The sequence below is a fragment of the Nonomuraea corallina genome, assembly GCF_027620315.1.
Lineage (GTDB): Bacteria > Actinomycetota > Actinomycetes > Streptosporangiales > Streptosporangiaceae > Nonomuraea > Nonomuraea corallina.
Map to the genome: position 1 here is coordinate 1 of NZ_JAPNNL010000020.1, position 54,459 is coordinate 54,459.

The window sequence follows — 54,459 nt, forward strand, 5'->3', positions numbered from 1 at the left end:
CGGCCCCGACAAGTCCGGTGACGACCGTCCGAAGTGGCGCCGGTTCGTACCGAGCTGGAAGATCGTCGCGGCCAGCTTCCTGGTGCTGGCCGCGGGGCTCTTCGGCATGATCGCGGTCGCGTACGCCAACACCCCCGTCCCCACGGCCGACCAGGTGCAGGAGGGCGTGGAGGACCAGGAAAGCGTCATCGTCGACCGGAACGGCACGGAGCTGGCCAGGCTCGGCACCAAGCGCATCCCGATTTCCTACGACCAGGTGCCGCGCGCGGTGCAGGACGCCGTCATCGCCGCCGAGAACGACACCTTCCGCGAGGACTCCGGCATCTCCTTCAGCGGCATGGTCCGCTCCCTCTTCAGCACGGTCAGCGGCCAGCAGGTGCAGGGCGCGTCCACCATCACCCAGCAGATGGCCCGCGGCTACTACGACGGCCTCTCCCAGGAGCGCACGATCCAGCGCAAGGTCAAGGAGATCTTCGTCGCGGTCAAGCTGAGTGACGTGCTGCCCAAGGAGCAGATCCTGGAGCAGTACCTCAACACCATCTACTTCGGCCGCGGCGCCTACGGCATCGGCGCGGCCGCCGAGGCGTTCTTCGGCAAGAAGGTGGAGAAGCTCACCCCCGAGCAGGGCGCCTACCTCGCCGGCCGGATCCAGAACCCGGACCGCTTCGACCGCGAGGAGAAGGCCGGCAACCTCGGCGAGACGCAGTTCCGCTACGACTACGTGATCAAGCAGATGGCCAAGCTCGACCCCCAGGCGTACGGCGGCCTGCCGAGCAAGTCGCCCACGGCGCCCAAGCGCGTCAAGTTCAAGCCGAAGAACCCGTTCAACGGCATCAAGGGCTATATGGTCCAGGTGGTCCTGGACGAGCTGGAGGCGCTCGACATCCCCAGGGAGGACGTCGAGAAGGGCGGCTACAAGATCAAGTCGTCGCTCGACCTCAAGCTCATGCGCGCGGCCAAGGCCGCGGTCGACAAGCACACCCAGGGTCTAGACCCCGAGATCAACGCCACGATGGCCGCCGTCGACCCGCGCAACGGGCAGATCCTCGCCTTCTACGCCGGCGACGACTACGCCAAGGACCAGTGGATCGACGCCTTCCAGTCGCAGAAGCAGGCCGCGTCGGCGTTCAAGCCGTACGTCCTGGCCGCCTGGCTGGACGCCGGCTACAGCCTGCGCAGCTATGTCCCGACCAAGGGCCCGGTCAAGCTGCCCGGCACCACCGAGATCGACAACGACCACGCCTTCAAGGCCTCGGCCGTCGACGTGGTGAAGGCCACGGCCGACTCGGTCAACACGGCCTACGCCAAGATGGGGGAGAAGGTCGGCCTGGACAAGGTGATCGAGGTCGCCGCCAAGGCCGGGCTCAACGAGAAGCGGCTGAAGGACGCCAGGGACCGCCACCACTACCTGATCACCATCGGCAGTAGCCAGGTGACGGCCGTCGAGCAGGCGGGCGGCTACTCGATCTTCGCCAACCAGGGCAGGCACTACGACAACCACGTCGTGATCGAGGTGAAGGACAAGAACGGCGACACCGTGCTCACCGAGAAGAAGTCCTACGCTCAGGTCATCTCGCCGGAGGCCGCCGCCGACGCCGTCACCGCGCTGGAAGCCGTGGTCAAGCAGGGCACCGGCCGCAACGCCGCGCTCTACAACCGCCCGGTGGCCGGCAAGACCGGCACCAACAACGACAACAAGGAAGCGTGGTTCGTCGGGTTCACCCCGCAGGTGTCGACCGCTGTCGGCATGTTCAGGCAGCAGTGCCGTACCGACAGCGGCAAGGTCGTCAAGCCGGTGAACGACAACTGCCCCTGGGCCAGGGGCAAGAGCAAGAAGTACACCATGCAGAACCCGTACTCCAAGCCGTACGAGATCCCGCTCGGCAGCGCGTTCCAGGGCGCCACGTACCCTGCGGCGATCTGGAAGACGTTCATGACCGAGGCCACCAAGAACCAGAAGGTCGTGCCGTTCCCCGAGCGGGCCGACACGGGCGTCGCCGAGAACCTCGCGCCCAAGCCGACCCCGACGCCGACGCCGACGGAAGACGCGCTGGAGCTGGACACCGGCGACCCGTTCGAGGAGGACACCAGCGCCGACCAGGACTGCATCGTCGGCCCGTGCTCGGACGAGGACGACAACGTCTCGGTCGACCCGAACCAGGACGACATCGCGGTGGACGACGGCTTCACGAACGGGGGCCCGAACGGCCGCCAGGACTCCCCGAACGGCAGGCAGGACTCGCCGCCCGGCAGGCGCGACCAGTGACGACGACGCTGATGCGCGGCCCGTTCCTGGCACGGGCCGTGCCGTACCTCCCCCTGGGCCTCTTCGCGCTCCTCGGGGCGACGCTCGCGTACGTGGTGCGCCTGCCGTGCCGCACCGGGGGCTGGAACGACCAGGTCACGGTCTACACGAACTTCTGCTACACCGACATCTTCCCGCTCTACTTCGACCGGCAGCTCGGCACGCAGAACCCCTACTTCGCCGACGTCGTCTTCGACAAGCACGTCGAGTACCCCGTGGTGCTCGGCGAGGTGATGCAGGTGGTCGCCTGGATCGCGCGCTGGCTGGAGCCGGGCGTGACCCCGGAGGCGACCGCGGCGCAGGCCGTGCGCTTCTACGACGTCACGGTCGTGCTGATGGGCCTCTGCCTGGTGGCCGGCGTCCTGCTCATGGCCGCCGTGGCCGGGCCGAGCCGCCGCTGGGACGCCCTCTGGTACGCGCTCGCGCCCGCGGTGGTGCTGGCCGCCTACATCAACTGGGACCTGGTCGCCGGCGCGCTGTCCATGGGCATGCTCCTGGCCTGGGCGCGCAGGCGTCAGGTGCTGGCCGGGGTGCTGCTCGGGCTGGCCATCGCCACGAAGTTCTACCCGCTGATGTTCGTCGGGGCGCTGTTCCTGCTCACGCTGCGCACCGCGCGCTGGCGGCCGTTCCTGATCAGCATGGGCTCGGCGGCGGCGGCGTGGCTGGTCGTCAACCTGCCGTTCATGGTGTTCGCCTGGGACGGCTGGCGCAGGTTCTACGTGTTCTCCCAGGAGCGCGGCGTCGACTGGGGCTCACCCTGGCTGTTCTTCCAGTCCAAGGGGTGGCCGGTGCTCGGCGAGACCGACGTCAGCACCCTCGGCATGGTCTCGCTGGCGCTGCTCTGCCTCGGCATCGCGGTGCTCACGCTGGCCGCGCCGCAGCGGCCCCGGCTGGCGCAGATCTGCTTCCTGGCGCTGGCCGCGTTCATGATGACGAACAAGGTGTGGTCGCCGCAGTTCGTGCTCTGGCTGGTGCCTTTCGCGGTGCTGGCCAGGCCCAACTGGAAGCCGCTGGCGCTGTGGCAGGTGGCAGAGGTCTGGTACTTCTTCGCGATCTGGCTCTACCTGCTCAACCAGCCTCCGCTGGCGCGCACCGACCTGGGCATCGGGGACGACACGTACTTCACCGCCGTGTGGGGGCGGGTCATCACCATCGGCATCATGATGGCGTTCGTGGTACGGGACATCCTGCGTCCGGACAAGGACGTCATACGCCAGGGAGGCGTGGACGACCAGATCGGCGGGGTGTTCGACGAGGCGCCTGACCGGTTCACGCTGCGGAGCCCCGCCTACCGATGATCACGCGCTCGGCCGGCCGGGACGGGCTGCTGATCTGGTTCGGCTGGCGGGTCGGCCTGCTCGTGACCACGCTGCTCGGCGTGACACTCGGCGAGTATCTCGACCGGTGGAACCGGTGGGACGCGCACCTGTTCGTCACCATCGCGCGCTTCGGCTACGACGGCGACCCGGCCGGGCCGCTCGACGAGGGGCTGCCCGCCTTCTTCCCCGGCCTGCCCGCGGCGCTGCGCCTGGCGCACCTGGTGGTGCCGGACTGGTCGGCCGCCGGGCTGATCGTCTCGCTCGTCTCCGGGGCGGTGGCGATGGTGGCGCTGGCCAGGCTGGCCGAGCACGAGGGCGCGCACGGCTGGATGGCGGTGCTGGGGCTGGTGCTCTTCCCGTTGGCGGTGTTCCTGGCCGCGGGCTACAGCGAGTCGCTGTTCCTGGCCTTCGCGATCCCCGCCTGGCTGGCCGCCCGCCAGGGCCGCTGGCCGGCGGCGGCGATGCTGGCCGCCGGCGCGTCGTGCGTGCGCATCACCGGACTGTTCCTGGCGCTGGCGCTGATCGTGGAGTTCGCCGCCGGAGGCCGGGCCCGGCCGAGCCGCGCGCCCTGGCTGGCCGTGCCGTTCCTGCCCCTGGCCGGCTACTCCTTCTACCACTACACGCGCACCGGCGACTGGCTGGCGTGGAAGCACGCGCAGGAGGCCGGGTGGGGCCGCGAGACGGTGTGGCCCTGGGAGGCATGGGCGGTCACCTGGGAGAACGCGATGGGCGCCGGCGACATGGCGCCGGCCTTCCGGATGGAGATCGCCGGAGCGGTGGTGGCCGTGGCGGGCCTGATCTGGCTGCTGGCGCTGCGCAGGTGGAGCGAGGCCGTCTACACGGGGTTGCAGGCGGGCGCGCTCATGACGTCGGCGTTCTACCTGTCGCTGCCGCGCTCGCTGCTGCTGTGGTTCCCGCTCTGGGTGGCGCTGGCGCGGCTGGCCACCGGCAGGCCGTGGGTGATCGTGGCGTACGCGCTGGTGTCGGGGCCGCTCATGGTGCTGAACACGGCCCGTTTCCTGGAAGGCGCCTGGGCAGGCTGATCTTCATACCCCCTTGATGGCATCGGTAATCCAGGGAGTTATCCACAGCCTGTGTGTTTTCCTTAGAGGTTCTTCCTCAGGAACGCGATGTCCTCGGCCTGGCCCTCCGCCGGCGTCTCCACCACGATCGGGGCCCCGGCCGACCGGCACACCTCCAGGATCAGCTCCGGGTCGATCCGCCCGCCGCCGAGATTGGCGTGACGGTCAGCGCCCGAGCCGAAGTCGTCGCGCGAGTCGTTGCAGTGGACGAGGTCGATCCTGCCGGTGATGGCCTTGACCCGGTCGACCAGGCCGAGCAGCTCTTCGCCGCCCGCGTGCGCGTGGCAGGTGTCGAGGCAGAACCCGACGTCGAAGCCCTCGAGGGCGTCCCACAGCCGGGCGATGCTCTCCAGCCGGCGGGCCATCGCGTTGTCGCCGCCGGCGGTGTTCTCGATCAGCACCGGGATCGGGCACTCCATGCGCTCGAACACCTTGCGCCAGTTGTCGAAGCCGGTCTGCGGGTCGTCGGCCTTGCCGAGGTGGCCGCCGTGCACGATCAGGCCCTTGGCGCCGATGCTCGCCGCCGCCTCCAGGTGCTGGGCCAGGAGCTTGCGGCTGGGGATCCTGATCCGGTTGTTGGTCGTGGCGACGTTGACCAGGTAGGGGGCGTGGATGTAGATGTCGACGCCCTCGACCGGCCGGTCGGGCAGCACGGGCTTCTTGTAGCCCTGCGGGTCGCCGAGGAAGAACTGCACGACCTCGGCGCCGACGGCCTCGGCGTGGGCCGTGATGTCGTCCTGATGGACATGAGCTCCGATGCGCACCATGTCAGGAGCCTATCCGTTTGACTGACCTGGGGCGGGGCAGACGGTGGACGCCCCCTACCCGAGGAGACGATATGAGCCGCTGGCGTGTGCGGTCATTGATCCTGCTTGTTTACGTGATCATCGGCATCTACGTCGCGTGGGTGTACGACTACATCACCCCGGCCGTACTGCGCGACGTCGCCGAGGCGTTGCTCGCGATATTCCTCTGGTTCCTGGTCCTGCTGGGCGTGGACCTGCGCCTCGGAGGATGACCGATATCAAGGGCGGCCCCGGCCAGGCCGGGGCCGTCCGTCACGGCAGGTAGCCGCCGCCCGCGATGCCGAGCGCCACGCCGAGGAACGAGGCCACCAGGCCGATGATGTTGAGCGAGCGCTGCGGTGTGGTCGCCGAGACGTACTGGGAGTAGAAGCCGACGCCGAAGCCGAGCGTGCCGACCCATGACGCGACCACGTGCCCGCCGGGGAAGAACAGGGCCACGAACGCGACGATCCCGCACACCAGGGCGCCGACGGCCAGGGCGTTCTCGATGGGATGCGAACGGCCGTCGGTGTTGAGCGTGAGCCGGAACCGTTCGCTCTGCGTGGGCTGGAGGAAGTGTGGCACTGCGGTGCACCCCCTTGCTTTCTGTCAGGCTTTCCCATCCACGAGCGGCTGGTAACCTGGTCGGGCTGCGTTGTGATGGGAGACCCGTCACCCCGGAGCGCCGAAAGGGGCGCCCGGGCCAAGCGTCAGCGTCCTCCTGTCACGGCAGAGTGTCGTGACCGCAACAGTCCAGAGGAGGTAGGAGTCCCGCATGCGTCGTTACGAAGTAATGGTCATCCTGGACCCTTCGCTCGATGAGCGCACCGTCGCGCCGTCCCTCGACCAGTTCCTCACCGTGGTCCGCAACGACGGCGGCACCGTGGAGAAGGTCGACGTCTGGGGCCGTCGCCGTCTTGCCTACGACATCAACAAGAAGTCCGAGGGCATCTACGCCGTCATCGACCTGTCCGCCGAGCCGGCGACGGTGAAGGAGCTCGACCGGCAGATGAACCTCAACGAGGGCATTCTGCGCACCAAGGTCCTGCGTCCGGACGTCCACTGAAGCAGCCGCTCGTAGCCCGGATTTCTGTCGGGCCGCGACCGTAGTCTGAGCCGTAACCGAAGCGAAGACGTGCAGGAAGGCGAGCGCTAGCCATGGCAGCAGGCGACACCGTAATCACCATCGTCGGCAACCTCGTCGACGACCCCGAGCTGCGCTTCACCCCTACGGGGCAAGCGGTGGCCCGGTTCCGCATCGCGTCCACCCCGCGCTACATGGACCGCCAGACCAACGAGTGGAAGGACGGCGAGAGCCTCTTCCTCACCTGCAACGTCTGGCGCCAGGCGGCCGAGAACGCCGCCGAGAGCCTGCAGCGCGGGATGCGGGTCATCGTCCAGGGGCGGCTCAAGCAGCGGTCCTACGAGACCAAGGAAGGCGAGAAGCGCACCGTCTACGAGGTCGAGGTCGACGAGGTCGGCCCGTCCCTGCGCAACGCCACCGCCAAGGTCAACCGCACCTCCCGGCAGGGGGGCGGCGGCGGCTTCGGCGGCGGCCCGGCCGACGACCCGTGGGCGTCCGCCACCCCCTCCCCGCCCCAGGGCGGCGGCTACCAGGGTGGTGGCGGCGGCTACCAGGGCGGCGGCCAGCAGGGCGGCGGTTCCTCCGGCGGCTCCGGCGGCTTCGGCGGCGGCGGCGACTTCAGCGACGAACCGCCTTTCTAACCCATCCGATCCCAGTCCGAGTCCATTCCCGCTTCTGACGGCGGGGCTCTGAAAGGAGCACCACGATGGCCAAGCCGGCACTGCGCAAGCCCAAGAAGAAGGTTTGCCTGTTCTGCCATGACAAGATCTCCTACGTCGACTACAAGGACACGGCGCTGCTGCGGAAGTTCATCTCCGACCGCGGCAAGATCCGTGCCCGCCGGGTGACGGGCAACTGCACCCAGCACCAGCGCGACGTGGCGACCGCGATCAAGAACGCCCGTGAGGTGGCCCTGCTGCCCTACACGAGCACCGCGCGCTAAGGAGGTCTGTCGACATGAAGCTCATCCTCACCAACGAGGTCTCCGGCCTCGGCGCCCCTGGCGACATCGTCGAGGTCAAGGACGGCTATGGCCGTAACTACCTCATCCCGCGCGGCTACGCCATGCGCTGGACCCGCGGCGCCGAGCGCCAGATCGAGTCCATCAAGAAGGCGCGTGACGCCCGCGAGATCCGCGACCTCGGCACCGCCAAGGAGGTCGCGGGCCGGCTCGGCGCCCTGCGGGTGCGCCTGGCCACCCGCGCCGGGGAGTCCGGCCGCCTGTTCGGCTCGGTCACCACGGGCGACATCGCCCAGGCCGTGAAGGCCGCCGGCGGCCCGACGCTCGACCGCCGCCGCATCGAGATCGTCAACCCGATCAAGAGCACCGGCTCCCACAAGGTCACGGTCAAGCTTCACCCCGAGGTCTCGGCGTCCGTGGACGTCGAGGTCGTCGCGGGCTGACACCAGGCCCCGGCCGCACCCGGCCCCCCTCCCGCTCCGGCGGGCGGGGGGCCTGCCTTTTGTCACACCTCCGGCCGTGCTGGGCTCGAAGCTGTCCGGAGGGCGTGCCCTTTGGAGGCGCGGTGCGTACCATGCCGCTTGGCGGCCTGTATGCGCAGGTGGGGCGCGTAATCCCTACCAGGGCCGCGTAGAATTCTCACGTTCTTCCTCTCGCGTCCCCCTGGAGGCTCCCCATGGCCCGTCCCTCGATGCTGATCGCGCTGGGTGCGCTGGCGGCGGCGGCGATCGCCTGCGCGCCCGTCGACGACCCGGCGCCGACGGCGGCGGCCGCCCCCACCTCGTCCACGGCCTGCGCCAAGGACCAGCTCACGCTCATCAACCCGGGCAAGCTCACGATCGGCACCGACACGCCGGCCTTCGAGCCCTGGTTCAAGGACGACGACCCGAGCAACGGCCAGGGGTTCGAGAGCGCCGTCGCGTACGCGGTCGCGGGCGAGCTGGGCTTCGACCGCGACGAGGTGCAGTGGGAGTCGGTCAAGTTCGACACCGCGTTCGCCCCGGGCGACAAGCGGTTCGACTTCGACATCAACCAGGTCTCGATCACGCCCGACCGGGCCAAGGCCGTCGACTTCAGCAACGGCTACTACACGGTCAAGCAGTCCGTGGTGACGCTGGGCGAGAGCAAGTTCGCCGGCGCCGCCTCGCTGGCCGAGCTCAAGGACGCCAAGATCGGCGTGCAGGTCGGCACCACCGCGCTGGACGCCGTCAAGAACGTGATCCAGCCCAGCGCCGAGCCGAACGTCTACAACGAGCAGATCGACTCCATCAACGCGCTGAAGAACGAGCAGATCGACGCCCTGGTGCTCGACCTGCCGACGGCCTTCTACGTGACGGCGGCGCAGGTCGAGGGCTCCAAGATCGTCGGGCAGTTCAGCTCGACCGGCGGGACCCCGGAGGAGTTCGGGCTGGTCATGGAGAAGGGCAGCGGGCTCAAGTCCTGCGTCGACAAGGCGATCGACGCGCTCAAGGCCAACGGTGACCTGGCCAAGATCGAGCAGCAGTGGCTGAGCGAGGCGGCGGGCGCGCCGGAGCTGAAGTGACCGCCGGCCCGGTCTGGGTCAAGAGCGATCGGCAGCGCGAACGCGAGCGGATCCTCGCCTCGCAGGGCCGCCGCACCACCTCGATCGCGACGGCTTCGACGATCCTGTTCGTCGCGCTGGCCGGCGTGGTGGTCATCAACTCGCCGGGCTGGCCCCGGGTGCGGGACACGTTCTTCGACCCGGAGATGTTCCTCAGGGCGGCGCCGGCGGTCGCCGAGGGCTTCCTGGTCAACATCAAGATCTTCCTGATCGCCGAGCCGCTGATCCTGGCCGTGGGGCTGGTGGTGGCGCTGATCCGCGGCACCAGGAGCCCCGCTCTCTTCCCGGTCAGGGCACTGGCCACGCTCTACGTGGACACCTTCCGCGGTGTGCCCACGCTGCTGGTCATCCTCATGGTCGGCTTCGGGCTCCCCGCCCTGAAGCTGCAGGGTGTCCCGGCCGACCTGACCACGCTGGGCGTCATCGCCCTGACGCTCTCGTACGGGGCGTACGTCGCGGAGGTGTTCAGGTCGGGCATCGAGTCGATCCATCCCAGCCAGGTGGCGGCGGCGCGCTCGCTGGGGCTCAGCCACGGCAAGACGCTGCGGTTCGTGGTGCTGCCGCAGGCCGCGCGTCGGGTGGTGGTGCCGTTGCTGAACGACTTCGTCTCGCTGCAGAAGGACACCGCGCTGGTGTCCACGATCGGCCTGGTGGAGGCGCTCCGGCAGGCGCAGATCATCACGTCGCAGACGTTCAACTACACCCCCTACCTGGTGGCGTCGTTGCTGTTCATCCTGCTGACGATCCCGCTGGCGCGGTACACCGACCACCTGGCGGCGCGGGCGCGAAGGAGGCAGGGCTCGTGAGCGTGCTGACCATCCACAGCTTGTGGAAAAGTTTCGGCGACAACGTCGTGCTGCGCGGCGTCGACCTGGAGGTCTCCCAGCACGAGGTGGTGAGCCTGATCGGCGCGTCCGGCTCGGGCAAGTCGACCCTGCTGCGCTGCGTCAACCTGCTGGAGACGCCCGACGACGGCACCATCCATCTCGACGGCGAGGAGATCACCGACCCCCGGGCCGACGTGGACGCGGTGCGCAAGCGGTTCGGCACCGTGTTCCAGGCGTTCAACCTGTTCCCGCACATGACCGTGATGGACAACATCACCCTGGCGCCGCGCCAGGTCCACCGGGTCGGCCGCGCGCAGGCCGAGCAGGAGGCGCACGACCTGTTGCGGCGGTTCGGGCTGGCGGACAAGGCCGGGGCCTACCCGGACCGGCTCTCCGGAGGTCAGCAGCAACGGGTGGCGATCATCAGGGCGCTGGCCACCAAGCCGAGGGTGATGCTGCTCGACGAGGTCACCTCCGCGCTCGACCCCATGCTGGTCGTCGAGGTGCTCGCCATCATCAGGGAGCTCAAGGAGTCAGGCATGACGATGATCCTGACGACGCACGAGATGTCCTTCTGCCGCGACATCTCCGACACCGTGTGCTTCCTGGACGGCGGGGTGCTGCTGGAGAAGGGGCCGCCGGAGAAGATCTTCACCGAGCCGGAGCACGAGCGCACCCGCGCCTTCCTGAGCAGCGTGCTGGAGTCGGGCCGCTTCTAACGCCGGTGCCTGCCCCGTCCGGGCGTCGCCACGGCGGCCCGGCCGGGGTCGGCCAGCAGGCTGCGGCGTCTGCCGTACGCGAGATAGACCAGCACCCCGAAGACCATCCACAGCGTGAACCACGCCCAGGTGATCAGCCGCAGGTTGACCATGAGCCAGAACGTGGCCGCCAGCGACAGGATCGGCAGCAGCGGCGAGAACGGCACCCGGAAGCCGCGCTCCAGGCCGGGCATCCGGCGCCGCATCACGATCACGCCCGCCGCCACGAACATGAACGCGAACAGCGTCCCCATGACGACCAGCTCCTGCATGGTGAGCACCGGCACGAACTCGGCCAGCAGGATGGCCACCAGGCCGATCACCCACGTCACCCGCGACGGCGTGTGGTACCGGCGGCTGATCGTCGCGAGCCCGCGAGGGATGAGCCCGTCGCGCGCCATCGAGAACAGCACCCGGGTCTGCCCCACCAGCAGCACCAGGATGACGGTGGTGAGCCCCAGCACCGCGCCGGCGTTGATGACGTGCACCATCCAGCCGGCGCCGACCGCCTGGAACGCGCTCGACAGCGGCGCCTGCACCGAGATGCTCGTGTACGGGACCATCCCCACCATGACGACGGCCACCGCGATGTAGATCACCGTGGCCACGACCAGGCTGCGGATCATGCCCTTGGGCACCACCGTGCGCGGGTTGACCGTCTCCTCGGCGGCGGTCGCCACGATGTCGAACCCGACGTAGGCGAAGGCGATCACCGGCGCGGCGGCGAACACGCCGGCCCAGCCGAATGTCTGGCCCTGCCCCACGAACAGGTCCAGCACGGTCGCCGTCGGCGTGGCGACCGGCTGCGGCTCGGCGTGGAAGTCGCCGAAGTTCGCCACGTCCACGTACGCCGCGCCGACCACGATGACCGCGCCGATGGCCAGCAGCTTCGCCGTCACCATCACCCACAGGGCGCGCAGGCCGATCCGCGCGCCGGCCGCCACGACCCCGGTGAGCAGCACCAGGATGACCAGGACGAGGATGTTCTCCACGATCTCGGGCCGGGGCACCCGCACGCCGAAGTCGCCGATGGCGCCCACGGTGATCTGCGCCCACGCCCGCGTCACCACGGCGGCGGCGAGTTGCAGCTCCAGGATCAGCGCCCAGCCGATGACCCACGCCCAGATCTCGCCGAAGATGACGTAGGCGAAGGTGTAGGCGCTGCCGGAGGTCGGCATGGTCGAGGACAGCTCGGCGTAGCAGAGGCAGGCCAGCAGGCAGGCGATGCCCGCGATCATGAAGGACAGGATGACGCCGGGGCCGGCCGTCGTCGCCGCCATCCGCCCGGCGATGCTGAAGATCCCGGCGCCGATCATCACGCCGAGCCCGAGGACCACGAGGTCGGCCGTGCGGTACACCGGGGTGAGCGCATGCCGCGCGCCGGTCCGGAGCTCGGTTGCCTCGGCAGGCGGCAACCGTCTGGTCATACTGGACAAAGTGCCACACCCCACTCACGGGACCCGCTCACCTTGCCTCATCACTCCTGGCACCAGCAAGCACGGAAGTGTCACGGTGACGGCACATCCGTGACGCCCCGGCCGTGAGGCCGGGAGCGGGTCAGGCGCCCACGACGAGCCAGGCGGAGCCGGCGGCCCGGCGGGCCAGGGTGACGAGCCGGGCCACCATCCACACCCCCAGCGCGCACCACAGGGCCACGATGTCCAGCCCGGAGGCGAACGCGGCGGCGGGCAGGTACGCCAGCGTCGTCCACACCCCCGCCCACGCCAGGTAGCGCTGGTCGCCCGCGCCGATCAGCACGCCGTCGAGCACGAACACCACCCCGCAGATCGGCTGGAACAGCGCCACCGGCCAGAGCACGGCCAGCAGCTGCTCGGTCACCAGCGGGTCGGCGTCGAACACGCCCGGCAGCAGCGGCCGCGCCGCCAGCACCAGCACCGCCAGCACCGCCCCCGACCAGACGCCCCACGCGACCATCCGCCGCGTGGCCGCCCGGGTGGCCGTGACGTCGCCGGCGCCGAGCGCCCGGCCGGTGATGGCCTGCCCCGCGATGGCGATCGCGTCCAGCGCGAACGCGAGCATCGTCCACACCTGGGTGGCGATCGCGTACGCGGCCAGCTCGGCCTGCCCCATCCTGGTGGCGATCATCATGGCGACCAGCAGCACCACGCGCAGGCACACGGTCCTGATCAGCAGCGCGAATCCGGCCGTGCCCGCCTGCCGGATGCCCGCGGGATGCGGCCGCAGCGGCACGCCCAGCCGCCGCGCCCCCCGGACCACGACCGCGACGTACACCGCCGCGCCCAGGGTCTGCGCCAGCACCGTGCCCCACGCCGATCCGGCGATGCCCCAGTCCAGGACCAGCACGAACCAGGCGTTCAGCACCGCGTTGAGCGCGAACGAGCCGGCCGCCACCGCCAGCGGCGTCACGGTGTCCTGCAGGCCGCGCAGCACGCCCGTGCCCGCCAGCACGACCAGCATGGCGGGGGTGCCGATCAGGCTGATCCGCAGGTACGTCACGGCCTGCTCCGCCTGCTCGGGAGCGGCCCCGAACAGGTCCACCACCTGCGGCGCGAGCGGCCAGACGACCGCGATCAGCGCCGCGCCGATGGCCAGCGCCAGCCAGATGCCGTCCACCCCGTGCCGCATCGCCCGCTCGTGGTGTCCCGCGCCGGTCTGCCGCGCCACCGACGCGGTCGTCCCGTACGCGAGGAACACGCACAGGTTCACCAGCGTCGTGAGGACCGTGCCCGCGACGCCCAGCGCGCCCACGGCGGTGGTGCCCAGCCCGTGGCCGACGATCGCGTAGTCGGCCAGCAGGAAGAGCGGCTCGGCCACCAGCGCCCCGAAAGCGGGCACGGCCAGCCGCAGAATCTCCCTATCTCGCGACGTAATGGGCATTAGCCAATTATGCCCCTTACTGGATGTGCGGTGCCAACTTTCTTCCTTCCACAGCCGGTGGACATCGTATCCGCAGGTCAGAGTGCCTATTGATGAGGAGGTCCATAGTTATCCCCAGGCTCGTCCACAGGCCTTTCACACCCTGAGGGGCCTGCGTACACAGCTTGACCACAACGTTGTCCACAGGCCGCGTTGCTGAGTGGGCGTGGAGCCGCGAAACTGTCACACCGGTCGACTACAAGTGGGGGTGGTGCGACCGCTGCGAGCAGTCGAGGGGGCGCGGTGAGCATTGACGAAGAGATCGGCGGTGCGGGCCCGGGCTTCGAGCGCACCCCGCCCAACAACATCGAGGCCGAGCAGTCGGTGCTGGGCGGCATGCTGCTGTCGAAGGACGCGATCGCCGACGTCATCGAGATCGTGCGCTCCGACGACTTCTACCGGCCCGCCCACCAGATGGTCTTCGACGTCATCACCGACCTCTACGGCCGGGGTGAGCCCGCCGACGCCGTCACGGTCTTCGACGAGCTGCAGAAGCGCGGGGAGATGGCCCGGGTCGGCGGCGCCGCCTACCTCCACACCCTCACGGCTGTCGTCCCCACCGCCGCCAACGCCGGCTTCTACGCCAAGATCGTCCGGGAGCAGGCCGTCCTGCGCCGCCTCATCGAGGCCGGCACCCGTATCGTCTCCTACGGCTACGGCGGCCAGAACGAAGAGGTCGACGACCTCGTCGACCGCGCCCAGGCCGAGATCTACAAGGTCACCGAGCGCCGCACGTCCGAGGACTACGCGGCCCTGGCCGACATCATGCCCGGCGCCCTGGACGAGCTGGAGGCCATCGGCAGCCGCGGCGGGCAGATGGTCGGCGTCCCGACCGGCTTCGCCGACCTCGACCAGCTGACCAACGGCCTCCACCCGGGCCAGATGATCGTGGTGGCCGCGCGACCGGCCATCGGCAAGGCCCTCGCCCTCGACACCCCTCTGCCCACCCCGGCGGGCTGGACCACGATGGGCGAGGTGCGGGCCGGCGACGAGCTGGTCGGCGCCGACGGCAGGCCGACGCGCGTCGTCGCGGCCACCGAGGTCATGCACGGCCGGCCCTGCTTCGAGGTGGAGTTCAGCGACGGCACGGTGATCGTGGCCGACGCCGACCACCAGTGGCGCACGTCCCACGAGGAGCAGGCGCCGACGGGCGGGGCCCCCACGGCCGCGCGCTCAGCCGTCGTGACCACGAAGGAGCTGGCCGACGCCCTGGGCCGCGCCGCCGACCGTCGGCCCGTTCACTCCGTCGCCGTCGCCGCGCCCCTGCGGCAAGAGGAGCGGCGCCTCCCGCTGCCGCCGTACGCCCTGGGCGTCTGGCTCGGCGACGGTCACCGCGCGAGCGCGCGCCTGACCACCGCCGACGCCGGCCTCCTCGCGGCCCTGCGAGCCGACGGCGTCCGCGCCGGACGCCTCAGCCGTCCGACGCTCCACGCGATGCGCTTCGCCGACCGCCGGGGCAGCGTCCTGGACGTCCTGCGTTCCCTCGGCGTCCTGGGCGACAAGCACATCCCCGCGAGCTACCTGCGCGCCTCCGAGCGGCAGCGCCGCGACCTGCTGGCCGGCCTGCTCGACGCACGCGGGCGGATCGGCGCCTCGGGCCGGATCGAGCTCGCCGTGACCGGCCGGCGCCTGGCCCGCGACGCCCACGAGCTGATCCTGAGCCTCGGATACCAGGCGACCTCGCGGCCCCGGCAGGGCGAGGGCCGCGAGGCTCACGTGATCGCCTTCACCACGCCCGACCCGGTGTTCCGGCTCACCGGGAAGACCTCCGGGCAGGCCGTCGAGCCCGACCCCGCGACGCTGGTCCGCCACGTCGTGGCCGTGCGCCCCGTCCCGTCGCGGCCGGTGCGCTGCGTGCAGGTCGACAACGCCGACCACCTCTACCTCGCGAGCCGGTCCTGGATCCCCACCCACAACAGCACGCTCGGCCTGGACTTCGCCCGGTCCGCGGCGATCAAGCACGGCATGACCACCGTGATCTTCTCGCTGGAGATGTCGCGCAACGAGATCACCATGCGTCTGCTGTCGGCCGAGGCGCGGGTCGCGCTGCACGCCATGCGCTCGGGCATGATGACCGACGACGACTGGACCCGGCTGGCCCGCCGGATGAGCGAGGTGGCGGAGGCGCCGCTGTTCATCGACGACTCGCCCAACATGTCGATGATGGAGATCCGGGCCAAGTGCCGCCGCCTCAAGCAGCGCAACGACCTGCGCTTCGTGGTCATCGACTACCTGCAGCTGATGAGCTCGCCGAAGAAGACGGAGAGCCGCCAGAACGAGGTGTCGGAGATCTCCCGGGCCATCAAGCTGCTGGCCAAGGAGCTGGAGGTCCCGGTGATCGCCATCTCCCAGCTCAACCGCGGCCCCGAGCAGCGGACCGACAAACGCCCCCAAGTGAGCGACCTGCGTGAGTCGGGCTGCCTGACCGCGGATACCCGCGTCCTGCGAGCGGACACGGGGGCAGAGGTGTCGCTGGGCGAACTGCTGGAGTCGGGCGCGCGCCACATCCCGGTCTGGTCCCTGGACGAAAGACTGCGGCTCGTCCCGCGAACCATGACACACGTATTCCCCAGCGGAACGAAGGAGGTTTTCCGGCTCCGGCTGAAGTCCGGCCGGGAGGTCAAGGCGACCGCGAACCACCCTTTCTTGACCTACGAGGGCTGGCGTCCCCTGGGGGAGCTCTCCCCCGGCGTACGCCTCGCCGTCCCCCGAGGTGTTCCCTCTCCGCAGAACACCAAGGAGTGGTCACCGGAGGAGATCGTTCTTCTGGCGCACATGATCGGAGATGGATCGAACGTGGGCGTCCATGGGGAGCGGTCCAAGCAGGCCGCGCGGTGCGTCCCTATGCTGGAGTGCACGGTGGCCAACACGAACAACGACACCGTTCCCCGCGAGGTGTGGGACCACGTTCGAGTCCTGCTGGCAGAACGGGGCGTGACCCACCGGAGGTTCGCCGCAGCCCTGGGCACCCAGTTCTGCGGCAGCGCCCTGGGGAAGCACGCGCCGAGCCGGGCGCGTTTGGGCAGGGTGGCCGAGATCCTCGACGATGCCGATCTGGAGCTGATGGCGGTGAACGACGTGTTCTGGGACGAGATCGCCTCCATCGAAAGCCTGGGCGAGGAGCCGGTCTACGACGCCACCGTCCTCGGCACCCACAACTTCGTGGCGAATGGGATCTCCGTCCACAACAGCATCGAACAAGACGCGGACATGGTGATCCTGTTGCACCGGGAGGACGCCTACGAGCGGGAGTCGCCGCGGGCGGGCGAGGCCGACCTGATCGTGGCCAAGCACCGTAACGGCCCCACGGCGACCGTGACCGTGGCGTTCCAGGGTCACTACAGCCGCTTCGTCGACATGGCGCAACACTAGGCGCTGGGGCGCCTACAGCAGGACGATCATGAAGGCCCGCCGAGCCGGGGCGGGTGGGACTCCGGGCAGTCGCGGGGGCCGACGCGCTGCCCGCCACCGACGACGGTGACCCGCACGGAGCGTTCCCGCGCGGTGGCGGAGACCGTGCACACGATCTGCTCGACGGCCAGAGTGGACAGGTCGCCGGCCGGAGCGGACAGGGTCACCACCACGTGCCCGGCCGGCTCGGCGGACACCGAGAACGGACCGGCCTCGCGGGGGATGTCGGTGGTGAACCCGCGCGCCTGCTCACCGGCGGTGGGTCCGGCCGCCAGCAGCGTGAGCGTCTCCGCCAGGGGCAGCCGGCGGCCGGGCCGCGTCACGGCGCCGAGCCGGCCGTCCCGCACCAGGAAGAGGGTGATCGCCGTGGTGGTGGCGACGGGTCCGCTCGGTGGGTCGCCGGCGAGGATGACGTCGCTGGGCCGTACGCCGCAGCCGGTCACGGCGACGAGCGACACGAGCCCTGCGGCGAGCACCCGGCGGGCGCGGCCGGTCCTCACCCGGGACCTCCGTCCGGATCGTGGGCCAGGCGTGGCAGCCGCAGCGTGAACACGGCGCCGCCGTCCGGGGCGTTGGTGACGGTGAGGTCGCCTCGGTGCAGGCGCGCGTTCTCCCGTGCGATGGCCAGGCCGAGGCCGCTGCCCTCGGACCTGGCCCTGGCCGTGTCGGCCTTGTAGAAGCGGTCGAACACCTGCGGCAGCACCGCTTCGGCCAGCCCCGGTCCGTGGTCGCGGACCTCCAGAGCGATCCAGTGCTGGTCGGCGCGGAGCCGTACCGATACCGGTGGCTCGCCGTGCCGCAGCGCGTTGCCGACGAGGTTCGCCAGGATGACGTCCACCCGGCGCGGGTCGAGCCGTGCCGTCACCGTGGCGGGTAGCTCGGTGCGCACCGCTTCCGACCAGCCTCGGGCACGCAGGGTCGCCCGCACCAGCTCGGCCACGTCGACCTCGTTCAGCGCGAGGGCCGCGACGCCGGAGTCGAACCTGCTGATCTCGATGAGATCGTTGACCAGGCCGGTGAGGTTGAGCGTCTCCTGGCTGACCAGCCTGGCGGCCCTGCCCGCGGGCTCGGGCAGCCGCGCCGCCTCCTCCTCCAGGACGTCGGCGACCGCCGCGAGCGCGGCCAGCGGGGTGCGCAGCTCGTGGGACACGTCGGCCACGAACCGCCGGGCGTCGGCCTCCATCTCGCGGAGCTGCTTGACGTGCCGTTCCAGCTCGGCGGCGGTGGTGTTGAACGTACGCGCCACCTCTGCCAGCTCGTCGGAACCGCGAACCGTGATCCTGGTCCGCATCTCGCCCGCACCCAGCAGGCGTGCCGCCCGCCCGAGCTCGCGCACCGGGCGCAGCACGCCACGGGTGGCCAGCAACGCCAGGACGACCGCGAAGGCCAGGGACGCCCCACCGGTGAGCCAGGCCGACGAGGCGAGCTCGTCGATGCTGCGCTGTTCGGGAAGCAGGCTGCGCGCGGCGTAGACCTCGATGCCGGACACCTTCGTCCGGTCCGGCTCGACGATCAGCAAAGCCGTGCCGATGATCAGGAACGGCTCGCCCCGCCACACCACGCGTTGCCACGCGATGCCGCCGCCCGCCACGACCCGCCGCATCTCCGCCGAGATCACCCCGGTATCCAGGATCGGCGGATTCCCGTCCGGTCTCCGGCACCCCAGCGGCACATGCGGCGAGCGCGCCTCACGGTAGGCCGCGACCGCGAAGCCGCACCGGTCGGTCACGGCGGCGGCGATCACGGCGAGCTCGTCCGGGCCCGGCGCCGGATTCCGCAACGGGAAGAGCGTCTCCAGACGGTCCTTCATCGCCTGCACCGCGGCATCCTGGGCCCGCTGCAAGATGGCGTTGCGGGCCAGGACGTAGCTCCCGCCGGACACCGCCGCCGCGGTGACCACACACAGCAGGGCGAAGGCGGACAACAACCGGACACGCAGCCCCAGGCTCGGCGCCACCGGCGGCTCACACCGGCCCGAACCGGTACCCGAACCCGCGCACCGTCTGCACGTAGACGGGCGCCGCCGAGTCGTCCTCGATCTTCGCACGCAGTCGCTGCACGCACGCGTCCACCAGCCGCGAGTCGCCGAAATACCCGTGCTCCCACACCGACTCCAGCAACTGCTGGCGGCTGTGCACGCGGCCCGGCGTGCCGGACAGTTCGAGCAGCAGGCGCAACTCGGTCGGGGCCAGGCTGACCGGCACGTCGTGTCTGGTGACCACCAGCCCGGCCCGGTCGATGGTCAGGTCCCCATGCCGCTCAAGCTCCGCCTGGTCCCGGCCGATCCGCCGGAGCACCGCCCGGATGCGCGCTTCGAGCACCCTGGGCTGCACCGGCTTGACCACGTAGTCGTCGGCGCCCGCCTCCAACCCGGCGACCACGTCCAGGTCGTCGCCGCGCGCGGTCAGCATGATGATCGGTAACTCACCGGAGGCCCGGATCCGGCGGCAGACCTCGAACCCGTCCATGCCGGGCAACATCAGGTCGAGGATGACGACGTCGGGGAGGTCCGTACGCAGCCGATCGAGCCCCTGCTCGCCGGACTCCACCGCGCGCACCCGGTGCCCATGGCGGGTCAGGGCCAGTTCGAGACCCTCCCGTACGGCCGGGTCGTCCTCGATCAACAACACTCGTGACATGCCGCCGAGTTTCACAGGAGGCTCCGTAGCTCGCCCGCCGGTCGACCTCGTCCACTGTCGTCCGGTCGTGTCCCCGCATCGTCAGCGCCAGGTCATGGTTGTGTCACGGTCGCGGACGGCGGCGGTCGCCGTCGACGGACCATGACATGCGGCTGACAACGCGCGTACACGCGACGCCAATCGTAGGCGTCATGGACGAACCACGCACTCTCCCCCTTCGGCGCCGAGACCGGCTGTACACCGCGGTCACGTGGGTGCTCGCCGTGCTCCTGCTGCCCGCTGCGCTGGTCCGCCATCCGGGCCGCGCCCGCGAACTGGCCTGCGGCTGGGCGTTGGGGCTGCGCTTCCCCGCCGAGGACCTCACCGGTCTCACCGACGGCGCCAGGGCGGCGTTCACCGCGGCGCGCACCGAGGCGCTCTGGCGTCACGGCCAGCTCATCGGTCTCACCTCGGGCTACCGCGATCCCCTTGTCCAGCAACTGATGTTCGACGATGCGGTGCGTCGCTCCGGCTCCCCGGCGTTGGCCCGGATGCTCGTGTTACCAGCGGTGGAATCCAGCCACGTCAAAGGCATCGCGCTGGACGTCCGCCCGCACGAAGGCGCGCGCTGGCTTGAGGAGCACGGTGCCCGCTACGACCTCTACCGCATGTACGACAACGAGTGGTGGCACTTCGAGTACCACCCGGACAGCGACGGCGCGCCGCCGCGACGACCCCACCCCGGCGTGGGCCGCGTCATGGAGCACGGGGACCACCTGTAGCCCGGCTACCGCGTTCCAGCTCGGCCTCGCCGCGGGCCTGCTGGGCGCGCTGGTCTGGCGCGACGCGCTCTTCGTCGCCCTGCTGGGCGGCTCGGTGGGTACGGTCGTGCACGCGATCTCGCACATCCTGGACCGCGACCTCGGCGGCAACCCGAGCGACCCGTACACGCTGAGCGCGCTGGCCCTGGCGGTGGTGGCCGGGACGGTGCTGCGGTGGCGGTCGACGCGGGAGGCGCGGCCGGACTAACGGCAGGTGGTGGGGGTGCAGATCCGGGTGTCGATGCGCCTGGCCCCGGGCCCTTCGGCGCCGAGCCGGTCCTGGGGGTTGGCCAGCGCGCAGCGGTCGAGCGAGAGGCAGCCGCAGCCGATGCAGTCGGTGAGGTCGTCGCGGAGCCGTTGCAGCTGCTCGATGCGGTCGTCGAGCTCGCCGCGCCAGGCGGCCGAGAGCCGGGCCCAGTCGTCGCGGGTCGGGGTGCGGTTCTCGGGCAGCTCGGCCAGGGCGTCCTTGATGGTCTTGAGCGGGATGCCGAGGCGCTGGGACAGCCGGATGAACGCCACCCTGCGCAGCGTGTCGCGGCTGTAGCGGCGCTGGTTGCCGGCCGTGCGCCGGCTGGCGATCAGGCCCTTGGACTCGTAGAAGTGCAGGGCCGACACGGCGACGCCGCTGCGCTCGGCGAGCTGCCCGACGCTCAGTTCGCGGGAGTTCCAGGCCACGTTGGTCACAACCTGGAGTTTACTTGAGGATGATCGGCCGGAAATGGGTCACCAGGTTCCCGCCGTCGAACAGGTGCAGGGCGAACGCGGGCGGCAGGTCGTACGCGATAGGGATCCATTCGGCGGTCTCCCGGCTGGTCAGGCCGGTCGAGACGACGCCCGGGGCGACGACGAGCGGCAGCCCGGCGAAGCTGGTCTGGGCGGAGGTGTGCGCGTGACCGGTCAGCACCGCCACCACGTGCGGGTGGCGGGCCAGCAGCCCGGCGAGCCGCTCCGGCTCACGCAGGCCGATCTCGTCGACGTACGGGATGCCGAGCGGGACGGGCGGGTGGTGCAGGCCCACGAAGGCCGGCACCTCCGGCCGCTCGGCGAGCACCCCGTCGAGCCAGGCCAGCGTCTGGTCGGCGAGGAACCCGTACGCCTGGCCGGGCACGCTGGAGTCGGCCAGCGCGAGCGTCACCTCGTCCAGCCTGAGCACCTGGTTGGCGGGGCCGATCCGCTTGTCGAACTCGGGCACCGAGTCGTGGTTGCCCGGGCAGACGATCAGCGGGGTGGCGACGCGCATCAGCGCGGCCGCGGTGTCGTACTCCTCCGGCAGGGCGTGGTCGGCGATGTCGCCGGTGACCAGGATCGCGTCGAGGCCGAGAGAGTCGACGTGGCGCAGGACCGCGGCGGCCCGGTCGGCGCTGACCGGGGTGCCGCCGATGTGGATGTCACTGATCTGAGCGAAGGCCACCATGGTCACAAACTACTCCCACTTGAACATGCGTACAGCGAGTCCGGTGAACAGGACCAGTCCGACGAGCATGACGGCCAGGTGGGGCAGTTGCGGCCAGTCGCCGGCCCAGGTGTCGCGCATCGCGTTGACGAACGGCCCGACCACGGAGTAGTCGCTGATCGTGCGCAGGGTGTCCGGCATGATCTCGCGCGGGATCCACATGCCGGCCACGAACAGCAGCGGGAACATCGCCACCGAGCCGATGCCGGGCGCGGACTTGCTGTTGGGCGCGACGGCGGCGATCACCAGGCCGAGCGCCAGCATCGCGGCGGCGCCGAGCAGGAACACGAGCAGGAATCCGAAGAGCTGCTGGGGAATGTGCGAGCCGAGCACCAGCCGGCCCGCGACGATCACTACGACGGCGCTGATCAGAGCCATGACCAAGTTGAGCAGGAGCTGCGCGCCGAGCAGCCGGCCCGGGTGCATCGGCGTGGTCGACATCCGGCGCAGCACGCCCTGCTCCCGATAGGTGGCCATCGAGCCGGGGAGCACGGTGAACGCGGTCGTCAGCAGCGCGAGCAGGATCATCTGGGCGGGCAGCTGGGCGTCGACGAACCGCTGCCCGCCGAGGTTCGGGTCGGGCTTCTGCAGGTCGGGGATCTGGCCGAGGACCAGCAGCAGGCCGACGGGGAGCGCGAGCGTCAGCGCGGCGGCGAGCCAGTCGCGCCCGAGCAGCTTGGTCTCCACGAGCAGGATCTTGTTCATGCCAGCTTCCTTCCGGTGAGTGCGAGGAACGCGTCGTCCAGCGTGGCCTGCTCGATCCGCAGGTCGTTGGGGACGATGCCCTGTTCGGCGAGGGCGAGCGTGACGGCCGGGGCCAGGTTGCCGGTGCCGGTGACGACCACCTGGCCGCCCGTCCGGACGACCTCCTTGACCTCCGGAAGGGACGTCAGCACGGAGTCGGCCACGGGCGCGGACGGCCGGAACCGCACCTTCTGCTCGCCGCCGACCCGGGCCACGAGCCCGGAGGGCGAGTCGACGGCGGCGACCCGGCCGGAGTCGATGAGCGCGACGCGGTCGCAGAGCCGCTCGGCCTCCTCCATGAAGTGGGTGACGAGCACGATCGTCACGCCGGAGTCGCGCACCCGCTCGACCAACTCCCACGTGTCGCGGCGGGCCTGCGGGTCGAGCCCGGTGGTCAGCTCGTCCAGCACGGCGATGCGCGGCTTGCCGACGAGCGCGAGCGCGACGGAGAGCCGCTGGCGCTGGCCGCCGGAGAGCTTGCCGAACATGGTGTCGCGCTTGGCGGTCAGGCCGACCCGCTCCAGCAGCTCCCGCCAGTCGGCGGGCTCGGCGTAGAAGGAGGCGTACAGGTCGAGCGCCTCCCACACCTTGATCTTCTCGGGCAGCGCGGCGCTCTGCAGCTGGACGCCCAGCACCCGGCGGAGCGCGTCCCGGTCCGCCACGGGGTCGATGCCGGCCACCCGGAGGGTGCCGCGGTCGGGGACGCGCAGGCCCGACACGCACTCGACGGTGGTGGTCTTGCCCGCGCCGTTCGGTCCGAGGATGCCGAAGATCTCACCGGCCCGTACCTCGAACGACACGTCGTCCACCGCCACGTGGTCCTTGTAGCGCTTGTGGAGGTTCTTCACCTCGATGACGTTCATGCTGACGACGCTAGGGACGCCCTTTCTGGCGGGGAATCGCGCTGGTTGCCGGGTGAGGGTGTACTTAGATGCAATGTGCGGGCCCGCGCGCATCCCGCACACTGGAGGCATGGTGCGCAAGTTCGGTCACGTCCTGTGGTTGCTCGTGCTCGTGATCGTCGAGCTCCTGACGCTCGCGTCCACGTTGCTGGCCGTGATCCTCACCTTCGGCCTGGGCATGGTGTTCGTGCTCCCGCCGCAGGTGCGGATGATCAGGTGGGTGGCGGAGGTGACGCGGGACCTGGTGAGAGCCTCGGCCGGGATCGTCATCGAGCCCCCGTACCTGCCGAAGCCGCCGCCCCCGCAACCGCAGGCCGACGGCCTCTACCGGTCGCACCGCACGCTTTACAAGTCGCCCCGGATGCCCGCCTGGAACAACCTCTGGAACTGGCTGATCACCGACCCGGCGACCTGGCGCGACGGGCTCTGGCTGCTGCTCGACCCGTTCATCAAGCTGATGCTGCTGCCGCTGCTGATCCTGCTCCCCGGTCGCGGCCTGCGCCTGTACGGGCTCTGGTGCGAGCTGCTGCTCGCCGCCACCGCGTCGAGCCGCCTGGCCGGTCAGGTCAACCGCCTCAACCGGGTACGCAACCTCGCCGTGGACACGCAGGCGGCCGAGATGCGCAGGATCGAGCGCGACCTGCACGACGGCACGCAGGCCAGGCTGGTGGCGCTCGGCATGACGATCGGCGCCGCCGAGCAGCTCATGGAGTCCGACCCGAACGCGGCCAGGGCGCTGATGGCCAAGGCCAGGGAGGCGTCTGCGGAGACGCTGACCGAGCTGCGCCGGGTGATCCGCGGCATCCACCCGCCGGTGCTGGCCGAGCGCGGGCTAGGCGACGCCGTGCGGGCCCTGGCCATCGACAGCCCGCTGCGGGTGTCGGTCGAGGTGGACCTGCCGCACCGGCCGGAGTCGCCGGTGGAGGCGGCCGCGTACTTCGCGGTCAGCGAGCTGCTGGCCAACGCCGCCCGGCACGGCGGGGCGGAGTCGGTCGAGATCGACATCAGTGGCAACGGCCAGAACCTGCGCATCACCGTCACCGACGACGGGTGGGGCGGCGCCGACCCGGCCAAGGGCAGCGGCCTGTCCGGGATCGAGCGCCGGCTGGCGGCCTTCGACGGCGTGATGGCGGTCCACAGCCCGCCGGGCGGGCCGACGACGGTCACCATGGAACTGCCGAAGGTGCTGCCCCAGCACTGGGCCGGCGACCTGCCGAAGCTGCCGCGCTGGAAGATGATCACGGTGTTGTTCCTGTGGTCGACGGCCTGGTGCCCGTTGTTCCCGCAGGGGATCGTGGCCGGCGTCTTCAAGCTGATCGACTTCGAGGAGAAGAGCTGGTTCCTCGCGCTGTACCTGCCGGAGCCGTGGCAGTGGCCGACGATCGCGTTCATGATCCTGCTCGGCACCGCCATGTTCGTGGCCGCGGTGGCGATCCCTGCCCACCACAAGGAGGCGCCGCGGGCGCCCCGGCCCCTGGCGGGGAACATGGGGTTCTGCTGATGAACAGGGTGCTCGTCGCGGAGGACCTCTACCTGCTCAGGGACGGGCTGGTCCGCCTGCTGCAGGCGTACGGATTCGACGTGGTCGCCGCCGTCGAGAGCGGCCCCGAGCTGCTCAAGGGCCTGGTGGAGCTGCGTCCCGACGTGTCGGTGGTGGACGTGCGGCTGCCGCCGACGTTCACCGACGAAGGGCTGCAGGCGGCGCTGCAGGCCCGCACGAAGGTGCCGGGCCTGCCGATCCTGGTACTGTCGCAGCACGTCGAGCAGCTCTACGCGCGCGAGCTGCTGGCCGACGGCTCCGGCGGCATCGGCTACCTGCTGAAGGACCGGGTGTTCAACGCCGAGCAGTTCATCGACGCGGTGCGCCGGGTCGCGGCGGGCGGCACCGCGATGGACCCCGAGGTCATCTCCAAGCTGCTGGCCAGCAACGCCAAGAACGAGCCGCTGGCCGCGCTCACCCCGCGCGAGCGCGAGGTGCTGGAGCAGATGGCGGAGGGCCGCTCCAACGCCGCCATCTCCCAGCGTCTCTACCTGAGCGAGAGCGCCGTGGCCAAGCACACGGCCGGCATCTTCGGCAAGCTGGGCCTGGCCCCGTCCGACGATGACAACCGCAGGGTGCTGGCCGTCCTGGCCTACCTGAACAGCCGCTGACGGAAGGCTCTGTCAGTGGTCTCGGATACCTTCTAAAGGCATGCCGAGAAGAAAGGGTCGATCAGGTGAAGATCCGGGTCAACCGCGATGTTCTGGCCGACGCTGTCGCCTGGGCCGCCAGGGTCCTGCCCAGCCGTCCTGTGACCCCCGTGCTCTCCGGCCTGCTGCTGGAGGCCGGTGACGGGCTGAGCCTGTCCGCGTTCGACTACGACGTCTCGGCCAGGGCCGACGTCGACGCCGACGTGGCCGAGGCCGGCCGCGTGCTGATCCCCGGACGGTTGCTCGCCGAGATCAGCCGGAGCCTGCCCGAGGAGGACGTGGAGATCGTCACCGAGGGTCAGGAAGCGGTCCTGACCTGCGGCACCGCCGAGTTCGGCCTGATCACCATGCCGGTGGAGGACTTTCCCACCATGCCCACGATGCCGCCCGCCATCGGCGCCATCGGCGGCGGCGTCTTCGCCTCGGCCGTGGGCCAGGTCGCGCCCGCGGCCAGCCGCGACGACACGCTGCCCATGCTCACCGGCATCCGCGTCGACGTGGACGGCGAGTCGGTGACGATGGCCGCCACCGACCGCTACCGCATCGCCGCCCGCGAGTTCGGCTGGCGGCCGGTCGCCCCCGGCACCGCGGTCTCCGCCATGGTGCCCGCCCGGGTGCTGGTGGAGGTGGCCCGGTCGCTGCGCGGCGGCGAGGTGCGGGTCGCGCTCGGCGACGGCGTCGCCGGGTTCGAGAGCGTGGGCCGCAGCACCACCGTGCGCCTGCTCGACGAGCAGTTCATCGACTACCGCGGCCGGCTGACCTCCCAGTGGTCGATCAGGGCCGACGTCCGCGTGGCGCCGTTCGTGGCGGCGGTCAAGCGGGTGGCGCTGGTGGCCGAGCGCAACACCGCGATCCGGCTGTCGTTCAGTCGGGGCCAGGTGCTCATCCAGGCGGGCGGCGGCGACATCGGCCGCGGCGCCGAGGTGATGGACTGCGAGCTGCGCGGCGACGACATCCAGATCGCCTTCCAGTCGCAGTTCCTCCTCGACGGGCTCACCGGCGTCGAGACGGAGCTGGTCGGCATCCACATGGAGTCGCCGACCCGGCCGGCCCTCATCCAGGACGTCCCCGGCGACGCCGACCCGGCCTTCCGTTATCTGGTGATGTCACTGCGCCTGACCTGACTGGCGCGCGGCGACGAGGCGGAAGACCCGCTTGAAGACCGCGTAGTCGGCCTCGCCCGCGGTTTCGGCGTGCCGCCGCTCGATGGCGGCCATGACCGTGTCCGAGCGTGCCAGCAGGTCCAGCCCTTCGTCGGTCGGCACGATCAGCTTGGCCCGCCGGTCGCCGGGGTCGGGCCGGCGCGCCACGTAACCGAGCTCGGCCAGCTCGTCCACCAGGGCGCCGATCACCTGCTTGTGCCGGCCCGACCGGGAGGCGAGCTCGGTGGCCCGGGTGCCCTCCTCGTCGAGGTACGCGAGCACCGCGCCATGCCGGGGCCGCAACCTCGGATGCCCCTGCTCGGCCAGGGCCGCGAAGAGCTCCTTCTGCAGGCTGAGGAGGGTTCGAGCGCTCAGCGTGCCCAGGTCGGGCTCGCGCCGCTTCCTGTCACCCCGCCGCACGAGACCCCCAGCTCCCCGCGTCAGTCCTCGGTGAGCGCGATGAGGATGTGCTCCATGCAGGCATGTCCCGCCCGCTCGGCGGCGGAGGCGTCGCCGGCGGCGATGGCGCGGGCGATCGCGTCGTGCGGGATGTAGGTCTTGTTGAGCGACGTGCCGGCCGCGGTGATGCTGACCCGCAGCGCCGCGGAGAAGTCCTCGTACAGGTCGATGAGCACCCGGTTGTGGGTGGCGTAGGCGACGGCCATGTGGAAGGCCAGGTCGGTCTCCACGAACCGGGTCGGGTCGTCCTGCTCCCAGGCGCGGTCGCGCTCGGCGAGCGCCGCCTCGATGCGGGCGATGTCCTCGTCGGTGCGCCGGGTGGCCGCCAGCCTGGCGGCCTCGACCTCCAGCGCCCGCCGGACCTCGAAGATCTCCAGTTGCTCGGCCTGGCGCAGCCGCCGGAGCATGGCCCCGGACAGCTCGCTGGTCGCGCGGACGTAGGTGCCGTCGCCCTGGCGGCACTCCAGCAGGCCGGCGTGAGTCAGCGCGCGTACGGCCTCGCGAACGGTGTTGCGTCCCACGCCGAGCTGCTCCGCGAGCACCGTCTCGGTCGGGATCTTGCCGTTCATCTGCCAGGACCCGGTGATGATCTGCTCCTTGAGCTGGTCGATCACCTGGTCGACGAGCGAAGCCCGCTGCGCCGTACGCAGACTCACAGTCCGCCTCCTCTGGGGAAACCAATCATCCTATGAGTCAATGACTGGTGAACCCCAGTGTATTCCAGACTCGGGGAGCCCGAGTCTGGAACCCCCGGCGTCAGCGGGCGACGTTCGCCTCGACCGGCAGACCTGCCAGCATCGAGCGCACCCCGGCCGCTTCCAGGGCCTTACGATACGCGGCGGTCTGCTGGGCGCGATCGCCGGCCTGACCGTAAAGGTCGCCCAGCTCGCGCCAGCACCGCGCGACGGCCCGGTCGGTGCCGTACGGCTGGCGGCCGACGCCGTCGAGGGCGATGCGGGCCGCGCTGAGGTGCTCGGCCGGATCGGCCTGGCGCGACATGGCCAGCGTGGCGCGCACGAGGTGCGCCTCCGCGGCCGCGGCGCCTCCGCCGACCAGCCCGAGCGCTTCACCGGCGAGCCGGTCGGCCCGCTCCGGCTCGGCGCCCAGCACGACCCGGGCCAGCACGATCAGGGCCTCGCCGTGCTCGCCGTCGCGGTCCGCCGACGCGAACGCGCGCACGGCCGCCTCCGCGAACCGCCGCGCCTCCTCCGCCGGCGTCGCCTCCAACCGGGCCCAGCGCATGGCGGCGCGGGCCAGCTGGAGACCGATCCGCTGGTCGCGGCCCGCGTTGATGGCGTCGTCGGCCAGGCGCACCGCCAGCGCGGAGTCTTCACCGGCGGCGGCCGTGCCGCTCGCCTTCCACAGGGCGTCGACCTCCTCGGAACGGTCCATAATCTCGCCTGAGCCGGCGATGTCGAGCACCTTTTTGACGTAGGCGAGCTCGGGGGAGCCGCCTTCGCGGTCGGCGTGGGCCTCCACCAGCGCGCAGGCCAAGTCGGCGGCGAGCTCGCCCTGCTCGATCGCCATCCGCTCGGCCTGCTCCAGGGCCTTCGACGCCAGGTCGCGGGCCCGCAGCCGGTCGCCGGCCCGGTGGTAGCAGCGGCTCAGCGCGATGGTGATCGGCAGGTCGGCCAGTCGTTCGGGATGGGCGGCGGCCTCCCTGCGGAGCCGCTCGAAGGCCTCGACCGCCTGCCCGAGCCTGCCCTGGGCCTCCAGCGCGCGGGCCCTGCCGAAGCGGGCCTGCGCCGTGAGCATGGCGTTCTCCTCGTCGGCGACCTTGACGATCTCTGTGTATCGGTCGGCCGCTATGGCGGGGTCGCCGTGCTGCAACTCCAGCTCGGCATGGCGCAGGCCGAGCTCGGTGTCGATGCGCTGGCGTGGCTCTATGCCGTGCAGAAGGAACTCGGTGGTGCAGCCGAGCCTTTCGGCGAGGAGTCGGGCGACGACGGGAGTCGGCGTGCGCTTACCCGACTCAATGAGTGAGACGTAACTGTCCGACAGGTCGGGTCCGGCCAGCTGGGCCTGAGACATCCGCCTGTTCAGCCGCAGTCCTCGGACGCGGTCACCGATGGTTCCCTGACTCGGCATCTCATCTCTCAAGGCGGGGAAGGGTCAACACTCCGCAATGATTGCATGAAGTAGCCGAATGGGGTATACCCGGCCCAAGAATTCTCTACGTGGGGATTAATCGTCCCCGTCGTCCTTGCCGGGAAAAAGCATCGAGCAGACCTCCAGGTACAGGGTCTCCGGGTACGGAATGTACTTCACCGTGGAGAGGGCCTGGTCCTGGCCCGCGGACTCCAGGATGAACTCCCCATAGCCCAGCATGCGCCCCAGCAGTGATCGCTGGAAGCTCATGTCGGTGACCTTTCCCAGCGGCATCATCGCGACTTTGCGCGTGATCAGTCCGGTTGTCAGGAGCATCCGTTTGGACGTGACGACGAAGTAGTCAACAGACCACTCGGCCACCTTCCAGACAAATCGGATCAACAGCAGCAGCCACAGCCACCAGACGACGACCAGGGCGGTGCCGCCCCCGCCTTCGCCGCTGAAGAACCGGCTCAGGAGCCCGGCGACGACCAGGCCGCCGAAGACCTCGGCCACGGGACGGAGGAGCACGGCGGGGTGGCGCCGCACCATGATGACCTGTTGCTCTTGGGGGAGGAGGTAGCGGTTGACCGACGACGGGGCGGAGTCCCCGTGGGTCACAAGTCTCATGCGAGATGGTTCACGAATTGGGCCAGCGAATCGGCCGCGGTGAACATCGTGTCGAACGCGCCCCTGACCGCGTCGGCCGCGTCAGCGGGCCTCGCGAACAGGTAGTACGCGACAAAACCGATGCCGCCGTATGTCAGGACCTTTTTGACCTGCACTGTCGCCTCCGTACCGACTTACCCACTCCACCCGCCCTATACAGTACCCATCCCCAAGCCGGGGTAAAGGTGTCCTCGGCGAGCGAGTTCCGATCTTGATCAACCACGGTCGCTGGCCACGAGGGCCAGGACGTGAAGATGCTTGCGGGCGATCCGCTCGACCAGGTTGGGGTGGGCGTAGCCCGTGACCTCCAGCGCGCCGTAGTGCGCCGCCTCGACGCAGCGCGTCACGGTGGCCGCCGTATGGACGCCGGCGAACTCCTCGCGCAGCGCCGCCTCGACCTCCGTGTACGGGCTCGGCTCCGGCTCGGTGTGATCGTTCACGAGCACACCCCGGAGGTCGGACAAACGCTCATGGTGATCCCCCACACCCCGTGTCTTCCTCACGCCTCATACCCATGCAATCACAGTATGTAACGAAGTGGCCACCTGGGGTGGGGAAATGCGCAGGTCGGAAGGGGGATGTCAGACGACGCCGTAGAGCCGGTCGCCCGCGTCGCCGAGCCCCGGCACGATGTAGCCGTTCTCGTTGAGCCGCTCGTCGAGCGCCGCGGTGACCACGCGGATGGGGTGGCCGGTGTCGGCGAACGTCTTGTCCATGTACGCCAGGCCCTCGGGCGCGGCCAGCAGGCAGATCGCCGTGACGTCCTCCGCGCCCCGGTCGAACAGGAACTTGATCGCCGCCGCGAGCGTGCCGCCCGTGGCCAGCATCGGGTCCACCACGTAGCACTGCCGGCCCGACAGGTCGTCGGGGAGCCGGGTGGCGTACGTCTCTGCCTGGAGGGTCTCCTCGTCGCGGATCATGCCGAGGAACCCGACCTCGGCGGTGGGCAGCAGCCGGGTCATGCCGTCGAGCATGCCCAGGCCGGCCCGCAGGATCGGGACCACCAGCGGGTACGGCTTGGCCATCCGCAGACCCCGCGCGGGCGAGACCGGGGTCTCCACCGTCACCTCGACGACGCGGACGTCCCTGGTGGCCTCGTACGCCAGCAACGTCACCAACTCGTCCGCCAGCATGCGGAAGGTGGGGGAGTCGGTGCGGACATCCCGCAGGGCGGTGAGCTTGTGCGCCACGAGCGGATGGTCGACGACGAGGGTTTCCATAACGGACAACGCTATCTTGTGTGCTACGTACCAGCACATCATGGCCCCGGTTTTGATCACAATTTGGTCGGAGCGGCACACGGTGGGCAGCCTGTTCTGGAACGATTGGAAAACTGGCGAGACTCTGGGATCAGGGTCGGGTGGGGGATCGCGATGACAGACGAAGAGGCACTCGATTTCGCCATCGTGGTCTACCGGGAGGACGAGCGCTGGGACGCCGAGCTGCTCCCCGTGGCGCTCACGTCCGACCTGCAAGGACTGGTCAAGGCGCTTCGCCAGCAGCCGAGCGAGAGCGGCACGATTGGTCTCGTGGCCGTGGGGGATGAGTTCTTCGTGGCGCTGCGGGTCCTGGGTGAGCGGGTCGATGTCTTCCTGTCCGACATCGCCGCCTCGTGGGACTTCCCGCTGGCCGAGCAGGTGCTCGACTATCTCGACGTGCCGGTCCCCGACGAGCAGGAGCTCGACGAGATCCTCCAGGACGAGGACACCGCGCTGCCCGCGGGCGATCTGTCGATCTTCGCGGACCTGGGCCTCGACGAGATGGAGCTCGGCATCCTCTCCGGCGACGTCGACCTGCTGCCGGACGAGGTCCTGTCCAGCATCGCGGCGCGGCTCGGGTTCTCGGAGCCGTTCGAGCGCGCCATCGAATCGGTCTTCGACTGACCCCTGGAGCGACATGGCGGCCAACACCTTCTCCGCGGCCTTCGTCAGGACCTCCGACGGCTGGAGCGGCGCGGAGGTCGACCTGACCGGCGTCGAGATCGTCGACGACTTCGGCGACGCGGTGACCGAGGCGCTCGGACTGGCCGGTGACGAGCTGGCCCTGCTCTGCGTCGAGGTCGAGGACGAATGGTTCGCGATCGTCCGCTACCGCGACGACGAGGAGCCCCGGGTGTTCCTGTCCGACGCGCACGCGATCACGTCCGACCATCTGGGCGAGCTGTTCGCCGAGTTCGCCGGCGTGGCGCCCGAGAAGGAGGGCACCGAGCTGGGCGTGCGCCCGGCCGGCGACTTCGAGCTGCTGAGCGACCTCGGCGTCAGCTCCGAGGAGCTGCTGGAGCTCAGCATGGAGGAGGGCATGCTGCCGGCCGACGTCGTCTCGGTGCTCGCCGAGCGGCTGTCGTTCGCCGACGAGCTCGACCGCCTGCGATGACCTGGACCGCCGCCATGCGGCGGGCGCTGGCCGAGGCCGCCGCCGCGGGCGGGCGCGGCGAGGTGCCCGTCGGCGCGGTGGTGGTCGGCCCTTCGGACGAGATCCTCGCCGCCGCCGGCAACGACCGCGAGTCCACCGCCGACCCCACCGCGCACGCCGAGGTCCTCGCGCTCCGCGAGGCCGCCCGCCGCCGCCGGACCTGGCGGCTCGACGGCTGCACGCTCGTCGTCACGCTCGAACCCTGCACGATGTGCGCGGGAGCCGCCGTCCTGTCCCGGATCGACCGCATCGTGTACGGGGCCGTCGACGAGAAGGGCGGGGCCGTGGGCTCCCTCTGGGACGTGGTCCGCGACCGCCGGCTCAACCACCGGCCCGAGGTCGTCATGGGCGTGCTGGCCGAGGAGTGCGGGGCCGAGCTCAAGGCGTTCTTCCGCACTCGCCGGATCCGGTAAACTCGTCCGCGGTGGTGTCGCCTAGTGGCCGAGGGCGCACGCCTCGAAAGCGTGTGATGGGGCAACTCATCCGTGGGTTCAAATCCCACCACCACCGCCACCCGAAAGGCCCCCGCACCGAGCGGGGGCCTTTCGCTTTCCCGGGCTCCGCCCGGGGATGTCGCCGCGGAGCCGGAAAAGGAAAAGGGCCGCGATGCGCGGCCCTTTTACTAACTAGGTAGTTCAAGAACTCGGGCGTGCAGGATGGATCGCTGATGCAGAGCCGCCCGCAGCGCCCGATGCAGGCCGTCTTCGAGATAAAGCTCCCCCTGCCACTGCACGACATGCGGAAAGAGATCACCGTAGAACGTGGAATCGGCGGCGAGCAGCGAATGCAGATCCAGCATGGCCTTGGTGGTGATCAATGAGTCGAGCCGGACCTGCCGCGGTGGTATCTGAGCCCAGTCGCGGTTGGACAGGCCATGTTCGGGATAAGGCCGTCCGTCGCCGACCATCTTGAAGATCACCCCACCGATTTTAGGAGAGAATCCGCACGCTCGCTGCTCACCTCAGCTCCGCGCCCTCGCACCGGGCCGGATCCCCGGTGTCGTATCCGAGCTGGAACGCAGCCATCCGCTGCTTCGAGCTGCCGTGCGTGAACGACTCCGGATCGACCCGGCCGCCGCTGCGTTGCTGGATCCGGTCGTCGCCGACCGCAGCCGCCGCGTCGAGCGCCTCGGCGATGTCGGTCGTGGTGAACTCCTTGGCGTAGAAGCCGCCCTCGTAGGCGTTCTTGGCCCACGCGCCGGAGTAGCAGTCGGCCTGCAGCTCGACGGCCACCGAACTGCCGGACTCGAGGGCGCCGAGCAGGTTCTGCACGTGGTGACCGTACTCGTGGGCGATCACGTACGCCTGCGCGAACGGGCCGCCCTTGGCCCCGAAGCGCGACTTCAGGTCGTCGAAGAAGGTCAGGTCCAGGTAGACCCGCTGGTCGCCGGGGCAGTAGAACGGGCCGACGGAGGAGTCGGCCGCGCCGCAGGCGGTGCGCACCCCGCCGGAGTAGAGCACGGTCTTGGCCGCCCGGTACTCCGCGAGCTCGGTCTTCCAGTAGTCCTGGATGCTGTTGACCACGCCGACGACCTGGCACTTCTCGGTCTGGTCGGCGTCCTTGCCGGTGCGGCACTCCTCGGCGAGGTTCGCGGGAGGCTGCTGCTGGGCCGGCTCGGCGCCCCCGCCGACGTTGTTGAGCACGAAGACCAGGACGAGCGCGATCAGGCTGACGATCCCGCCGCCGCCCACGACCATGCCTCCGGGGAACCTGCCACCGCCCCCGCCGCCTCCACCGCCGCGGTCCTCCACCTGTGAAGCGTCGAGGTTGACGTCGTCCTTGAAGTCCATCGCCGGGTGTCCTTTCGTGGGGGATGCGCCGTGACTGCTTCCCTCAGGACAGGTCATGATTCCTGGGCGCCGGCCAGCTGCTCCCGTACTCGCGCGTACGTGATCGAAACTGGTCAGTTATCTCCAGGTAACACAGAACGTGAAGGCTGGCCGCCGAAGGAGGCGACAGCCTTGGAGATCGATCACACGAGCATGGAGAACGCCGGGAAGGCGATTCACGGCGAGGGCGCGGACCTGTCCAGGAAGATGGCCGGTCTGCGCGGCGAGCTGGTGTCGCTCATCCCGTACTTCGGGAACCCGGGAAGCGACGAGGCCGCGAGGACCTTCCGCCGGGGCGCCGACGGCCACCCCGGATTCGACAGCGCCTATGAGGACCTGACCACGGCGATGGACAACATGGTCAAGGCCTACCAGGACATCGGCACGGCTGTCGTGTCCATGAGCAAGAACGTCAAGGCGGCCGACTGGGCCAGCATGATCAAACGGAACGCGTCCGTGCGGGATCTGGTCACCTACGGCGACCGTGAGAACGACGAGATCAGCGTGCCCACCACCCCGGTGGAACGGGCCTGAGAGGAGGCGCGCATGGCCCTTGGTCTCGCGAGCAAGGTCGCCCTGGGCGGCATGGCCGGTGCCGGTCTCGCCGGGGCGCTGGCTCCCGAGGTGCTGTTCGGCATCTCCTATCTAGAAGGCGACCCGGAGCGGATCCGCCGGGCGGCCGACGTCCTGGACGAGATGGCCGACGCCGTCGACGAGCATTTCCGGGAGGCGAACGACGCCGCCCAGACGGTCTGGACGAAGAGTTCGGACAAGGCGGTCGACGAGTTCAAGCGGTTCTGGGAGCAGGAGTACGGGCCCGCGCTGTTCGCGGTCTCCGTCAAGCACCGCAACGCGGCCAACGCCTGCCGGGCCTACGCCGACGTCATCGAGAAGGTCAACCACGCGCTGCACGTGCTGTGCTGGATCCTGACCGTCGACATGATGTACACCATCGGCTATCAGGTCTACACCTGGAAGCTGTTCCAGATGATCATGAAGCGGCAGGCGATCCTGCTCAAACTGAGCGCCCATCGGTTCGTCACCCTGCTGCTGCCCACCTTCGCCTACTGGGTGGCCGACAGCGTCTCGTACGCGACGGGCTCGGTGGTGCTGCCCCTTGGCCTCAACTACGTGGGCGGCATCGAGACCGACCTGGCCGGCAAGGACGTCAGGTCGCTCGACCACAACCTCACGTCCTTCCGCGAGCACTTCGTGGCGAACATGGCCTTCAACGGGGTCATCGACGGATCGGGAGCGCTGATGGCGAAGGTCCCCGGACTGCGCACCCTCACCACCAACATCCCGCTGCCGAACGGCAAGCTGCTCAACACCGGGAACTTCATCCCCCGGATGGCCGCCTCGACCACGTACTCGGTGGCCCTGGACGTGCAGCGCGGCGACAACCCGCTGCCCGGCACGGAGACCGGGCTGACCGAGCAGGAGATGTACCAGAAGTTCATCGTGCACGGGACGCGCAGCCTGATCCCGCGCATCTGAGCGGGGGCCGGCTAGCGACCGCGGCCCTCCTCCAGGTAGGGCCGCGTCACCCGCATGAGGTGCCGCGCCGCGTCCTCAGCCGCGCGGTGCGACAGGTCGATGATGGTCTGGGCCAGTTCCTGCGAGCTCATCCGCATCGCCCGCGGGTCGATGTGCAGCGCGGTGAGCTGCCCGGACGCCGACACCCTCACCTTGATCTTGTCGTCGGGGGTCGCCGCTCGGCCGGCGACCCCGTCGACCTCGCCCATGACGTCGGAGAACTGCCTGGAGTTCGCCTTGAACTCCGCCATGATGCGGTCGAGCTCGGGGTCACCGGTGTGGAACTCTCTTTCGGCCATGAGGCATTGTCCCGATCAAGGATTTCCATCACGCTACGAAAGCGAAACGGACAGGCATGTTCAGACGCCCACGTAGGCCGCAAGGTGCTCGCCGGTGAGGGTGGAGCGGGCGGCGACGAGGTCGGCGGGCGTGCCCTCGAAGACGACCCGGCCGCCGTCGTGGCCGGCGCCGGGGCCGAGGTCCACGATCCAGTCGGCGTGCGCCATGACCGCCTGGTGGTGCTCGATGACGATGACCGACTTGCCGGCGTCGACCAGCCGGTCGAGCAGACCGAGCAGCTGCTCCACGTCGGCGAGGTGCAGGCCGGTCGTCGGCTCGTCCAGGACGTAGACGCCGCCCTTGTCGGCCAGGTGGGTGGCCAGCTTGAGCCGCTGCCGCTCGCCGCCGGACAGCGTGGTGAGCGGCTGGCCGAGGCTGAGATAGCCGAGCCCGACGTCGGCGAGCCGGCCGAGGACGGCGTGCGCGGCCGGCGTGCGGGCCTCGCCCTCGGCGAAGAACTCCAGGGCCTCCGTCACGGCCATCGCGAGCACCTCGCTGATGTCGCGTCCGCCGAGGCGGTACTCCAGCACCGCCGCCTGGAACCGCTTCCCCTCGCACTCCTCGCAGGTGGTCGCCACGCCGGCCATCATCCCGAGGTCGGTGTAGACGACGCCGGCGCCATTGCAGTCGGGGCAGGCGCCCTCGGAGTTGGCGCTGAACAGCGCCGGCTTCACGCCGTTGGCCTTGGCGAACGCCTTGCGGATCGGGTCCAGCAGCCCGGTGTAGGTGGCCGGGTTGCTCCGCCGTGAGCCCTTGATCGCGCTCTGGTCGACGTGGACGACACCCGCGGCGGCGGGGATCGAGCCGTGGATCAGCGAGCTCTTGCCCGAGCCGGCCACGCCGGTGACCACGCAGAGCACCCCGAGCGGGATGTCGACGTCGACGTTCTGAAGGTTGTGCCGGGTGGCGCCGCGGATCTCCAGCGCGCCCGTGGGGGTGCGCGGCTTCGGCTTGAGCGACGCGCGGTCGTCGAGGTGGCGGCCGGTGACGGTGCCACTGGCCCGCAGTCCCTCCACGGTCCCCTCGAAGCAGATGGCGCCGCCCGCCGCGCCCGCGCCGGGGCCGAGGTCGACGACGTGGTCCGCGATCGCGATCGTCTCCGGCTTGTGCTCCACGACCAGGACCGTGTTGCCCTTGTCACGCAGCCGCCGCAGCAGGTCGTTCATCCGCTGGATGTCGTGCGGGTGCAGCCCGATCGTCGGCTCGTCGAAGACGTACGTCACGTCGGTGAGCGCGGAGCCCAGGTGGCGGATCATCTTGGTGCGCTGGGCCTCGCCGCCCGACAGCGTGCCCGCCGACCGGTCCAGAGAGAGGTAGCCCAGGCCGATCTCCACGAACGAGTCGAGGGTGTGCAGCAGCTTGCCGAGCAGCGGCGCCACCGACGGCTCGTCGAGGCCGCGTACCCAGTCGGCGAGGTCGCTGATCTGCATCGCGCAGACGTCCGCGATGCTGAGGCCCGCGATCTTCGAGGAGCGGGCCTCCTCGCTGAGCCGGGTGCCGTCGCACTCCGGACAGGTGGTGAAGGTGACGGCCCGGTCCACGAACGCCCGGATGTGCGGCTGCATCGCCTCCCGGTCCTTCGACAGGAACGACTTCTGGATCTTGGGGATCAGGCCCTCGTACGTGAGGTTGACGCCTTCGACCTTGACCTTGGTCGGCTCCTTGTGGAGGAAGTCCTGGAGCTCCTTCTCGGTGTAGTCGCGGATCGGCTTGTCCGGGTCGACGAAGCCCGACTTGGCGTAGACCTGCACCGTCCAGAAGCTGTCGGACTTCCACCCGGGGATGGTGAACGCGCCCTCGGCCAGCGACTTGGAGTCGTCGTAGAGCTGGGTGAGGTCGATGTCGGAGACCGAGCCGCGACCCTCGCAGCGCGGGCACATGCCGCCGATGCGGGTGAAAGTCGCCCGCTCGGTCTTGCGCGCCCCGCGCTCGACCGTGATCGCGCCGCTCGCCCGTACCGTCGGGACGTTGAACGAGAACGCCTGCGGAGAGCCGAGGTGCGGCTCGCCGAGCCGGCTGAAGAGGATGCGCAGCATCGCGTTGGCGTCGGTGGCGGTGCCGACGGTGGAGCGGGGGTCGGCCCCCATCCGCTGCTGGTCGACGATGATCGCGGTCGTCAGCCCGTCGAGCACGTCGACCTCGGGCCGGGCCAGGGACGGCATGAAGCCCTGCACGAAGGCGCTGTAGGTCTCGTTGATCAGTCGCTGGGACTCCGCGGCGATCGTGCTGAACACCAGCGAGCTCTTGCCCGAGCCGGAGACGCCGGTGAACACCGTCAGCCGGCGCTTGGGGATCTCGACGCTGACGTCCTTGAGGTTGTTCACGCGTGCGCCGTGCACCCGGATCAGGTCATGGGTGTCGGCGGCGTGCGGCTCGGTCGGTCGCGTGTCCGTTCTCGCGCTCATGCCTGTCGTGTCTCCATCGTTCGGCTCGTTCGTTCCGCGGCTTCCGGTCCGATCAAACCAGTTTCGCCCCCGTCGCTTCGAGTGACTGGCTGATCGTCCGGATCAGCGGGCTTCCTGGATGCGGATCAGGTTGCCCGCGGGGTCGCGGACCGCGCAGTCGCGCACCCCGTACGGCTGCTCGGCCGGCTCCTGGACGACGTCGACGGAGCGGGACCGCAGCCGCTCGAACAGCCCGTCGAGGTCGGGGGTGGCCAGGACGACGCCGGCGTAGGTGCCCTTGGCCATCATCTCGGCGATGGTACGGCGCTCCTCGTCGGTGAGCCCGGGATCACCGGCGGGCGGCTGCAGGACGATGCACGTGTCGGGCTGGCCGGCCGGGCCCACCGTGATCCAGCGCATCCCGTCGTACCCGACGTCGTTGCGCACCTCGAAGCCGAGGCCGTCGCGGTAGAAGACCAGCGACGCCTCAGGGTCGTCGTGCGGGAGGAAGCTCGCGTGAATGGTGATGTCCATGCCTGACACGCTAGGCCCGGCGCGCGGACGGCGCTTCTCGATTCCTGACCGGTACCGGCCGGTCGGGGGCCGGCGCGACCGGCTTTCACCCGGCTTCGACCGGCTCGGTGGCACGGGCGAGCACGTCGCGGATCAGGGCGACCACCTCGTCCGGGGTGAAGTCCATGGCGTTCTCGCCGACGGTGACCTCGAAGGAGCATCGGCCCGGCTCGGATGCCGACCGCACCCGGCCCCAGAGCTGGATGCCCCGTTCGGCGAGGAGCGCCTCACCGGCCCGCTCGACCGCGCGCCGGTCGGCGGGCAGGTGGACGTGGAACAGCGGGGTCTGCGGCGGGTCCGGGTAGGCGCGGGCGGCGCCGTCGGCGTTGATCGCGGCGGCGAGGGCGATGGCGTGCTCGCGATAGCCGGGCATCTCGTCGGCCAGCGTGTCGAGGTGGACCAGCGCGGCCAGGGCGAGCGGCCAGGCGTCGCGGATGCCGCCGCCGAGCCGCTGCCGCCACACCCGCGCCACGTCCACGGTGGCCGCGTCGGAGGCGAGCACCGCGCCGCGCACGCCCTGCAGACTCTTGTAGAGGGAGACGTAGACGGTGTCGAACAGGTCGGCGATCTCGTCGAACGGCCGCCGGTAATAGGTCTGGGCCTCCCACAGCCTGGCCCCGTCCAGGTGCGCGGCGGCGCCGGTGGCCCGCACGAGCGCCACCTGCTCGCGCAGCTCGTCCCAGCCGGGCAGCAGGCCGCCGAGGTCGCGCTGCGGAAGCTCCCAGACCACCGCCGCCAGCGGTTCGCCGATCGCCGCGAGGTCCTCGGCCGTCATCAGTTCGTGCGGGTCGCCGGTCGCGCGGAACCGCAGGCCGTGGACGGCGTTGTAGCCCTGCTCCTCCCACACGTGCAGGTGGGTGTGCGGGTGGGCGGCGAACGTGCGCCGGCCGCGCCGGTCGGCGTGCACGCGCAGCGCGGTCTGCTGAGCCATCGTGCCGCTGGGGAAGAACAGCGCGCACTCCTTGCCGAGCAGTTCGGCCATCCGCCGCTCCAGCACCGCGACGGGACCCTCGGGGCCGTCGGCCGGGGTGTCGTCGTCCACCAGGGCCAGCATCCGCTCCAGCATCCTGCGCGGCCCCCGCCGGATCGGCGCGTGCAGGAACAACGACCGCCGGATCGGCGTGCCGGCATCGGTCATGACGGGACCTCCCATACTTATTGCAATAGATGTGCAATAAGTATGGGCCTCGGCCGGCCATGCCGCAGGCCGTGGAGGCCCGGGCCCATTCATGGGACGGTGACGTTCTCCACCGTCCGACGACGGCGCCGGTCTCGTCGTCGGCGGTCACGGTGGCCGGCGGGAGACATGCCAGGGCCGGACATAGCGAAAGGGGCCGACTTGGATGGGGTCGGCCCCTTCGCGTTCACTGCCTCAACCAGGCGCGGAGGATGGGGGATTTGAACCCCCGAAGGGTTGCCCCTTACACGCTTTCCAAGCGTGCGCCCTCGGCCACTAGGCGAATCCTCCGCCGACGAGCTTACCGGACTCCCCGGGGTCCCGTGACCACCATTTTGGTGGCAGCGAGTACTGCGCGCGTGTGGATAGACTGTCCCCGGACCCCTCGCGCGGCGTCATCCTGTGAACCTCCCCAGGGCCGGAAGGCAGCAAGGATAAGCGGGCTCTGGCGGGTGTGCGAGGGGTTCCTTCGTTGGGAGCCCCTCGCAGGCGGGATGGTCGCATGAGCCTTGCGCTTTACCGCAAGTACCGACCCGGCACCTTCGCGGAGGTCAAGGGTCAGGAACACGTCACGGACCCGCTGCGGCAGGCGCTGCGCACCGGCCGCATCAACCACGCCTACCTCTTCAGCGGCCCGCGCGGATGCGGCAAGACCTCCAGCGCGCGCATCCTGGCCCGGTCGCTCAACTGCGAGAAGGGCCCGACTCCTGACCCGTGCGGCGTGTGCGACTCGTGCGTGGCGCTCGCCCCCACCGGCCCCGGCCACCTCGACGTCATCGAGATCGACGCGGCCTCGCACGGCGGCGTCGACGACGCCCGCGACCTGCGTGAGCGGGCGTTCTTCGCCCCCGTGTCGGCGCGTTTCAAGATCTACATCATCGACGAGGCGCACATGGTGACCCGCGAGGGCTTCAACGCGCTGCTGAAGCTCGTCGAGGAGCCTCCGCCCCACCTGAAGTTCATCTTCGCGACGACCGAGCCGGAGAAGGTCATCGGCACGATCAAGTCGCGCACGCACCACTACCCGTTCCGGCTGATCCCCCCGGCGACGCTGCGCGCGCTGCTGGAGGAGATCCTCGCCGCCGAGAACGTCCCGTACGAGCCCGCCGCGCTGCCACTCGTCGTCCGCGCCGGCGCGGGCTCGGCCCGCGACTCGCAGTCCATCCTCGACCAGCTCCTCGCCGGAGCCGGCGACGACGGCATCACCTACGCCCGCGCCGTCTCCCTGCTCGGCTACACCGACGCCGACCTCCTGGACGAGGTGGTCAACGCGTTCGCCGCCCGCGACGGCGCCCAGGTCTTCCAGACGGTCAACCGGGTCGTCGAAGGCGGCCACGACCCCCGCCGCTTCGCCTCCGACCTGCTCGAACGCTTCCGTGACCTGGTCATCCTGGCCAACGTCCCCGAGGCGGCGACCAACGGCCTGCTCGACCGGCCCGCCGACGAGCTGGAGCGGCTCGTCCAGCAGGCGTCGTCGATGGGGCCGGCCGAGCTGACCCGCGCGGCCGAGATCTTCAACGCGGGCCTGACGGAGATGCGCGGCGCCACCTCGCCCCGCCTGCTCCTGGAGCTGATGTGCGCGCGGGTGCTCCTCCCGGCGGCGGAGCAGGGCGAGGCGGCCCTGCTGGCCCGCCTGGAGCGCCTCGAACGCGGCGGCGCCGTCGCGGGCATGGCCGCCCGCGCGGTCCCGTCGCGCGGCCCTTCCCCTTACGGAGCCGCCGGTACGGGACCCGCGGGCGATGGCGCGGCCGCGGCTCCCGGACATCAGCAGCCCGGTGCCTCACCCGCGGCAGGGCCGGGATCCGTACCGCAGGGAGGTTCTGGCGCCGGCCCGGCGGATGGGCCGGGCACGGTGGCCACGCCCAGCGGTCAGGCGCTGGACGCGGCGACGGAGGGCGGTCCGGCGCAGGACCGGTCCCGGTCGGTGCGCGCCGGGCAGACCGATGAGCGGGCCGATGACGACTGGCCCGAGCCGGCCCGGCCGGGCGGCGGGTCCGCGCACGGCGGCCGGCCTCGGTCCGGAGGGCAGGCATCGGGCGGGCCGTCGCACGCGCACGGCGGCCAGGCTTCCGGCGGCCAGGTGCCTGGGCAAGCTCCTGGTGGGCAAGCTTCTGGCGGCCAGGTGCCCGGTGGGCAGGCGGGTGGCGGCATGGCCACGGCGGGGCTGCAGCAGCAGTGGCCCGCGGTGCTGGCGGCGCTCAAGCAGCGCAGCATCGTCGTGTGGGCGAACGTCAGCACCAACGCCCAGGTGGTCGGGGTCGAGGGAAACCTGGTGACGCTCGGGTTCACCCAGATCGGCGCGATGAAGAACTTCACCGGCGGCGGCAAGGACGCCGTCGTGGCCACGGCGCTCGCCGACGTGCTGGGGGGCACGTGGCGGGTCGAGGCCGTGGTCGGCAACGGGCCTCCGCCGTCTCGCGGAGGCAACCCCGGTGCTCCTGCCGGACCTGCGGGTCCCGGCGGTTCCGCGTACGGCCCCGGCGGCGGCGCCGGTTCTCCCGGATCGTACGGTTCCGGCGGCGCCCCAGGGCCTCACGGCCCGGGCGGCGCTGCCGGCGAGAACCGGCCTGGGGGTGGCGCAGGGCCGTCCGCTGCCGCCGGGCCCGGACCGCAGGGCGGCTCCGGGGGCGAAAACGCGATGACCCCCGGCTCCCCAGGGCACGGGCCGGCACATCCGGCCACCGGCGGAGGCTCCCTGGCGTCCGGTGCCCCCGGCGGACCCATGGCGGCCGGAGGCGCGACGGCGGGTGCCCCTGGCGGGTCCGTTGCGGCCGGAGGGGCGACGACGGATGGGCCTGGCGGGTCCATGGTGCCCGGAGGCGCACCTACAGAGGGTGGGCCTGGCGGGTTCGCGGGCGGTGGTGCGGGTGGCTTCGGGACTGCCGGGGGCGCGTCGGATGGTTCGGCTGCCGGGGGCGGGTCGGTGGCCGGCGGTTCTGTGACTGCCGGCGCGGTGCTTCTCGCGGATGTGCCCGGCGGGTCCGGGGTTGCCGGTGGTGCGGGCGCCTTCGGAGCGGCCGGGAGTGTGCCGGGTGTCTCCTCAGCGGCTGCGGGCGTGCCGGTGTCCGGTGGAGCCGTGGCGGCCGAGGGTGTACCGGCGGTCGGGGCGCACGGTGGTCCAGCGGCGGCCGGAATTGTGCAGGCCGGGGGGTCTGCGAGGCCGACGACGGACGAGTCCTGGCCGTCCGCTCCTGATGATCCCGGGCTCGGTTCTCCGCCCACGCCGGATCCGTCACAGGCGGCTCCCAAGAGCGGGATGGCCGGGACCGGGCTGGCTGCCGCCCGTTCGGCGGCCAGGGCGGCGGCGCAGGCCGGCCCCCGGGTCGCGGCCGCCCGGCACGGCAGTGGCGCGGGCGGATGGCCGAGCGCCATCCCGAAGCGGGGCAACGCCGCAGACGCCGATGAGGTGGACCCGCTGAACGACGCCGACGCCGACGTGGACGAACTGTCGGGGATGGCACTCCTGGAGCGGGAGCTGGGCGCCAAGGTCATCGGCGAGATCGACCACACCTGACCCGAAGACGACGCGCCCGGCGGGTCGGCCTCACCTGACTCGGAAAGCTGGGTGCTGGCGGCCGCGGGTAGTGAGTCGGCCTCGGATGGCCCCGGTGGGAAGGCGGTCAGGGGGTGTGGAGGCGGGCTCGGGCGGCGGCGGCGCGGGGGTCGGCCTGGGGGAGGTCGAGGGTGAGGCGTTCGAGGAGCTGGAAGTCCTCGCGGCCGTTCGTCGTCTGGGCGTACGCCCACAGATGGTCCGGGGCGCCACGCTGGAGGAGGCAGGTGCGTACCTGGACTTCCAGCTCGTCGCGTTCGCGCCGGATCTGCGGGGACTCGGAGCGGGGCAGCAGGGGGCCGGGGTAGGCGCGGGCGAGGGAGGCGGGGTCGCCGGCGGCGAGGAGGCGGCGCAGGTCCAGGAAGTCGGCCTCGACGGGGCAGGTCAGGTGGTACGGCTTGGCGCCTATGGGCACGTCGAGGTGGGTGCGCAGGCGGTGCATCTCGGCGCGGATGGTGACCGGGTTGCCGGCGTCGCCGTACAGGTGGAAGGAGAGCTGTTCGGCTGTCAGGCCGCGCGGGTGGAGGGCCAGGATGGCGAGGATCTCGGCGTGACGGAGGGAGAGCGGCACCTTGCGCCCGCCGACGATGGCGGTCGGCGGGCCGTCGCCGAGGAAGGTCAGGGCGAGCGCGGAGGCGGCGCGGGTCTGGGTGGCGCGCAGCAGGTAGCCGTCGGAGAAGGGCTCCAGCCGCGCCACCCGCCCGTCGCGCAGGATCAGGCACTCGCCGTTGGCGGGCAATGGGACGCGTGGCCCGAGCTGGCCGGAGGGGTCGCCGGCGATGACCCGGCCGCCGGCGGAGAGCAGCACGGCGGGGCGGGCGCGCAGCGACTCGTAGCGGCGGCGCAGCGACTCGTCGTGCTCGTGCATGCGGAGCGCGAGCCGGGTCTCGGCCAGTTTCGCGGTGGCGTCGACCAGGGCGGCGGTGGCGGGGTGGAGGGCCGGCGCGGTGCCGCTGACGCCGACGCAGCCGAGAAGCCGGTCGGCCTCCGGGTCGACGATGGGCGCGGCGGCGCCCGACCAGGCGTGGAGCACGCGCATGAGGTGTTCCTCGGCGTAGACGTGCACGGGCCGCCGGAGCGCGAGGGCGGCGCCGATGGCGTTGGTGCCGGCGGCGTCCTCGGTCCAGCGGTGGCCGCGGGCGAGCCCGACCTCGTCGGCGCGGCCCATGGTGGCGGCGTCGCCGTCGCGCCACAGGATCACGCCGTCGTCGCCGGTGAGGACCAGGAGGTGGCCGCCCTCGTCGGCCACCGGGCGCAGGGTTCGCGTGATGAGGGGGAGCAGGGGCCGCAGCAGGTGGGACTCGAACGCCTCCCGCGCCTGGGCGGGGTGCTGGCAGGCGGGGGCGCGGGGGGCGTCGGGATCGATGCCGGCTTCCAGGGATCGCAGCCAGGAGTCGCGGACGAGCGGGCGCGGGCCTCCCGGGGTGGGGGCGGCGGTCGTGTCTTCGTGCGCGTCACGCAGGCGGCGGGAGCATGCGTCAAGGTGAGCGTAACTCATCGGCCACTCCAAGTAATCGTCCCCCCAAGGGAGCATCGGTGCTGGGGCGCCGCCCGCGCAAGCGGTTCCGGGGATTGCTCACGGTGACTGGACGATGGCAACGTGTGTGCAACGTCACTGTGGATAGCGTTTCGGGGTACCGCGTCGACGTGGTGCGACCGCTCCGGTCGATGCGATCGGCCGGGTCCTGGACGCTGGAGGGGGGCCGGGACCCGGCCATGATCGTGTCCGGATTCATGGTCCTTGGGCGAAACACCTCTATGGCTCCAGTACATGCCGAGGCACAAACCCCGTAGGCTCGTGGCAGTCAAGAACGCGGAGCCACGAGGAGCGCACGACGGTGAACCCAGGGGATGTCAACCTGCAGCAGCTGCTGGAGCAGGCCCAGCTCATGCAGCAGCAGCTCGTGAGTGCCCAGCAGGAGCTCAACGACGCGCAGATCGAGGGCTCGGCCGGCGGCGGGATGGTCACCGCCGTGGTCAACGGCTCGGGCGAGCTGCTCGAGCTCAAGATCGATCCGAGTGTCATCGACGCCGGGGACCCGCAGGACACCGCCGACACGATCGCCGACCTGGTGATCGCCGCCGTGCGCGACGCCGTCAGGGCGGCCGGCGACCTGCAGCAGGAGAAGCTCGGCCCGCTGGCCCAGGGCCTGGGCGGCGGCGGTCTCGGTCAGCTGCCAGGGTTCTAGCGATGTACGAAGGGGTCGTCCAGAACTTGATCGACGAGCTGGGCCTGCTGCCCGGCGTCGGTCCCAAGAGCGCGCAGCGCATCGCCTTCCACCTGCTGGCGGCCGACCCGGCCGACGTCAGGCGGCTGGCCCACGCGCTGCTGGAGGTCAAGGACAAGGTCCGGTTCTGCCGGGTGTGCGGCAACGTGGCCTCCGAGGAGGAGTGCCGCATCTGCCGCGACCCGCGCCGCGACATCCACGTGATCTGCGTGGTGGAGGAGTCGAAGGACGTCGTCGCGATCGAGAAGACGCGCGAGTTCCGCGGCACCTACCACGTGCTCGGCGGGGCCATCAGCCCGATCGACGGCATCGGCCCCGACGACCTGCGGATTCGCGAGCTCATGACCCGGCTGGCCGACGGCCGGGTGACGGAGCTCATCCTCGCCACCGACCCCAATCTCGAGGGTGAGGCGACGGCTACCTATCTCGCCCGTCTGGTCAAGCCGATGGGTGTGAAAGTGACACGACTGGCCAGCGGTCTGCCTGTGGGCGGCGATCTCGAGTACGCCGACGAGGTGACCTTGGGCCGCGCGTTCGAAGGACGGAGGCTGCTGGATGTCTGACGACGAGTGGGGAGCGCTGGCGGAGGAGATCGCCGGCCACGCCCAGAACTACGTGGACGGCCTGGAGAGGGTCGCGGGCGGCGAGGGAGGCGACGCGATCTGGTCGCTGCTCCTCGTCGAGGTCGCCCAGGTCAGCCTGGCGGGCGCCAAGCTCGGCGCCAACCGCGACGTGATCCTGTCGGGCAACTACGAGCCGCCGCTGAGCGAGGGTCCCGACATCGACGAGGTCCGCACCGCCCTGGCCGAGCGGCTGGGCCCGGTCGACGACTACGCCGAGGTGTTCGACCCGTACAAGGACACCGGGGTGACTCCCTACCGCCTGTCCGACGACCTGACCGCGGTCGCCGCCGACCTCATCCACGGGCTGCGCCACTATCAGGCGGGCCGGCCGCACGAGGCGCTGTGGTGGTGGCAGTACTCGTACTTCAACACCTGGGGCAACCACGCGGGCGCGGCCATGCGCGCGCTGCAGGCCCTGGCCGCGCATTCGCGGCTCGACGTGGCCGAAGAGGTCACCATGGGCTAGGTGTCCACATAGTGGTTGGCGCAGCGGTGCCATGAGACGGCGCAAGTAGACTGGGCTCTCACAGTCCAGACCGGGAGACTCTCGTGGCGCTCGTTGTGCAGAAGTATGGTGGTTCGTCCGTCGCTGACGCGTCCTCCATCAAACGCGTGGCGCAGCGCATCGTCGCGACGAAGAAAGCCGGCAACGACGTCGTCGTCATCGTCTCCGCCATGGGCGACACCACCGACGAGCTGCTCGACCTGGCCGAGCAGGTGTCGCCGCTGCCGCAGGGCCGCGAGCTCGACATGCTGCTGACCGCCGGCGAGCGCATCTCGATGGCGCTGCTGGCGATGGCGATCGCCAACCTCGGCCACGAGGCGCGCTCGTTCACGGGCTCGCAGGCGGGTGTGATCACCAACTCGACCCACGGCAAGGCGCGCATCATCGACGTGACGCCGAGCCGCATCCGGGAGGCCATCGACCAGGGCCACATCGCGATCGTGGCCGGCTTCCAGGGTGTCTCGCAGGACACCAAGGACGTCACCACGCTCGGCCGCGGCGGTTCCGACACCACCGCGGTCGCGCTGGCGGCGGCGCTCGAGGCCGACGTGTGCGAGATCTACACCGACGTCGACGGCATCTTCACCGCCGACCCGCGCATCGTGCCCGCCGCCCGCCGCATCCCGCGCATCTCGTACGACGAGATGATGGAGATGGCGGCCTGCGGCGCGAAGATCCTCCACCTGCGCTGCGTCGAGTACGCTCGCCGCTTCGACCTGCCGATTCACGTACGCAGCTCCTACAGCAACAGGGAAGGCACGTGGGTCGTCTCCGACCCCTACTCCGAAGGAACCGAGATGGAGCAGCCGATCATCTCCGGCGTCGCACACGACCGGAGCGAGGCCAAGATCACTGTTGTCGGGGTCCCCGACAAGGTCGGTGAGGCTGCCGCGATCTTCAAAACCCTGGCCGACGCCGAGATCAACATCGACATGATCGTGCAGAACGTCTCGGCCGCGGCGACGGGCCGCACCGACATCTCCTTCACGCTGCCCACGACCGACAGCCAGACGGCCCTCACGGCGCTGAAGAAGATCCAGGCCAGGATCGGCTTCGAGTCGCTGCTCTTCGACGACCAGATCGGCAAGGTGTCGTTGATCGGCGCGGGCATGCGTTCCCACCCCGGCGTCACGGCCACGTTCTTCGCGGCCCTCGCCGACGCGGGGGTCAACATCGAGATGATCTCCACCTCGGAGATCCGGATTTCCGTCATCGTCGGGCAGGACGACGTGGACTCGGCGGTCGCCGCCGCCCACCACGCCTTCGACCTCGACGCCGACCAGGTCGAAGCCGTTGTTTATGGAGGTACTGGACGATGAGCAGGCCCACCCTGGCCCTGATCGGCGCGACCGGCGCCGTGGGCACCGTCATGCGCGACATCGTCTCCACGCGTGACGACGTCTGGGGCGAGATCCGCCTGGTGGCCTCCCCGCGCTCGGCGGGCAAGGTGCTGCGGGTGCGCGGCGAGGACGTGGTGGTGCGGGCGCTGGCGCCCGAGGTGTTCGACGGCGTCGACATCGCCATCTTCGACGTGCCCGACGAGGTGTCGGCCGAGTGGGTGCCGATCGCCGCGCAGCGCGGCGCGGTCGTCATCGACAAGTCCGGCACGTTCCGCATGGACCCCGACGTCCCCCTGGTGGTGCCGGAGGTCAACCCCGGTGACGCGCGCGACCGGCCGCGCAACATCATCTCCACGCCCAACTGCACCACGCTGTCGATGATGGCGGCCATGGGCGCCCTGCACGCCGAGTACGGCCTGCGGGAGCTCGTGGTGGCCTCCTACCAGGCGGTGTCCGGCTCCGGCGTGGCGGGCTCGGCCCGGCTCTACGACGAGATCGAGGCGCTGGCCGGCGATCGGTCGATCGGCCAGACGGCGGGCGACGTGCGCAAGGCGCTGGCCAACAAGCTGCCCGACGAGTCGCCGTTCCCGGCGCCCGTCGCGTTCAACGTGGTGCCGTGGGCGGGCTCCTACAAGGACGGCGGCTGGGCCTCCGAGGAGCTCAAGCTCCGCAACGAGTCCCGCAAGATCCTCGGCATCCCCGACCTGAAGGTCTCCGCGACCTGCGTCAGGGTGCCGGTGATCACCACCCACTCGCTGGCCGTGCACGCCCGCTTCGAGCGTGAGATCACCGTGGCGGACGCGCACCGGGTGCTGGAGGCGGCGCCGACGGTGGTCCTGATGGACGACCCCGCCAACGGCGTCTTCCCCACCCCGGCCGACGTGGTGGGGACGGACCCGACCTATGTGGGCCGGGTCCGCCAGGCGGTCGACTTCCCCAACACGCTCGACCTGTTCGTCTGCGGCGACAACCTCCGCAAGGGCGCCGCGCTGAACGCGGCCGAGATCGCGGAGCTGGTCGCCACGGAGTTCTGATCGAACGGCCGGGGCGCGGGCCTGTCACCGGAAGAGGATGTCCCAGTGGTCTCCTTCGTCGGCGTAGACGGTGCCTGACGGGGAGCGGTACAACCGGGCTCCGTCACCCCGCGTTCCGGCCGGGTCGGCGATCTTCTTGATGTAGCGGTCGATGCACGCGTTGTGCCCGATGTCGAGCTTGTGGCCGCTGCCGTGGCTGTAGGCGCCGGGCGCGTGCCCGGTCTCGGTGCCGCCGGTGATGGTGACGGGGCAGCCGCTGCGCCTCTTGAGCGTGACCACGCGCTGCACGGTCGCGGTGCGTACGGCGTCGAGCGAGGTGCAGTGGCGCACGTGCCGGTTCGTGCAGCCGCCCGACGAGGTCAGGCGCAGGCCCGCCTCCTTGAGCCAGCGGGTGGCGTGGCCGTGCGACAGGGTCACCATCGCGTGCCTGGGCCTGGCCCGGTGCAGTTGCACCCGGGTCTTCCCCGCCGCCCGCGCACGGTCGCGGGCGGCCTCGTGGAGCGCCCTGTACATGCGGTCCTTGTACGAGCGGTGCTCGACGGACGGCCGTCCGGTGTCGTGAGCGCGCCACTGCGGGCGTCCGGTGTCGTGGGTGTTCCACTGTGGACGTGCGGTGTCGCGGTTGTTCCACTGCGGGCGTGCCGTGCTGCGGGTGTTCCACTGCGGGCGGCCGGTGTCGCGGTTGTTCCACTGCGGGCGTGCCGTGCTGCGGGTGTTCCACTGCGGGCGGCCGGTGTCGCGGTTGTTCCACTGCGGGCGGCCGGTGTCGCGGTTGTTCCACTGCGGGCGTCCCGTGTCGCGGGTGTGCCACTGTGGACGTCCGGTGCTGCGGGTGTGCCACTGCGGGCGGCCGGTGTGCTGCCTGCGGTGGCGGTGCTGCTCGCGGCGAGGGGCCTGCGAGCGGGTGCCGTAGTGCGGGCGGTCGCGGTACGCGCCGTCCCGGTAGGCCATCCTCCCGGCCGTGTCGTCGTACGCGCCGCCGTCCAGGTCGTCGGCGCCCGAATCGAGGCCGACGATCCAGCGGGGAGCCGGGAACGTGTCCTCGAAGCGCATGATCGACGCCGGTTCCTCTCCCGGGTCTTCCCCGGGCGCTGTCGGAGTGGCGGAGGCGGCGGTGGCCATGGCGATTATGGAGATCTCGATAGCAAAGAGCGCGACCACACAGGGCCGCACCGTCCTACGTATCCACATGTTTGTGCCTATTCGCGGAATAGCCCTCCCGCTGGAAACATCAATCCCACGGTTCACACCGGATGACCCCTGTCACACCGGGATCTTTGCTCTGTGTCTGCGATCACCGTGCGGGTTCATGACCTAACCCGGCATCAAGCCGTAAAGTGACGAACGTGTCCGAAGCCCGAAGCCGTGGATCGGAGAGCACCCGGGAGGTCATCGTCGCGACGGCCCTCCGGCTGTTTCGGGAGCGCGGCTTCGAGGCGACCACGATGCGGGCCATCGCCGCCGAGGCCGGGGTGTCGGTGGGCAACGCCTACTACTACTTCGACAGCAAGGAAGCGCTGGTCCAGGCGTACTACGACCGTGCCCAGGCCGAGCACGAGGAGGCCTGCCGCGCGTTGCTCGCCACCGAGAGCGCCTTCGCCGCCCGGCTGAGCGGCGTGCTGCGGGAGTGGGTGCGGGTCTCGGAGCCGTACCACGCGTTCGCGGTGAAGTTCTTCAAGCACGCGGCCGAGCCGACGAACCCGCTCAGCCCGTTCAGCGCGCAGTCCTCGCCGGCCCGCGAGGCGTCGATCGGCATCTACCGCCAGGTGGTGGAGGGCGCGACCGACCGGATGGACGCCGAGCTGCGCGAGGAGCTGCCGGAGCTGCTCTGGCTGCTGTCGATGGGCATGGTGCTGTTCTGGGTGCACGACACCTCGGACGGGTGCGCGCGCACCTACCGGCTGATCGAGGTGACCGTGCCGCTGGTGGACCGGCTCGTGGGCCTGTCGCACCTGCCGGGGCTGCGCGGGATCACCAAGGACTTCATCGCCGCGGTGCACGAGCTGCGGGCGTAGGCGTACCACATACCGGTTGGTATGGTGCGAGGCATGACGCAGAACTGGGGCATGACCATTCCCTTCTACGACCGTTCCCTCGCGGCGTCGCAGCGGCTGATCGAGGAGCTGCCCGCGCTCGGGTACACCGACCTGTGGTCGGCCGAGGTGAACGGCGTCGACGGGTTCACGCCGCTGGCCCTGGCCGCGCAGTGGGCGCCGGGGGTGCGGCTCGGCACCGCCATCGTGCCGGTCTCGACCCGCGGCCCCGGGCTGCTGGCGATGTCCGCCGCCACCGTGGCGGACCTGGCGCCGGGACGGTTCGTGCTGGGCATCGGCTCGTCCTCGCCGGCCATCGTGGAGCGCTGGAACGCGATGGACTTCACCAAGCCGTACGCCAGGACCCGCGACACGCTGCGCTTCCTGCGCGCGGCGTTGGCCGGCGAGAAGGTGTCGGAGACCTACGAGACGTTCACCGTCAAGGGGTTCAGGCTGGAGCGGGCCCCCGAGGTCGCGCCGAAGATCGTGCTGGCCGCGCTGCGGCCCCGGATGCTGCGCCTGGCCGCCGAGGAGGCCGACGGCGCGATCACCAACTGGCTCTCCCCGGACGACGTGCGCAAGGTCCGCGCCGAGCTGCGGCCCGAGACCGAGCTGATCGCCCGCCTGTTCGTGTGCGTCAGCGAGGACGCCGACGCGGTACGCGAGCGCGGCCGCTGGATGCTGGCCAGCTACCTCACGGTGCCCGCCTACGCGGCCTTCCACGACTGGCTGGGCCGCGGCGAGCTGCTGCGGCCGCTGCACGAGGCGTGGGCCGCCGGCGACCGCAAGGCCGCGCTCCAGGCCATCCCGGATGAGGTCGTGGACGCGCTCATCGTGCACGGCGACGCCGCGACCTGCCGGGCCAGGATCCAGGAGTACGTGGACAACGGGCTCGACACGCCCGTGCTGGCGCCGATCCCCGGGGAGACCCCGATCGACCAGGCGGTCCGCGACCTCGCGCCGAAGGGCTGACCCCGCCGCGTCCCGCGCCGCGCCGTTCGGGCATCCGGCCGCGCGCCGGGCGTGAGGAACCAATCTCCTCCGGTAACACGTTATGTCGTGAGAGACGGGGTAAGGGGATCTCATGATGGCGAAAGCAGCACGGGCGGCGGCGGCGTGGCGCACGTACCGCGAGGTGACCAAGCCGGGCTCGCCGGGACTCATGACGAGAGTACGCGCGATCCCGCGCATGATCGGCGCCGTGACGCGCGGCAGGTACGAAGGGCTCGGCAAGGGCAAGCTGGCGCTGATGGCGATGGGCGTGGTCTACATGATCTCGCCCATCGACGTGGTGCCCGACTTCCTCGTGCTCATCGGCGTCGCCGACGACTTCGGCGTCTTCCTGTGGCTGATGGCGTCGCTCCTCGGCGAGAGCGGCCGCTACGTGGACTGGGAGCGCAAGGTCATCACCGGCCGCGTGGAGACCCGGCCGCAGGAAGGCTAGATCTCTTCCATCCGCAGCCAGGCACGTGACGGGAGCGGGTGGCCGAACAGGCGTGCGGCGTTGCCGTACGCCACTCTGGCGATGTCGGCGGGCGGCAGCGGGCCGAGGTTGCGCGCGACCGTCTGCTGGGTGTCGGGCCACGTCGAGTCGGAGTGCGGGTAGCCGCTCTCCTGCAGCACGTGGTCGAGGCCGACCGCCAGCCGCACGCCGGACAGCGCGTGGTCGTTGAGCGTGCCGAAGAAGAAGTTGCGGCGCAGCACCTCGCTGGGCTTGAGCCCGCCGTCCCACGACGTCTCGCCGCCCGCCACCGGGTGGTCGAGCGCGTAGTCGGCCCGCTCGGCCAGCATTGGCAGCCAGCCCACCCCGCCCTCGACGATGAGGATGCGCAGGTTGGGGAAGCGCAGCGGCAGCCCGGACCACAGCCAGTCGGCACAGCCGAACATGGCGCTGGTCGGCATCAGCGTGGTGATCGCCTCGATGGGGGTGTCGGGCGAGGGCACCGGCGACCAGCCGGACGAGCCGGTGTGGAGGCAGACCACGGTGCCGGTCTCCTCGCAGGCCGCGAAGAACGGGTCCCAGTGGCCGCTGTGGATCGACGGCAGCCGCAGCCGCGTGGGGAACTCGGGGAACACCACGGCCTTGAAGCCGCGCGCCGCGTTGGCCCTGATCTCCTTGGCGGCCACGTCGGGGTCGGGCAGCCAGGGCAGCTGCAGCCCGATGATCCGCTCGGGGAAGGTGCCGGCCCAGACGTCGATGTGCCAGTCGTTGTAGGCCTTGACCAGGGCCAGGCCGAGCTCCTGGTCGCGGGTCCTGGCGAAGGCCACGCCGGCCTGGCCCGCCAGCATGCCGGGGAAGCACAGGGCCGCCCAGATGCCGGCGGTGTCCATGTCCCTGACGCGGGCCTCGATGTCGTAGCAGCCGGGGCGCATGTGCTCGAACCTGACCGGGTCGAGCGTCCACTGCTCGCGCGGCAGGCCGGCGCCGACGTCGAGCCCCGCGCACGGATAGGTGGCGCCGCCGTAGCGCCACACTTGGTGACCGGCCTCGGTCTCCACCACCTTGGGCGCGACCTCGGCGTATTTCTCCGGCACCCTGTCATCGAAAAGGTCGGGAGGCTCGATCAGGTGATCGTCGGCGGAAATGATCACGTAGTCGCGCCGCCTCGGCTCTGGGTCGGAAAGCAGCGGCGTAGTCACGCAGGTAACCGTACGACGACGGGATAACGTCGAACAAGCTGCGACGTATCCGTTGGGTATCCGTGGTGCGTCGCGGACCTCCGACCCGGTGTCCCCCTCGTCGCCCGGCCGCTTCTCCGGGCGCCAGGGCGGGGCCCGGGGTCGCCGAGAGGGGGACG

At 70.7% G+C, this 54,459-nt stretch carries 57 protein-coding genes, 2 tRNA genes, 1 other RNA gene and 1 pseudogene; 33 read left to right on the forward strand and 28 right to left on the reverse strand.

What is annotated here, in order from left to right:
• From OUY22_RS07850 to OUY22_RS07860, 3 genes are all read left to right on the forward strand, one after another.
• Window positions 1–2,266: transglycosylase domain-containing protein (locus OUY22_RS07850; protein ID WP_270154134.1), on the forward strand; the 2,266-nt coding region annotated here is incomplete at its 5' end.
• The gene (locus OUY22_RS07855; protein ID WP_270154135.1) at window positions 2,263–3,603 is read left to right on the forward strand and encodes a glycosyltransferase family 87 protein; all 1,341 of its coding nucleotides are present in this window, start codon (window positions 2,263–2,265) and stop codon (window positions 3,601–3,603) included. The genes OUY22_RS07850 and OUY22_RS07855, both read left to right, overlap by 4 nt.
• Window positions 3,600–4,667: a mannosyltransferase family protein gene (locus tag OUY22_RS07860; RefSeq protein ID WP_270154136.1), complete on the forward strand. Its 1,068-nt coding sequence runs from the start codon at window positions 3,600–3,602 to the stop codon at window positions 4,665–4,667. Before OUY22_RS07855 ends, OUY22_RS07860 begins: the two co-directional genes overlap by 4 nt.
• Window positions 4,668–4,729: 62 nt before the next feature.
• Here OUY22_RS07860 and OUY22_RS07865 read toward each other — a convergent pair whose 3' ends face one another.
• Window positions 4,730–5,473, reverse strand: a complete 744-nt coding sequence (locus OUY22_RS07865; RefSeq protein WP_270154137.1) for a deoxyribonuclease IV — start codon at window positions 5,471–5,473, stop codon at window positions 4,730–4,732.
• 71 nt (window positions 5,474–5,544) lie between these two features.
• Here OUY22_RS07865 and OUY22_RS07870 point away from each other — a divergent pair, with 71 nt between their 5' ends.
• A complete protein-coding gene (locus OUY22_RS07870) occupies window positions 5,545–5,724 on the forward strand; it encodes a hypothetical protein (protein WP_270154138.1) in 180 nt (59 codons plus the stop codon).
• A gap of 40 nt (window positions 5,725–5,764) precedes the next feature.
• Here the strand turns inward: OUY22_RS07870 and OUY22_RS07875 are convergent, their stop codons facing one another.
• On the reverse strand, window positions 5,765–6,076 hold the full coding sequence (locus OUY22_RS07875; RefSeq protein ID WP_270154139.1) for a hypothetical protein: 312 nt from the start codon (window positions 6,074–6,076) through the stop codon (window positions 5,765–5,767).
• Between the two features lie 190 nt (window positions 6,077–6,266).
• On the opposite strand from OUY22_RS07875, the gene rpsF reads away from it, so the two are divergent.
• The 7 genes from rpsF to OUY22_RS07910 all read left to right on the forward strand — a co-directional run bounded on the left by rpsF (window position 6,267) and on the right by OUY22_RS07910 (window position 10,664).
• Window positions 6,267–6,557, forward strand: a complete 291-nt coding sequence (gene rpsF, locus OUY22_RS07880) for a 30S ribosomal protein S6 (RefSeq protein WP_055504125.1) — start codon at window positions 6,267–6,269, stop codon at window positions 6,555–6,557.
• A gap of 92 nt (window positions 6,558–6,649) precedes the next feature.
• Window positions 6,650–7,216, forward strand: a complete 567-nt coding sequence (locus OUY22_RS07885; RefSeq protein ID WP_270154140.1) for a single-stranded DNA-binding protein — start codon at window positions 6,650–6,652, stop codon at window positions 7,214–7,216.
• Between the two features lie 65 nt (window positions 7,217–7,281).
• Window positions 7,282–7,518 (forward strand): 30S ribosomal protein S18, encoded by a 237-nt coding sequence (gene rpsR, locus OUY22_RS07890; RefSeq protein ID WP_020543048.1) that lies wholly within the window; start codon window positions 7,282–7,284, stop codon window positions 7,516–7,518.
• 14 nt (window positions 7,519–7,532) lie between these two features.
• Window positions 7,533–7,979, forward strand: a complete 447-nt coding sequence (gene rplI, locus OUY22_RS07895; protein WP_270154141.1) for a 50S ribosomal protein L9 — start codon at window positions 7,533–7,535, stop codon at window positions 7,977–7,979.
• Window positions 7,980–8,212: 233 nt separating this feature from the next.
• Entirely contained in the window at window positions 8,213–9,079 is an 867-nt protein-coding gene (locus tag OUY22_RS07900; RefSeq protein ID WP_270154142.1) for an ABC transporter substrate-binding protein, read from the forward strand.
• Complete coding sequence (locus tag OUY22_RS07905; RefSeq protein ID WP_270154143.1) at window positions 9,076–9,924, forward strand: amino acid ABC transporter permease; 849 nt, start codon at window positions 9,076–9,078, stop codon at window positions 9,922–9,924. The genes OUY22_RS07900 and OUY22_RS07905 overlap by 4 nt, the downstream gene beginning before the upstream one ends.
• Window positions 9,921–10,664: an amino acid ABC transporter ATP-binding protein gene (locus OUY22_RS07910; protein WP_270154144.1), complete on the forward strand. Its 744-nt coding sequence runs from the start codon at window positions 9,921–9,923 to the stop codon at window positions 10,662–10,664. Before OUY22_RS07905 ends, OUY22_RS07910 begins: the two co-directional genes overlap by 4 nt.
• On the opposite strand, the gene OUY22_RS07915 is transcribed toward OUY22_RS07910, so the two are convergent.
• Both OUY22_RS07915 and OUY22_RS07920 read right to left on the reverse strand, forming a co-directional pair.
• Entirely contained in the window at window positions 10,661–12,130 is a 1,470-nt protein-coding gene (locus OUY22_RS07915) for an APC family permease (RefSeq protein ID WP_270154145.1), read from the reverse strand. The genes OUY22_RS07910 and OUY22_RS07915 overlap by 4 nt on opposite strands.
• 130 nt (window positions 12,131–12,260) lie before the next feature.
• Window positions 12,261–13,562: an MATE family efflux transporter gene (locus OUY22_RS07920; RefSeq protein ID WP_270154146.1), complete on the reverse strand. Its 1,302-nt coding sequence runs from the start codon at window positions 13,560–13,562 to the stop codon at window positions 12,261–12,263.
• A 375-nt stretch (window positions 13,563–13,937) separates the two neighbouring features.
• Between OUY22_RS07920 and dnaB the strand changes: the two genes are divergently transcribed.
• On the forward strand, window positions 13,938–16,973 hold the full coding sequence (gene dnaB, locus OUY22_RS07925; protein ID WP_408638125.1) for a replicative DNA helicase: 3,036 nt from the start codon (window positions 13,938–13,940) through the stop codon (window positions 16,971–16,973).
• Between the two features lie 26 nt (window positions 16,974–16,999).
• On the opposite strand, the gene OUY22_RS07930 is transcribed toward dnaB, so the two are convergent.
• Genes OUY22_RS07930 through OUY22_RS07940 form a run of 3 tightly spaced genes read right to left on the reverse strand, consistent with a single transcriptional unit; the run spans window position 17,000 to window position 19,651 of the window.
• On the reverse strand, window positions 17,000–17,512 hold the full coding sequence (locus OUY22_RS07930; protein WP_270154148.1) for a GerMN domain-containing protein: 513 nt from the start codon (window positions 17,510–17,512) through the stop codon (window positions 17,000–17,002).
• The gene (locus tag OUY22_RS07935; protein ID WP_270154149.1) at window positions 17,509–18,969 is read right to left on the reverse strand and encodes a sensor histidine kinase; all 1,461 of its coding nucleotides are present in this window, start codon (window positions 18,967–18,969) and stop codon (window positions 17,509–17,511) included. The genes OUY22_RS07930 and OUY22_RS07935 overlap by 4 nt, the downstream gene beginning before the upstream one ends.
• Window positions 18,970–18,976: 7 nt before the next feature.
• The gene (locus OUY22_RS07940; protein WP_270154150.1) at window positions 18,977–19,651 is read right to left on the reverse strand and encodes a response regulator transcription factor; all 675 of its coding nucleotides are present in this window, start codon (window positions 19,649–19,651) and stop codon (window positions 18,977–18,979) included.
• Between the two features lie 191 nt (window positions 19,652–19,842).
• On the opposite strand from OUY22_RS07940, the gene vanY-N reads away from it, so the two are divergent.
• Together vanY-N and OUY22_RS07950 are read left to right on the forward strand one after the other, a co-directional pair.
• The gene (gene vanY-N, locus OUY22_RS07945) at window positions 19,843–20,412 is read left to right on the forward strand and encodes a D,D-peptidase/D,D-carboxypeptidase VanY-N (RefSeq protein ID WP_270154151.1); all 570 of its coding nucleotides are present in this window, start codon (window positions 19,843–19,845) and stop codon (window positions 20,410–20,412) included.
• 94 nt (window positions 20,413–20,506) lie between these two features.
• A complete protein-coding gene (locus tag OUY22_RS07950) occupies window positions 20,507–20,659 on the forward strand; it encodes a hypothetical protein (protein ID WP_270154152.1) in 153 nt (50 codons plus the stop codon).
• On the opposite strand, the gene soxR is transcribed toward OUY22_RS07950, so the two are convergent.
• The 4 genes from soxR to OUY22_RS07970 are packed head-to-tail and all read right to left on the reverse strand — an operon-like array spanning window position 20,656 to window position 23,511.
• A complete protein-coding gene (gene soxR / locus OUY22_RS07955; protein ID WP_270154153.1) occupies window positions 20,656–21,135 on the reverse strand; it encodes a redox-sensitive transcriptional activator SoxR in 480 nt (159 codons plus the stop codon). The genes OUY22_RS07950 and soxR overlap by 4 nt on opposite strands.
• 10 nt (window positions 21,136–21,145) lie before the next feature.
• Window positions 21,146–21,865 (reverse strand): metallophosphoesterase, encoded by a 720-nt coding sequence (locus OUY22_RS07960; RefSeq protein ID WP_270154154.1) that lies wholly within the window; start codon window positions 21,863–21,865, stop codon window positions 21,146–21,148.
• Between the two features lie 9 nt (window positions 21,866–21,874).
• Window positions 21,875–22,609, reverse strand: coding sequence for an ABC transporter permease (locus tag OUY22_RS07965; protein WP_270154156.1), 735 nt, complete (start codon window positions 22,607–22,609; stop codon window positions 21,875–21,877).
• Window positions 22,606–23,511 carry an ABC transporter ATP-binding protein gene (locus OUY22_RS07970; protein WP_270154157.1) on the reverse strand — a complete coding sequence of 302 codons (906 nt, stop codon included), beginning with the start codon at window positions 23,509–23,511 and terminating at the stop codon, window positions 22,606–22,608. Before OUY22_RS07970 ends, OUY22_RS07965 begins: the two co-directional genes overlap by 4 nt.
• Window positions 23,512–23,620: 109 nt before the next feature.
• Here OUY22_RS07970 and OUY22_RS07975 point away from each other — a divergent pair, with 109 nt between their 5' ends.
• The 3 genes from OUY22_RS07975 to dnaN all read left to right on the forward strand — a co-directional run bounded on the left by OUY22_RS07975 (window position 23,621) and on the right by dnaN (window position 26,864).
• Complete coding sequence (locus OUY22_RS07975) at window positions 23,621–25,051, forward strand: sensor histidine kinase (RefSeq protein ID WP_270154158.1); 1,431 nt, start codon at window positions 23,621–23,623, stop codon at window positions 25,049–25,051.
• Window positions 25,051–25,701, forward strand: coding sequence for a response regulator (locus OUY22_RS07980; protein ID WP_270154159.1), 651 nt, complete (start codon window positions 25,051–25,053; stop codon window positions 25,699–25,701). The genes OUY22_RS07975 and OUY22_RS07980 overlap by 1 nt, the downstream gene beginning before the upstream one ends.
• Before the next feature lie 65 nt (window positions 25,702–25,766).
• The gene (gene dnaN, locus OUY22_RS07985) at window positions 25,767–26,864 is read left to right on the forward strand and encodes a DNA polymerase III subunit beta (RefSeq protein ID WP_270154160.1); all 1,098 of its coding nucleotides are present in this window, start codon (window positions 25,767–25,769) and stop codon (window positions 26,862–26,864) included.
• Here dnaN and OUY22_RS07990 read toward each other — a convergent pair.
• The 7 genes from OUY22_RS07990 to upp all read right to left on the reverse strand — a co-directional run bounded on the left by OUY22_RS07990 (window position 26,847) and on the right by upp (window position 31,318).
• Window positions 26,847–27,302 carry a MarR family winged helix-turn-helix transcriptional regulator gene (locus OUY22_RS07990; protein WP_270154161.1) on the reverse strand — a complete coding sequence of 152 codons (456 nt, stop codon included), beginning with the start codon at window positions 27,300–27,302 and terminating at the stop codon, window positions 26,847–26,849. The genes dnaN and OUY22_RS07990 overlap by 18 nt on opposite strands.
• 20 nt (window positions 27,303–27,322) lie before the next feature.
• Window positions 27,323–27,997, reverse strand: coding sequence for a FadR/GntR family transcriptional regulator (locus OUY22_RS07995; RefSeq protein WP_270154162.1), 675 nt, complete (start codon window positions 27,995–27,997; stop codon window positions 27,323–27,325).
• 100 nt (window positions 27,998–28,097) lie between these two features.
• Window positions 28,098–29,429, reverse strand: a complete 1,332-nt coding sequence (locus OUY22_RS08000) for a helix-turn-helix domain-containing protein (protein WP_270154164.1) — start codon at window positions 29,427–29,429, stop codon at window positions 28,098–28,100.
• A gap of 96 nt (window positions 29,430–29,525) precedes the next feature.
• Window positions 29,526–30,059 (reverse strand): PH domain-containing protein, encoded by a 534-nt coding sequence (locus tag OUY22_RS08005; RefSeq protein ID WP_270154165.1) that lies wholly within the window; start codon window positions 30,057–30,059, stop codon window positions 29,526–29,528.
• A complete protein-coding gene (locus OUY22_RS08010) occupies window positions 30,056–30,214 on the reverse strand; it encodes a hypothetical protein (RefSeq protein ID WP_270154167.1) in 159 nt (52 codons plus the stop codon). Before OUY22_RS08010 ends, OUY22_RS08005 begins: the two co-directional genes overlap by 4 nt.
• A gap of 99 nt (window positions 30,215–30,313) precedes the next feature.
• The gene (locus OUY22_RS08015) at window positions 30,314–30,538 is read right to left on the reverse strand and encodes a hypothetical protein (protein ID WP_270154168.1); all 225 of its coding nucleotides are present in this window, start codon (window positions 30,536–30,538) and stop codon (window positions 30,314–30,316) included.
• Between the two features lie 141 nt (window positions 30,539–30,679).
• Window positions 30,680–31,318 carry a uracil phosphoribosyltransferase gene (gene upp / locus OUY22_RS08020; RefSeq protein ID WP_270154169.1) on the reverse strand — a complete coding sequence of 213 codons (639 nt, stop codon included), beginning with the start codon at window positions 31,316–31,318 and terminating at the stop codon, window positions 30,680–30,682.
• Between the two features lie 153 nt (window positions 31,319–31,471).
• Between upp and OUY22_RS08025 the strand changes: the two genes are divergently transcribed.
• From OUY22_RS08025 to OUY22_RS08040, 4 genes are all read left to right on the forward strand, one after another.
• Window positions 31,472–31,981: a tRNA adenosine deaminase-associated protein gene (locus OUY22_RS08025; RefSeq protein WP_270154170.1), complete on the forward strand. Its 510-nt coding sequence runs from the start codon at window positions 31,472–31,474 to the stop codon at window positions 31,979–31,981.
• 13 nt (window positions 31,982–31,994) lie between these two features.
• Window positions 31,995–32,471, forward strand: coding sequence for a tRNA adenosine deaminase-associated protein (locus OUY22_RS08030; RefSeq protein ID WP_270154171.1), 477 nt, complete (start codon window positions 31,995–31,997; stop codon window positions 32,469–32,471).
• Window positions 32,468–32,923 carry a tRNA adenosine(34) deaminase TadA gene (gene tadA, locus OUY22_RS08035; protein WP_270154172.1) on the forward strand — a complete coding sequence of 152 codons (456 nt, stop codon included), beginning with the start codon at window positions 32,468–32,470 and terminating at the stop codon, window positions 32,921–32,923. The genes OUY22_RS08030 and tadA overlap by 4 nt, the downstream gene beginning before the upstream one ends.
• A 10-nt stretch (window positions 32,924–32,933) precedes the next feature.
• Window positions 32,934–33,023, forward strand: a tRNA-Ser gene (locus OUY22_RS08040).
• Window positions 33,024–33,132: 109 nt separating this feature from the next.
• On the opposite strand, the gene OUY22_RS08045 is transcribed toward OUY22_RS08040, so the two are convergent.
• Entirely contained in the window at window positions 33,133–33,429 is a 297-nt protein-coding gene (locus OUY22_RS08045; protein ID WP_270154174.1) for a type II toxin-antitoxin system VapB family antitoxin, read from the reverse strand.
• A gap of 37 nt (window positions 33,430–33,466) precedes the next feature.
• Window positions 33,467–34,300, reverse strand: coding sequence for a KPN_02809 family neutral zinc metallopeptidase (ypfJ, locus tag OUY22_RS08050; RefSeq protein WP_270154175.1), 834 nt, complete (start codon window positions 34,298–34,300; stop codon window positions 33,467–33,469).
• Window positions 34,301–34,471: 171 nt separating this feature from the next.
• On the opposite strand from ypfJ, the gene OUY22_RS08055 reads away from it, so the two are divergent.
• On the forward strand, window positions 34,472–34,873 hold the full coding sequence (locus OUY22_RS08055; RefSeq protein ID WP_270154176.1) for a hypothetical protein: 402 nt from the start codon (window positions 34,472–34,474) through the stop codon (window positions 34,871–34,873).
• A 12-nt stretch (window positions 34,874–34,885) separates the two neighbouring features.
• On the forward strand, window positions 34,886–35,836 hold the full coding sequence (locus OUY22_RS08060) for a hypothetical protein (protein WP_270154178.1): 951 nt from the start codon (window positions 34,886–34,888) through the stop codon (window positions 35,834–35,836).
• An 11-nt stretch (window positions 35,837–35,847) separates the two neighbouring features.
• Here the strand turns inward: OUY22_RS08060 and OUY22_RS08065 are convergent, their stop codons facing one another.
• The 5 genes from OUY22_RS08065 to OUY22_RS08085 form a co-directional block, all read right to left on the reverse strand.
• The gene (locus OUY22_RS08065; protein ID WP_270154179.1) at window positions 35,848–36,174 is read right to left on the reverse strand and encodes a YbaB/EbfC family nucleoid-associated protein; all 327 of its coding nucleotides are present in this window, start codon (window positions 36,172–36,174) and stop codon (window positions 35,848–35,850) included.
• Window positions 36,175–36,234: 60 nt separating this feature from the next.
• Window positions 36,235–38,619, reverse strand: coding sequence for an excinuclease ABC subunit UvrA (locus OUY22_RS08070; protein WP_270154180.1), 2,385 nt, complete (start codon window positions 38,617–38,619; stop codon window positions 36,235–36,237).
• Between the two features lie 102 nt (window positions 38,620–38,721).
• Window positions 38,722–39,132, reverse strand: a complete 411-nt coding sequence (locus OUY22_RS08075; protein ID WP_270154181.1) for a VOC family protein — start codon at window positions 39,130–39,132, stop codon at window positions 38,722–38,724.
• Between the two features lie 85 nt (window positions 39,133–39,217).
• The gene (locus OUY22_RS08080) at window positions 39,218–40,309 is read right to left on the reverse strand and encodes a threonine aldolase family protein (RefSeq protein ID WP_270154182.1); all 1,092 of its coding nucleotides are present in this window, start codon (window positions 40,307–40,309) and stop codon (window positions 39,218–39,220) included.
• Window positions 40,310–40,554: 245 nt separating this feature from the next.
• Window positions 40,555–40,639 (reverse strand) — tRNA-Ser (locus tag OUY22_RS08085).
• Window positions 40,640–40,723: 84 nt separating this feature from the next.
• On the opposite strand from OUY22_RS08085, the gene ffs reads away from it, so the two are divergent.
• Both ffs and OUY22_RS08095 read left to right on the forward strand, forming a co-directional pair.
• Window positions 40,724–40,822: signal recognition particle sRNA small type (gene ffs, locus OUY22_RS08090), an RNA gene on the forward strand.
• Window positions 40,823–40,850: 28 nt separating this feature from the next.
• Window positions 40,851–43,049, forward strand: a pseudogene (locus tag OUY22_RS08095) (DNA polymerase III subunit gamma and tau); the annotation flags it as partial.
• A 919-nt stretch (window positions 43,050–43,968) separates the two neighbouring features.
• Here OUY22_RS08095 and OUY22_RS08100 read toward each other — a convergent pair.
• Window positions 43,969–45,396 (reverse strand): helix-turn-helix domain-containing protein, encoded by a 1,428-nt coding sequence (locus OUY22_RS08100; protein ID WP_270154183.1) that lies wholly within the window; start codon window positions 45,394–45,396, stop codon window positions 43,969–43,971.
• 340 nt (window positions 45,397–45,736) lie between these two features.
• Between OUY22_RS08100 and OUY22_RS08105 the strand changes: the two genes are divergently transcribed.
• The 5 genes from OUY22_RS08105 to OUY22_RS08125 all read left to right on the forward strand — a co-directional run bounded on the left by OUY22_RS08105 (window position 45,737) and on the right by OUY22_RS08125 (window position 49,628).
• Window positions 45,737–46,087 (forward strand): YbaB/EbfC family nucleoid-associated protein, encoded by a 351-nt coding sequence (locus tag OUY22_RS08105; RefSeq protein ID WP_270154184.1) that lies wholly within the window; start codon window positions 45,737–45,739, stop codon window positions 46,085–46,087.
• A gap of 2 nt (window positions 46,088–46,089) precedes the next feature.
• The gene (gene recR, locus OUY22_RS08110) at window positions 46,090–46,689 is read left to right on the forward strand and encodes a recombination mediator RecR (RefSeq protein WP_270154185.1); all 600 of its coding nucleotides are present in this window, start codon (window positions 46,090–46,092) and stop codon (window positions 46,687–46,689) included.
• Window positions 46,682–47,215 (forward strand): DUF5063 domain-containing protein, encoded by a 534-nt coding sequence (locus tag OUY22_RS08115; RefSeq protein ID WP_270154186.1) that lies wholly within the window; start codon window positions 46,682–46,684, stop codon window positions 47,213–47,215. The genes recR and OUY22_RS08115 overlap by 8 nt, the downstream gene beginning before the upstream one ends.
• 83 nt (window positions 47,216–47,298) lie before the next feature.
• The gene (locus OUY22_RS08120) at window positions 47,299–48,573 is read left to right on the forward strand and encodes an aspartate kinase (RefSeq protein ID WP_333486630.1); all 1,275 of its coding nucleotides are present in this window, start codon (window positions 47,299–47,301) and stop codon (window positions 48,571–48,573) included.
• On the forward strand, window positions 48,570–49,628 hold the full coding sequence (locus OUY22_RS08125) for an aspartate-semialdehyde dehydrogenase (RefSeq protein WP_270154187.1): 1,059 nt from the start codon (window positions 48,570–48,572) through the stop codon (window positions 49,626–49,628). The genes OUY22_RS08120 and OUY22_RS08125 overlap by 4 nt, the downstream gene beginning before the upstream one ends.
• A gap of 24 nt (window positions 49,629–49,652) precedes the next feature.
• On the opposite strand, the gene OUY22_RS08130 is transcribed toward OUY22_RS08125, so the two are convergent.
• Window positions 49,653–50,681 carry a hypothetical protein gene (locus OUY22_RS08130; RefSeq protein ID WP_270154188.1) on the reverse strand — a complete coding sequence of 343 codons (1,029 nt, stop codon included), beginning with the start codon at window positions 50,679–50,681 and terminating at the stop codon, window positions 49,653–49,655.
• 293 nt (window positions 50,682–50,974) lie between these two features.
• Here OUY22_RS08130 and OUY22_RS08135 point away from each other — a divergent pair, with 293 nt between their 5' ends.
• From OUY22_RS08135 to OUY22_RS08145, 3 genes are all read left to right on the forward strand, one after another.
• Window positions 50,975–51,643: a TetR/AcrR family transcriptional regulator gene (locus OUY22_RS08135; protein ID WP_270154189.1), complete on the forward strand. Its 669-nt coding sequence runs from the start codon at window positions 50,975–50,977 to the stop codon at window positions 51,641–51,643.
• Window positions 51,644–51,676: 33 nt separating this feature from the next.
• Complete coding sequence (locus tag OUY22_RS08140; protein WP_270154190.1) at window positions 51,677–52,633, forward strand: LLM class F420-dependent oxidoreductase; 957 nt, start codon at window positions 51,677–51,679, stop codon at window positions 52,631–52,633.
• Between the two features lie 112 nt (window positions 52,634–52,745).
• Complete coding sequence (locus tag OUY22_RS08145; RefSeq protein ID WP_270154191.1) at window positions 52,746–53,105, forward strand: YkvA family protein; 360 nt, start codon at window positions 52,746–52,748, stop codon at window positions 53,103–53,105.
• Here OUY22_RS08145 and OUY22_RS08150 read toward each other — a convergent pair.
• Window positions 53,102–54,301: an amidohydrolase family protein gene (locus tag OUY22_RS08150; protein WP_270154192.1), complete on the reverse strand. Its 1,200-nt coding sequence runs from the start codon at window positions 54,299–54,301 to the stop codon at window positions 53,102–53,104. The genes OUY22_RS08145 and OUY22_RS08150 overlap by 4 nt on opposite strands.
• Window positions 54,302–54,459: the final 158 nt, after the last annotated feature.

Coding starts and splice junctions, on each gene's coding strand:
- rplI (WP_270154141.1), top strand. CDS start 7,533: ATGAAGCTCATCCTCACCAACGAGGTCTCCGGCCTCGGCGCCCCTGGC.
- OUY22_RS07900 (WP_270154142.1), top strand. CDS start 8,213: ATGGCCCGTCCCTCGATGCTGATCGCGCTGGGTGCGCTGGCGGCGGCG.
- OUY22_RS07870 (WP_270154138.1), top strand. CDS start 5,545: ATGAGCCGCTGGCGTGTGCGGTCATTGATCCTGCTTGTTTACGTGATC.
- OUY22_RS07885 (WP_270154140.1), top strand. CDS start 6,650: ATGGCAGCAGGCGACACCGTAATCACCATCGTCGGCAACCTCGTCGAC.
- recR (WP_270154185.1), top strand. CDS start 46,090: ATGTACGAAGGGGTCGTCCAGAACTTGATCGACGAGCTGGGCCTGCTG.
- OUY22_RS07965 (WP_270154156.1), bottom strand. CDS start 22,609: ATGAACAAGATCCTGCTCGTGGAGACCAAGCTGCTCGGGCGCGACTGG.
- OUY22_RS08125 (WP_270154187.1), top strand. CDS start 48,570: ATGAGCAGGCCCACCCTGGCCCTGATCGGCGCGACCGGCGCCGTGGGC.
- OUY22_RS08000 (WP_270154164.1), bottom strand. CDS start 29,429: ATGCCGAGTCAGGGAACCATCGGTGACCGCGTCCGAGGACTGCGGCTG.
- vanY-N (WP_270154151.1), top strand. CDS start 19,843: ATGGACGAACCACGCACTCTCCCCCTTCGGCGCCGAGACCGGCTGTAC.
- OUY22_RS07980 (WP_270154159.1), top strand. CDS start 25,051: ATGAACAGGGTGCTCGTCGCGGAGGACCTCTACCTGCTCAGGGACGGG.
- OUY22_RS07960 (WP_270154154.1), bottom strand. CDS start 21,865: ATGGTGGCCTTCGCTCAGATCAGTGACATCCACATCGGCGGCACCCCG.
- OUY22_RS08130 (WP_270154188.1), bottom strand. CDS start 50,681: ATGCGCTTCGAGGACACGTTCCCGGCTCCCCGCTGGATCGTCGGCCTC.
- OUY22_RS08100 (WP_270154183.1), bottom strand. CDS start 45,396: ATGAGTTACGCTCACCTTGACGCATGCTCCCGCCGCCTGCGTGACGCG.
- OUY22_RS07940 (WP_270154150.1), bottom strand. CDS start 19,651: ATGTCACGAGTGTTGTTGATCGAGGACGACCCGGCCGTACGGGAGGGT.
- OUY22_RS08030 (WP_270154171.1), top strand. CDS start 31,995: ATGGCGGCCAACACCTTCTCCGCGGCCTTCGTCAGGACCTCCGACGGC.
- OUY22_RS08115 (WP_270154186.1), top strand. CDS start 46,682: ATGTCTGACGACGAGTGGGGAGCGCTGGCGGAGGAGATCGCCGGCCAC.
- OUY22_RS08075 (WP_270154181.1), bottom strand. CDS start 39,132: ATGGACATCACCATTCACGCGAGCTTCCTCCCGCACGACGACCCTGAG.
- OUY22_RS08140 (WP_270154190.1), top strand. CDS start 51,677: ATGACGCAGAACTGGGGCATGACCATTCCCTTCTACGACCGTTCCCTC.
- OUY22_RS07920 (WP_270154146.1), bottom strand. CDS start 13,562: ATGCCCATTACGTCGCGAGATAGGGAGATTCTGCGGCTGGCCGTGCCC.
- OUY22_RS07865 (WP_270154137.1), bottom strand. CDS start 5,473: ATGGTGCGCATCGGAGCTCATGTCCATCAGGACGACATCACGGCCCAC.
- OUY22_RS08080 (WP_270154182.1), bottom strand. CDS start 40,309: ATGACCGATGCCGGCACGCCGATCCGGCGGTCGTTGTTCCTGCACGCG.
- tadA (WP_270154172.1), top strand. CDS start 32,468: ATGACCTGGACCGCCGCCATGCGGCGGGCGCTGGCCGAGGCCGCCGCC.
- OUY22_RS07970 (WP_270154157.1), bottom strand. CDS start 23,511: ATGAACGTCATCGAGGTGAAGAACCTCCACAAGCGCTACAAGGACCAC.
- rpsR (WP_020543048.1), top strand. CDS start 7,282: ATGGCCAAGCCGGCACTGCGCAAGCCCAAGAAGAAGGTTTGCCTGTTC.
- OUY22_RS08070 (WP_270154180.1), bottom strand. CDS start 38,619: ATGAGCGCGAGAACGGACACGCGACCGACCGAGCCGCACGCCGCCGAC.
- OUY22_RS07915 (WP_270154145.1), bottom strand. CDS start 12,130: ATGACCAGACGGTTGCCGCCTGCCGAGGCAACCGAGCTCCGGACCGGC.
- OUY22_RS07975 (WP_270154158.1), top strand. CDS start 23,621: ATGGTGCGCAAGTTCGGTCACGTCCTGTGGTTGCTCGTGCTCGTGATC.
- dnaB (WP_408638125.1), top strand. CDS start 13,938: ATGCTGCTGTCGAAGGACGCGATCGCCGACGTCATCGAGATCGTGCGC.
- ypfJ (WP_270154175.1), bottom strand. CDS start 34,300: ATGGACTTCAAGGACGACGTCAACCTCGACGCTTCACAGGTGGAGGAC.
- OUY22_RS08065 (WP_270154179.1), bottom strand. CDS start 36,174: ATGGCCGAAAGAGAGTTCCACACCGGTGACCCCGAGCTCGACCGCATC.
- OUY22_RS08060 (WP_270154178.1), top strand. CDS start 34,886: ATGGCCCTTGGTCTCGCGAGCAAGGTCGCCCTGGGCGGCATGGCCGGT.
- rpsF (WP_055504125.1), top strand. CDS start 6,267: ATGCGTCGTTACGAAGTAATGGTCATCCTGGACCCTTCGCTCGATGAG.
- OUY22_RS08005 (WP_270154165.1), bottom strand. CDS start 30,059: ATGAGACTTGTGACCCACGGGGACTCCGCCCCGTCGTCGGTCAACCGC.
- upp (WP_270154169.1), bottom strand. CDS start 31,318: ATGGAAACCCTCGTCGTCGACCATCCGCTCGTGGCGCACAAGCTCACC.
- OUY22_RS08145 (WP_270154191.1), top strand. CDS start 52,746: ATGATGGCGAAAGCAGCACGGGCGGCGGCGGCGTGGCGCACGTACCGC.
- OUY22_RS07860 (WP_270154136.1), top strand. CDS start 3,600: ATGATCACGCGCTCGGCCGGCCGGGACGGGCTGCTGATCTGGTTCGGC.
- OUY22_RS08025 (WP_270154170.1), top strand. CDS start 31,472: ATGACAGACGAAGAGGCACTCGATTTCGCCATCGTGGTCTACCGGGAG.